51 protein-coding genes and 1 pseudogene (1 of these 52 only partly in view) are annotated in these 57,351 nt (G+C 60.2%); 28 read left to right on the top strand and 24 right to left on the bottom strand.

Going from position 1 to position 57,351, the window contains the following annotated elements:
* Positions 1–1,513 carry the 5' end (the start) of an Ig-like domain-containing alpha-2-macroglobulin family protein gene (locus CRI93_RS00250; RefSeq protein ID WP_176521577.1) on the bottom strand. It extends 4,127 nt beyond the left edge of the window, so the window shows 1,513 of its 5,640 coding nt (coding positions 1–1,513); the start codon lies at positions 1,511–1,513; the stop codon falls past the left edge of the window.
* 75 nt (positions 1,514–1,588) lie between these two features.
* Positions 1,589–2,278, bottom strand: coding sequence for a DUF805 domain-containing protein (locus CRI93_RS00245; protein ID WP_176521576.1), 690 nt, complete (start codon positions 2,276–2,278; stop codon positions 1,589–1,591).
* Positions 2,279–2,473: 195 nt separating this feature from the next.
* On the opposite strand from CRI93_RS00245, the gene CRI93_RS00240 reads away from it, so the two are divergent.
* The 4 genes from CRI93_RS00240 (at position 2,474) to CRI93_RS00225 (ending at position 5,367) form a co-directional block, all read left to right on the top strand.
* Entirely contained in the window at positions 2,474–3,082 is a 609-nt protein-coding gene (locus tag CRI93_RS00240) for an HD domain-containing protein (RefSeq protein WP_098060597.1), read from the top strand.
* Between the two features lie 292 nt (positions 3,083–3,374).
* A complete protein-coding gene (locus CRI93_RS00235) occupies positions 3,375–3,836 on the top strand; it encodes a hypothetical protein (protein ID WP_141491489.1) in 462 nt (153 codons plus the stop codon).
* Between the two features lie 320 nt (positions 3,837–4,156).
* The gene (locus CRI93_RS00230) at positions 4,157–4,849 is read left to right on the top strand and encodes a hypothetical protein (protein ID WP_098060595.1); all 693 of its coding nucleotides are present in this window, start codon (positions 4,157–4,159) and stop codon (positions 4,847–4,849) included.
* An 83-nt stretch (positions 4,850–4,932) separates the two neighbouring features.
* A complete protein-coding gene (locus CRI93_RS00225; protein WP_098060594.1) occupies positions 4,933–5,367 on the top strand; it encodes a hypothetical protein in 435 nt (144 codons plus the stop codon).
* A gap of 242 nt (positions 5,368–5,609) precedes the next feature.
* Here the strand turns inward: CRI93_RS00225 and CRI93_RS00220 are convergent, their stop codons facing one another.
* Together CRI93_RS00220 and CRI93_RS00215 are read right to left on the bottom strand one after the other, a co-directional pair.
* Positions 5,610–5,996 carry a hypothetical protein gene (locus CRI93_RS00220; protein ID WP_098060593.1) on the bottom strand — a complete coding sequence of 129 codons (387 nt, stop codon included), beginning with the start codon at positions 5,994–5,996 and terminating at the stop codon, positions 5,610–5,612.
* Between the two features lie 219 nt (positions 5,997–6,215).
* The gene (locus CRI93_RS00215; protein ID WP_098060592.1) at positions 6,216–10,562 is read right to left on the bottom strand and encodes an ATP-binding protein; all 4,347 of its coding nucleotides are present in this window, start codon (positions 10,560–10,562) and stop codon (positions 6,216–6,218) included.
* Positions 10,563–11,156: 594 nt separating this feature from the next.
* Here CRI93_RS00215 and CRI93_RS00210 point away from each other — a divergent pair.
* The gene (locus CRI93_RS00210; RefSeq protein ID WP_098060591.1) at positions 11,157–11,921 is read left to right on the top strand and encodes a pirin family protein; all 765 of its coding nucleotides are present in this window, start codon (positions 11,157–11,159) and stop codon (positions 11,919–11,921) included.
* Between the two features lie 28 nt (positions 11,922–11,949).
* Here the strand turns inward: CRI93_RS00210 and CRI93_RS00205 are convergent, their stop codons facing one another.
* Complete coding sequence (locus CRI93_RS00205) at positions 11,950–12,420, bottom strand: methylglyoxal synthase (RefSeq protein WP_098060590.1); 471 nt, start codon at positions 12,418–12,420, stop codon at positions 11,950–11,952.
* A 942-nt stretch (positions 12,421–13,362) separates the two neighbouring features.
* Between CRI93_RS00205 and CRI93_RS00200 the strand changes: the two genes are divergently transcribed.
* From CRI93_RS00200 to CRI93_RS00185, 4 genes are all read left to right on the top strand, one after another.
* On the top strand, positions 13,363–13,869 hold the full coding sequence (locus tag CRI93_RS00200) for a cupin domain-containing protein (protein ID WP_098060589.1): 507 nt from the start codon (positions 13,363–13,365) through the stop codon (positions 13,867–13,869).
* Positions 13,870–13,881: 12 nt separating this feature from the next.
* Entirely contained in the window at positions 13,882–14,829 is a 948-nt protein-coding gene (locus CRI93_RS00195) for a calcium/sodium antiporter (protein ID WP_098060588.1), read from the top strand.
* A 93-nt stretch (positions 14,830–14,922) separates the two neighbouring features.
* Positions 14,923–15,639, top strand: a complete 717-nt coding sequence (locus CRI93_RS00190; RefSeq protein ID WP_217992477.1) for a Bax inhibitor-1/YccA family protein — start codon at positions 14,923–14,925, stop codon at positions 15,637–15,639.
* 284 nt (positions 15,640–15,923) lie between these two features.
* Positions 15,924–17,360, top strand: a complete 1,437-nt coding sequence (locus tag CRI93_RS00185) for an NACHT domain-containing protein (protein WP_098060586.1) — start codon at positions 15,924–15,926, stop codon at positions 17,358–17,360.
* Positions 17,361–17,402: 42 nt separating this feature from the next.
* Here the strand turns inward: CRI93_RS00185 and CRI93_RS15465 are convergent, their stop codons facing one another.
* Positions 17,403–17,678: a hypothetical protein gene (locus tag CRI93_RS15465; protein WP_245850219.1), complete on the bottom strand. Its 276-nt coding sequence runs from the start codon at positions 17,676–17,678 to the stop codon at positions 17,403–17,405.
* A gap of 111 nt (positions 17,679–17,789) precedes the next feature.
* A complete protein-coding gene (locus CRI93_RS15460; protein ID WP_245850218.1) occupies positions 17,790–18,116 on the bottom strand; it encodes a hypothetical protein in 327 nt (108 codons plus the stop codon).
* Positions 18,117–18,173: 57 nt separating this feature from the next.
* Between CRI93_RS15460 and CRI93_RS15645 the strand changes: the two genes are divergently transcribed.
* Positions 18,174–19,148: a pentapeptide repeat-containing protein gene (locus CRI93_RS15645; RefSeq protein WP_425436951.1), complete on the top strand. Its 975-nt coding sequence runs from the start codon at positions 18,174–18,176 to the stop codon at positions 19,146–19,148.
* Positions 19,149–19,291: 143 nt separating this feature from the next.
* Here CRI93_RS15645 and CRI93_RS00175 read toward each other — a convergent pair whose 3' ends face one another.
* Both CRI93_RS00175 and CRI93_RS00170 read right to left on the bottom strand, forming a co-directional pair.
* Positions 19,292–19,816, bottom strand: coding sequence for a hypothetical protein (locus tag CRI93_RS00175; protein WP_217992476.1), 525 nt, complete (start codon positions 19,814–19,816; stop codon positions 19,292–19,294).
* 515 nt (positions 19,817–20,331) lie between these two features.
* On the bottom strand, positions 20,332–21,615 hold the full coding sequence (locus CRI93_RS00170) for an adenosylhomocysteinase (RefSeq protein ID WP_098060584.1): 1,284 nt from the start codon (positions 21,613–21,615) through the stop codon (positions 20,332–20,334).
* A gap of 356 nt (positions 21,616–21,971) precedes the next feature.
* Here CRI93_RS00170 and CRI93_RS00165 point away from each other — a divergent pair, with 356 nt between their 5' ends.
* Positions 21,972–22,313, top strand: coding sequence for a DUF6122 family protein (locus tag CRI93_RS00165; RefSeq protein ID WP_098060583.1), 342 nt, complete (start codon positions 21,972–21,974; stop codon positions 22,311–22,313).
* Between the two features lie 11 nt (positions 22,314–22,324).
* Here CRI93_RS00165 and CRI93_RS00160 read toward each other — a convergent pair whose 3' ends face one another.
* Positions 22,325–23,107, bottom strand: coding sequence for an HAD-IIA family hydrolase (locus CRI93_RS00160; protein WP_098060582.1), 783 nt, complete (start codon positions 23,105–23,107; stop codon positions 22,325–22,327).
* A gap of 353 nt (positions 23,108–23,460) precedes the next feature.
* Here CRI93_RS00160 and CRI93_RS00155 point away from each other — a divergent pair, with 353 nt between their 5' ends.
* Entirely contained in the window at positions 23,461–24,210 is a 750-nt protein-coding gene (locus tag CRI93_RS00155) for an SIMPL domain-containing protein (protein WP_098060581.1), read from the top strand.
* Here CRI93_RS00155 and CRI93_RS00150 read toward each other — a convergent pair.
* Positions 24,194–25,090 (bottom strand): alpha/beta hydrolase, encoded by an 897-nt coding sequence (locus tag CRI93_RS00150; protein ID WP_176521575.1) that lies wholly within the window; start codon positions 25,088–25,090, stop codon positions 24,194–24,196. The genes CRI93_RS00155 and CRI93_RS00150 overlap by 17 nt on opposite strands.
* A gap of 157 nt (positions 25,091–25,247) precedes the next feature.
* Between CRI93_RS00150 and CRI93_RS00145 the strand changes: the two genes are divergently transcribed.
* From CRI93_RS00145 to CRI93_RS00125, 5 genes are all read left to right on the top strand, one after another.
* Positions 25,248–25,820 (top strand): hypothetical protein, encoded by a 573-nt coding sequence (locus CRI93_RS00145; RefSeq protein ID WP_176521574.1) that lies wholly within the window; start codon positions 25,248–25,250, stop codon positions 25,818–25,820.
* A gap of 329 nt (positions 25,821–26,149) precedes the next feature.
* Positions 26,150–28,129, top strand: coding sequence for a protein translocase subunit SecD (gene secD / locus CRI93_RS00140; protein ID WP_098060578.1), 1,980 nt, complete (start codon positions 26,150–26,152; stop codon positions 28,127–28,129).
* Positions 28,130–28,237: 108 nt separating this feature from the next.
* A complete protein-coding gene (secF, locus tag CRI93_RS00135) occupies positions 28,238–29,170 on the top strand; it encodes a protein translocase subunit SecF (RefSeq protein WP_098060577.1) in 933 nt (310 codons plus the stop codon).
* Positions 29,171–29,256: 86 nt separating this feature from the next.
* Positions 29,257–30,564, top strand: a complete 1,308-nt coding sequence (locus tag CRI93_RS00130; RefSeq protein WP_098060576.1) for an adenylosuccinate synthase — start codon at positions 29,257–29,259, stop codon at positions 30,562–30,564.
* Positions 30,565–30,695: 131 nt separating this feature from the next.
* Positions 30,696–32,093 carry a sensor histidine kinase gene (locus CRI93_RS00125; protein ID WP_098060575.1) on the top strand — a complete coding sequence of 466 codons (1,398 nt, stop codon included), beginning with the start codon at positions 30,696–30,698 and terminating at the stop codon, positions 32,091–32,093.
* Positions 32,094–32,160: 67 nt separating this feature from the next.
* Here CRI93_RS00125 and CRI93_RS00120 read toward each other — a convergent pair whose 3' ends face one another.
* The gene (locus CRI93_RS00120) at positions 32,161–33,357 is read right to left on the bottom strand and encodes an RNA polymerase sigma factor (protein ID WP_098060574.1); all 1,197 of its coding nucleotides are present in this window, start codon (positions 33,355–33,357) and stop codon (positions 32,161–32,163) included.
* 56 nt (positions 33,358–33,413) lie between these two features.
* Entirely contained in the window at positions 33,414–34,265 is an 852-nt protein-coding gene (locus tag CRI93_RS00115; RefSeq protein ID WP_098060573.1) for an SAM hydrolase/SAM-dependent halogenase family protein, read from the bottom strand.
* A gap of 415 nt (positions 34,266–34,680) precedes the next feature.
* On the opposite strand from CRI93_RS00115, the gene CRI93_RS00110 reads away from it, so the two are divergent.
* From CRI93_RS00110 to CRI93_RS00090, 5 genes are all read left to right on the top strand, one after another.
* Positions 34,681–35,361, top strand: a complete 681-nt coding sequence (locus CRI93_RS00110; RefSeq protein WP_176521573.1) for a GbsR/MarR family transcriptional regulator — start codon at positions 34,681–34,683, stop codon at positions 35,359–35,361.
* A gap of 57 nt (positions 35,362–35,418) precedes the next feature.
* Positions 35,419–35,796 carry a YraN family protein gene (locus CRI93_RS00105; protein ID WP_098060572.1) on the top strand — a complete coding sequence of 126 codons (378 nt, stop codon included), beginning with the start codon at positions 35,419–35,421 and terminating at the stop codon, positions 35,794–35,796.
* Positions 35,797–35,840: 44 nt separating this feature from the next.
* Entirely contained in the window at positions 35,841–36,680 is an 840-nt protein-coding gene (gene pheA, locus CRI93_RS00100; protein WP_098060571.1) for a prephenate dehydratase, read from the top strand.
* A 226-nt stretch (positions 36,681–36,906) separates the two neighbouring features.
* Positions 36,907–37,788 (top strand): cell division protein FtsX, encoded by an 882-nt coding sequence (locus CRI93_RS00095; protein ID WP_098060570.1) that lies wholly within the window; start codon positions 36,907–36,909, stop codon positions 37,786–37,788.
* Between the two features lie 122 nt (positions 37,789–37,910).
* Positions 37,911–39,134: a TonB family protein gene (locus CRI93_RS00090; protein ID WP_176521572.1), complete on the top strand. Its 1,224-nt coding sequence runs from the start codon at positions 37,911–37,913 to the stop codon at positions 39,132–39,134.
* Here CRI93_RS00090 and CRI93_RS00085 read toward each other — a convergent pair.
* From CRI93_RS00085 to CRI93_RS00050, 8 genes are all read right to left on the bottom strand, one after another.
* The gene (locus CRI93_RS00085; RefSeq protein WP_176521571.1) at positions 39,131–40,114 is read right to left on the bottom strand and encodes a hypothetical protein; all 984 of its coding nucleotides are present in this window, start codon (positions 40,112–40,114) and stop codon (positions 39,131–39,133) included. The genes CRI93_RS00090 and CRI93_RS00085 overlap by 4 nt on opposite strands.
* Positions 40,115–40,322: 208 nt before the next feature.
* Positions 40,323–41,006: a cell division ATP-binding protein FtsE gene (locus CRI93_RS00080; protein WP_098060568.1), complete on the bottom strand. Its 684-nt coding sequence runs from the start codon at positions 41,004–41,006 to the stop codon at positions 40,323–40,325.
* Between the two features lie 42 nt (positions 41,007–41,048).
* Positions 41,049–42,119: a 4-hydroxythreonine-4-phosphate dehydrogenase PdxA gene (gene pdxA / locus CRI93_RS00075; protein ID WP_098060567.1), complete on the bottom strand. Its 1,071-nt coding sequence runs from the start codon at positions 42,117–42,119 to the stop codon at positions 41,049–41,051.
* A gap of 62 nt (positions 42,120–42,181) precedes the next feature.
* A complete protein-coding gene (locus tag CRI93_RS00070) occupies positions 42,182–43,690 on the bottom strand; it encodes a leucyl aminopeptidase family protein (RefSeq protein ID WP_098060566.1) in 1,509 nt (502 codons plus the stop codon).
* Positions 43,691–43,765: 75 nt separating this feature from the next.
* Positions 43,766–44,824, bottom strand: coding sequence for a DHH family phosphoesterase (locus CRI93_RS00065; RefSeq protein ID WP_245850214.1), 1,059 nt, complete (start codon positions 44,822–44,824; stop codon positions 43,766–43,768).
* Between the two features lie 185 nt (positions 44,825–45,009).
* Complete coding sequence (locus CRI93_RS00060; RefSeq protein WP_098060564.1) at positions 45,010–45,522, bottom strand: GNAT family N-acetyltransferase; 513 nt, start codon at positions 45,520–45,522, stop codon at positions 45,010–45,012.
* Positions 45,523–45,741: 219 nt separating this feature from the next.
* The gene (locus CRI93_RS00055; RefSeq protein WP_098060563.1) at positions 45,742–46,479 is read right to left on the bottom strand and encodes an outer membrane beta-barrel protein; all 738 of its coding nucleotides are present in this window, start codon (positions 46,477–46,479) and stop codon (positions 45,742–45,744) included.
* Between the two features lie 211 nt (positions 46,480–46,690).
* Entirely contained in the window at positions 46,691–47,005 is a 315-nt protein-coding gene (locus tag CRI93_RS00050; protein WP_098060562.1) for a MerR family transcriptional regulator, read from the bottom strand.
* 220 nt (positions 47,006–47,225) lie between these two features.
* Here CRI93_RS00050 and CRI93_RS00045 point away from each other — a divergent pair, with 220 nt between their 5' ends.
* From CRI93_RS00045 to CRI93_RS15640, 4 genes are all read left to right on the top strand, one after another.
* Complete coding sequence (locus CRI93_RS00045; RefSeq protein ID WP_098060561.1) at positions 47,226–47,639, top strand: nuclear transport factor 2 family protein; 414 nt, start codon at positions 47,226–47,228, stop codon at positions 47,637–47,639.
* A 64-nt stretch (positions 47,640–47,703) separates the two neighbouring features.
* The gene (locus CRI93_RS00040) at positions 47,704–48,345 is read left to right on the top strand and encodes a cysteine hydrolase family protein (RefSeq protein WP_098060560.1); all 642 of its coding nucleotides are present in this window, start codon (positions 47,704–47,706) and stop codon (positions 48,343–48,345) included.
* The gene (locus CRI93_RS00035; protein WP_098060559.1) at positions 48,342–48,605 is read left to right on the top strand and encodes a DUF2798 domain-containing protein; all 264 of its coding nucleotides are present in this window, start codon (positions 48,342–48,344) and stop codon (positions 48,603–48,605) included. Before CRI93_RS00040 ends, CRI93_RS00035 begins: the two co-directional genes overlap by 4 nt.
* Positions 48,602–48,895: an antibiotic biosynthesis monooxygenase gene (locus CRI93_RS15640; RefSeq protein WP_098060558.1), complete on the top strand. Its 294-nt coding sequence runs from the start codon at positions 48,602–48,604 to the stop codon at positions 48,893–48,895. The genes CRI93_RS00035 and CRI93_RS15640 overlap by 4 nt, the downstream gene beginning before the upstream one ends.
* A 141-nt stretch (positions 48,896–49,036) precedes the next feature.
* On the opposite strand, the gene CRI93_RS00025 is transcribed toward CRI93_RS15640, so the two are convergent.
* From CRI93_RS00025 to CRI93_RS00015, 3 genes and pseudogenes are all read right to left on the bottom strand, one after another.
* Positions 49,037–49,465 (bottom strand): DUF6228 family protein, encoded by a 429-nt coding sequence (locus CRI93_RS00025; protein WP_141491487.1) that lies wholly within the window; start codon positions 49,463–49,465, stop codon positions 49,037–49,039.
* Between the two features lie 147 nt (positions 49,466–49,612).
* Positions 49,613–49,936 carry a hypothetical protein gene (locus tag CRI93_RS00020; protein WP_141491486.1) on the bottom strand — a complete coding sequence of 108 codons (324 nt, stop codon included), beginning with the start codon at positions 49,934–49,936 and terminating at the stop codon, positions 49,613–49,615.
* 162 nt (positions 49,937–50,098) lie between these two features.
* Positions 50,099–50,866, bottom strand: a pseudogene (locus CRI93_RS00015) (IS982 family transposase); the annotation flags it as partial.
* Positions 50,867–51,783: 917 nt separating this feature from the next.
* Between CRI93_RS00015 and CRI93_RS00010 the strand changes: the two are divergent.
* Positions 51,784–53,502 (top strand): hypothetical protein, encoded by a 1,719-nt coding sequence (locus CRI93_RS00010; RefSeq protein ID WP_098060554.1) that lies wholly within the window; start codon positions 51,784–51,786, stop codon positions 53,500–53,502.
* 79 nt (positions 53,503–53,581) lie between these two features.
* A complete protein-coding gene (locus CRI93_RS00005) occupies positions 53,582–57,115 on the top strand; it encodes a hypothetical protein (RefSeq protein ID WP_098060553.1) in 3,534 nt (1,177 codons plus the stop codon).
* The last annotated feature ends 236 nt before the right edge of the window (positions 57,116–57,351 follow it).

The following is a 57,351-nucleotide window of genomic DNA, read 5'->3' as shown; positions in this document are numbered from 1 at the left end:
CGGGCTCGGCCTGGTCGAGCGTGGTCACGAGCAGCAGGCTCTGGTGCGGACTAAACTTGGCGGTGAGGCCCAGATCGGTGTACTGCGCCAGCCCGCGGTGGGTGTCGGGGCCGTCTGAGGTCCGGTCGTAGTTTAACTGCCACCCCACGATGCCCTGTCCGCTCGTCAAAAGGGAGTCGAAGCGAAGCGATGTGGTGCGGTGTTCGGTGCGCGATTCGTCGAGCGTCCATGTGCGCTGAATCGGCACGGGGTCCTCGGCTTCCTCGCGATACGAGCGGTCGTACGTCTGATATGCAGGCACAATCTCATCGCGCGTGATGACTTCGGCTCCAATGCGAGCTTCCGTCACATTCACGTAGCGCACCGGCAGGGCCCGTTCCTGGTTGGATTCGACGAGCATGGCCCCGTCGGGCACCTGCAGCGATGGCGAATAGGCACGCGTCTCGAACGTGCGTTCGGTTGCGGGAAGCGACTGTCCGAAGCGATCGGTGAGGTTTTCGATGCGGAGCGTGTAATCGGTTTCGGCCTGGAGTGGCACGGAGATCGTGTGCTCGGTGGAGGTATAGCCGTCGCGTGCGCCGGTGCCGGGGGGCCACTCGATCGCAGGCTCCATCGAGAACGCCGCGCGCAGATCGCCGAAGCGGACCGGCGTGCTAAAGAGCAGCGTGAGCCCCTGATCGGGCGCAAAGCGGCCCTGGTCGTCGGGGTACTGCCAGCTGGATTGGTCGAGCGCCTGCAGCGCAAGCGGCGGGTAGGTGCGAAACTGGATGCGCGTGGTATCGGCCGTGCCCAGCGGTCCGGCGGTGGTGGGCAGGCCCGCAGCGGCGGTGAGCGTGTACTCGGTGCCCTGTGCCAGTTCGGTGCTGAGGGGCAGCACCAGCGTGCTATCGCCGTCGTTTTCGGCGAGGCCGATGGGCAAGCGGTCGGAGTCGAGGAAGCGTTGCGTGGCGGTGGCATCCACCGGCAGGTTGAACCGCAGGCGCAGGGACTGGTCGAGCGGAGCAAAGCGCTCGCCATCGCTGGGCGTGGTGGATACGATCTGCGGGCGCACGGTCTCGAACGTCCAGGTGTACGGCTCCTGCATGGCCTCGCCCTCAGTAGATTCGAGCACCGGGTGCACCGTGACGGTGAACTCCGTGGCCGGCGGCAGGTCGTCGTTGGGCGTAAACACGAGGGTCTGCGTGCCCTCCCAGCGGAAGGAGCCCTCCACCGCAGGCTCGACGCTGAGGGCCGAGTCGGGCGGGGCCTCGGTATCCCCCAGGGCCACCATGGGCTGGCTGAACGTAGCAGTGATGGCCTGACGGGGCTGGTACCGGGTGCGCGTGCCGCGTGGGCTGACGCTAAGGAGGCGCAGCGGGCCGTCGAGCGTGGGTGTAAAGCGCTCGGTCACGGCGCGGTCGCTCAGGGAGTCGGGGGCCTCGCTGGTCGAAGACGACGACCCACCGCATCCTACAAAAAAGAGACCGAGCAGAAGCCCGCCAAGCAGCACGGGCCAATCAAAACGAAGCGACATGAGCAGGCGGGTCGGCTGAGCACGGATAGCAGGTTCGTTGCAATGTAGCATGCACGCCCCTCGAATGCGAATGCATTACGATGGCACCGGGCCATAGCGGTTGGGCCCGTCGGTACCCGGCGCAAAGAGCACATAGAACGTAAACGGGATGTTGACGATGGGGATGAGACTCAACCAGTAGAACCAGCCTGATAGGTGCAGGTCGTGCAAGCGCTGTATAGATAGGAAGACCAGCAGCACCATAGCAACCACATAGGCAATCACCATAGCAGCGATGCCCACCAGAACAACCCCTTCTGGCTCCACAACGCGTTCCGGAGTCAGAAGGTGAGGCACAGCAGCGATGCCCGCTATCGCGACGAATAGCACGCCCATAATCGCGAGCGACTGCAAGAAATATCGCAACCGAGCCACGCGTCCCCGAAATGAGAAGAGCGACGGGTTCGATTCGTAATCGGAGCTGTCGTTGTAGCGGGCTTCATGCTCCGCTGCTGATCCTGTAGGCGGAGGCTGATCCGAGCCGTTCCAGTGGCGTTCGTTGCGAAACATGCCGTACTCGGCTGCCTCGCGGAGATGTGCCCCAGGCCGCGACGCCGTCTCTTCAGGCGCCAGCAGACCGGGGACGTTCTGGGCCTCGCGCCACTCGTTGAGTTCGTCGTTCCAGACCAGGGTGTCGGGCTCAATGAGTCCGTCGTTGACCTCGCGCAGAAACTCTTTGTCGGTAAACGGCCCGCGCTGGGCGCCGCTGGTGCTGTAGTACCACATGAGACGATAAGGGTGTGTGCCAGGAGGCGTCTGAAGTGACATGAAGTATTTCTAATGTATCAGCGAAGGGCGGAAAATGCAATGCCCTAAGCCGCCTACGCTATCACAAATTGCCGTGACGGATCTTGCTCTGATGCCATGCCGTCGCATCTTACCTGTTGTCTCGTACACGTTTTCTGAACTGAACACCCGCTCATGGCTTCCTCTGAAACTGCTTCGCCCGACGGCTCCCCCGCCGACTGGACGGGCATTCTCGACTTTCTGCGTCGTGCCGAACAGCTCAAGGATACGCTCCGCTCCGGCTACACGCAGAACGGACGCCAAGAGAGCGTAGCCGCGCACACCTGGCGCCTCTGCCTGATGGCGGTGCTCTTGCAGGACCGGTTTCCGGAGGTCGACGGCCTACGCCTCATCAAGATGTGTCTGATTCACGATCTGGGCGAGGCCATTCATGGCGACATCCCCGCACCCGAGCAGTCCGATACCGGCGATAAGGCAACCCAGGAACGCCGCGACTTCCAGGCGCTCATTGCGCCGCTGCCTGCGCATCAGCAAAACGAGTTTATGACGCTGTGGGACGAGTACGAAGCCGCGGCCTCCCCTGAAGCACAGCTCGCGAAGGGTCTCGACAAGCTCGAAACGCTGCTGCAGCATACGCAGGGCGACAATCCCCCCGATTTCGACTATCGCTTCAATCTGGAGTACGGGCGCGCCTACACCGATGCACATCCGCTGCTCGCTGAGATCCGCGCCGCGCTTGATGACGAGACCGCTCGCCGGGCCGAGGAGAGTGAGTCTGTCTAACTCAGGTCAGAACGCAGACCGAGGGGATAATACGTACGTCTTTACACATCGGGAGTATGTGAGCGGAGCCACCTGATCCAATCATTAATGCGCCTGCGAATTTGATCGACACGTATTTGGATGCATCTTGATGACCAGGGAAAACTATATGGTTGTAATTACCTCAAGCAAAACACATATGGTGGCGATGGCGAAGGTGCTCTACACGGTTTCTTTTTTCGTCCTGTGGATAAGTTTCCCGTTGACCGTAGTCGGGCAGGAGACATCAGCAAGCTCCGATTCGATACAGGCAGTGGGTCACGCATCCCCAGATACAACAGCGACCGACCGCATACGCAATGCCGTGTATCTGGAACTGTTGGGCGCAGGCGGGCTCTATAGCATCAACTACGACCGGCACATAGCTGGAGCATGGGGCGTTCGCGCAGGGTATTCGCAGGTCGGCGCCTGGATGGCACTTCGGGACGGTACGATACGAACCATGCCTGTGCATTTTGTCTACACGCCCAGTGCCTCTCGGAGCGGACTCGAACTCGGAGCGGGGGCAATGTTTTACTGGGATGACAGTGATTCATTTCTGGGTTGGCAGGTTTCAGACGAGTTCCGCGTCTCTGCTTCCTTCAACGTCGGCTATCGGTACCAGCCTGCCGAGGGCGGTTTTCTATTTCGGATTGGATTCACGCCATTCGTTGGCTACAATGATGGCCTTCGAGCCGGACCGTTTGGAGGCATCAGTTTCGGCTATGCGTTCTGATCAGCTCAACTAATTACAACTACCACCGTCGACCCGCGCCGCGCTTGATGCCGAGACCGCTCGCCGGGCCGAGGAGGGTGAGTAGCCCGGAGCATGTGTCTGCCATGATAGCTTACAGGAAGGTCGCAGCCTGCAGGAGGATCGCATAATTTTTGTGCAGGCCATCCGGCGCTCAGGGTTTGAAACGCCTAAATTGGCCTGAAATCGATCCCTGCGTTACCTTGACGGGGGCTCCCGCGTCTCCTTGTGGCCCTCTGCGTTGAGAGACGTCAGAGGGCGCTTTGCTCCCGTGCAAAATCCATTCTCTTAGCGTCCGCATCATGAAGCATTTCCTGCTCGCCGGCTTTCTTCTTGTCACGCAGTGTGGTTGCCTCACGCTAACCACCGCCGAAACCGGGCGGACCGCTGGCGAAGATACCAAGGAGCTTACGGTGAGCGCGGCCTCGGGGGCATACGCCGACCTGTCGATAGGCGGGCCAAACGACGATGGCATTCCGCAAGAAGACCGAGAACGCAACGATCCGCTGAACTACGTTCCCATTGTGGAGGCCAGCGGGGTAGTCGGGATCGGCGATCGCACCGACCTCCGCGTGCGGGGCAACTCGGCGATGTTTCTGGCGGCGCGCGTCAAGCAGCAGCTTGTTGGCACGCCTACGTCGCTCTTTGCCGCGAGCGTAGGGCTGGAAGGCGGCGTGAACCCCGGAGCGTTGCTTGCAGGCGGGGTCGCCTACCTGTACGGAACGGTTCCGCTGTACCTGTCGCTGCACCCTCGCGAAAACGTGGCGCTCTACGCCGTGCCCCGATACGCCATCACGAACATAACTACGGTGGCGCGTCCGCCCGACGGCACGCGGAGCGGCACGGCGCGCTGGAGCTACCCCGGCCTGACGTATGGGGTTGGCATCGGCACCAGACGGCGGGTCTTCGTTGAGGTGTCGCACTTGGGACGCGGGGCCTTCGCCCCCTCGCAGGTGGCGGTGGCTTTCAGCACGCCGGTGAACTGGGGCGACTGATGCCACGCGCCCGAGCGTTACGTGCACACCCCGTCCTGCGGCTTCATGGGTGTTCGTTTCTTCACTTCGCATCCCTCTTATCTATGCCGTTTCGACGCTTGCTTTTCGGGGGTGTGCTGGCCCTCCTTCTGGCCGGGTGCAGCACGCCGCAACTCGCCGTCTACCCGCTAACCGACCTGCAGGGCCGCGCGCCAACCACGCAGGTCGACGTGTACCCGCACCCCGACAGCCTGCAGCGGGCGCACCGGGAGATTGCGGTCATCAGCGCAACCGAACGCAAGCAGGTGTACACCCTCGAAGAAGGCCATCCTGAACTCATGGACGCGCTGACCGAAACAGCACGGGAGATCGGGGCGGATGCGATTGTGGTCATTAAGAGCAGCGACCCCACGCTGCTCGCAGGGGGAGACGACCCGAAGAGTGCAGAGCGACGCGACCGTGCACAGCGCGATGCCGAAGACGGAACGATCCCCCGGGCACCCTGGACGATTCGCGTGAAGGCGATCGTGTATCAGTAATTGCGATGCGTAGCCCCCGGTGGCGTCTCATTGACAACATACTTCGGTAGCGGGTAGACCTTAAGGGATAGCCCTACTGCCCAAAACCTTCCCTGAGGCGAACGGTACCGAAAGCATTCGGCACAAGTTACCCCATTCGCCCTGCCAGCCCCGCCGGAGACGTCTGCGCCGGGAGGCGCTTCCCGTCTCCGGCTACGGGCACCGTTCCGCCATCACTTGGCATTGAACCACTACTGGAAGGGTTACTCTTCTAAGGAGGCCAGCGATGGAAGCGGCGGGGCAAATTCGGGCTCAGCGGTCTGTACGGGTGTGTCCCATTGCAGTAGAGTGGCGCTCCGAGCGACCTGCGCGCGCTCCAACGGATTGAAGGGCTGGACGGAAGCCAGACCGAATGCCAGGATGAAGGCAACAGCCGACATCGCCAGCGCGATGCGGCCTGTGATTTCCAGGCGGCGCACCCGCGTTACATGACGGCGTAACCAGGTGGCGCGCTGGGCGCGGCGCGCGGCCCGAACGGAGCGCGACACGGGACGCACCGGACGCCGCACACCAATGAGGGCAGCGCCGGGAAACGGGCGGAGTGAACGGTGATTGCGAGTATGGTAAGAGCGATACGTGAACCAGTTCATAACAGAAAGAGGCTGTAAAGGGAGAGTAAGTGAGCGTGTCCAGGCCTCCTCGGAGACAGGCACAGCGCAACATACGCTCTCCATGTTACAATCCCGTTCTGCGTACGTCATAACCTCTTCTGCATAGGTCACATGTGACGTGGACAGAAGAGATTGTGACCTCATCGTATAGGACCGCATTGCATCACGGGCCTCATTACGCCGCGCTGTGGGGGCGACCTACTCGTTTGCGGTCGTGGCGCTGCTTTCGTGCTCCGATCCAGCATAGGCCGAAGGGCGGCAGCCGTACGCCTGCATGAAGCTGTCCGAGAAGTGCCCGATGCTCTTGAATCCCACGGCGTATGCAATCTCACTGACGGTGCCTGCCTGGCATGCAAGCAGATGGGCCGCCTGCTCCAGGCGCATCGTCCGAATCAGGTCGGTGGGCGTCAGATCCGCCAGCGCCTTCAGTTGCCGATGGAGGTGCCCGCGACTCACGCCCACCTCATCGGCCAGGCGCTGCACCGAAAACGCCTCGTCGCTGAGGTGGGCGGTGACGGCTTCGCGCACCCGTCCCAGAAACACATCGGTAGCCGAAGCCACGGCCTCGAGTTCAGGAAGCCGCGTAGATCGGTCCGTATCTTCGCCGTCACGAAGGGCCATGCCCTCCTGCCGAAAGCGCTCGCGCAGCCGCGTCCGCACTGCGATTAGGTTCGCGATCTGCGCCTGGAGTTCGGCGACGTCAAACGGCTTGGTGAGGTAGGCATCGGCCAGTTCGCCAAGGCCCTCAATCCTGTCTTCGGGCGCGGCCTTCGCGGTAAGAAGGATAACGGGGATGAAGTCAGTTTCGGGATCGGACTTAAGCGCGCGGCACAGCTCCATGCCGTCCAGGACGGGCATCATAACGTCGGAGAGCACGATGTCGGGCAGGCGCGCTTTGGCAAGTGCCAGACCGGCTTTGCCGTCGGCGGCTTCGAGGATGCGGTAGGGGGCAGCCGGACCCGACGCCTCTTCGAGATGACGGCGAATGTAGGCACGCACTTCCGGGTGATCCTCCACCACGAGAATCGTGGTCCGGTCGGAATCTGGGGGGGCGCTGTCAGGCGCCGCGTCTTGGAAAGCGCCGTCAAGAGTGAGGTCCATGAAGGCGTGCGTGGCATCTGGGGTCCAGGAATCGTCCAGTTGGGCAGTTTGTGCCGGAGCAAGATGAGCCGTTCTCCGGGGGAGCGTCAGGGTAAACGTGCTCCCGGCGCCCTTTTCACTTTCCACGGTGAGCGTCCCCTCGTGGAGGTCCATGATCTCCTTGGCGAGGGCCAGCCCGATTCCGGTGCCCGGATGCATCTGCATGGCACCGCCCACCCGGTAGAATCGGTCGAAGATGTGGGAGATATCGTCTGCCGGAATGCCAGGACCACTATCCTGCACAGATATGCGGGCGATGCCGTGCCGGGCGGTTACGGTGACATGCACGACGCCGCCCGTTGGGGTGAACTTGAGCGCATTCGAAAGCAGGTTGACGACGACCTTCTCCAGTTGCATCGGGTCGGCCACCACCTCAACCGGATGCAGCGGCCGATCCACGTCCAGATCGATCGATCGGTGCGTAGCCAGTGCTTGAAAGAGATCGGCGATGCCTACAACAAAAGCACAGAGCTCAAACGGGCGGGCTTGAAGCTGCGTACGTCCAGCCTCCAGGCGCGCCACATCCAGAATCTGGTTGATGAGGTCCAGCATCCGGCGGGCGTTGCGGCGCGCGAGATCGATCTGTGGTGCCATTGGTATGGGCAGAGCGCCATAGAGACCGGATTTGAGATCGTCGAGGGGGCCCAGGATGAGCGTGAGCGGGGTTCTGAACTCATGACTGACGTTGGAGAAGAAGGCGCTTTTGGCCGCGTCGAGTGTTTGCAGGCGCCGGGCCTGAGAGGCTACCGTTTCCTTTTCGGATTGAAGCTGCCGCGTCCGCTCGTCCACCACCGCTTCGAGATGCTGCCGTCGCTGTTGTTGCGTTTGCTCGCGGAGATGCAGCCCCCCTCCAAGAGCGGCCAGCAATCCGAGAATGCACATAAAGGCGAACCAGCCTGTTTCGTAGAAATACGCCGGGACCACCAGGGTGGCCTTCACCGGGTCGCTCCACACGCCGCCGCCGTTGCGCGCCTGCACCCGAAACGTGTACGTGCCGGGTGCGAGGCCGCCATAAAGCGCAGATCGTGCGGTGCCCTGGTTGCGCCACGTCGTGTCGAGGCCCACGAGTTGCGTGCGAAAGCGAAGCAGAGCCGGTGCGGTGAAGTCAAGAGCCGTGTAGACCACCGAAAGTGACCGCTCGCCCCGAGGCAGCCGGACGGACGAAGGGCCCGAGGCCAGCAGCAGTTCCTCCGCATCCGTCTGGATCGCCTCCACGATGACGCGCGGCAGAGACGCAAACTGATCGGCATATGCCGCCGGATCAATGCGCGTGACGCCCTGGCTGGACGGGATCCACAGGCTGCCATCGGTGGCCCGGGCGGGGCGAGAAAAGAAGTGGGACGACCCGAGATGGCCGTCGGAGGGGCGAAGCGTAACCACGTCGATGGAGACGGGCGTTGTCGCATCGAAGGCTCGATCGAGATCTGCCGTGCGAACACGGTAGAGCAGCGACCGGCCGTTCATCCAGGCAAAGCCAAGGTCGTCGAAGATGATGGATAGGAGGTGCGTGGTAGGAAGCCCGGACTCAAGGCCCACCACGTCGAGCGCCCCATTGCGGAGGCGCACCAGACCGCGGGTTTCGGTTGCAGCCCAGAGCGATCCGTCGGGCCCGGTGATCAAGTCGCGCACCGGTACGCCTGCGAGCGCTTCCACCGGGCGTGCAACCCCATTTTCAACCACGACGAGCCCGCCTCGACACGCAATCCAGAGCCGCCCGTCGGGGGTTCGGTGGACATCCATGGTCCAGGAGGTGCCCGACACGGGAAGCGGGATGCGAATCGAGTCGGTTGCGAGGAGCGTCTCGGTATCCACGCGCACGACCTGCCCTGGCCCGGCCCCCACCCACAGGGCATTGGGGTGGGCGGGATCGGGAAAGGGGACCTCCAGAGTATGATCGCTTGGGCTCTCCCAGAAATCCGTGCCCCGATCGCCGTTCAGCCGCACAAGCCGATTCACGTACGTCCCAAACCGCCGTCCGTGGCCGTCTTCGGTGACCATACCCACGGTTCGAACGCGACCTGGGTCATCAAGCGATAACGCTGCGGCGCCGGGGCGAACGATGCTGCTAAACCAGGACGCGCTATGTACTACGAAGAGAGCCGCATTTTCGGCACTGCCCCGGGTACTGACCAACACCTCGCCCGTGGCCGTCGCTATGGCCGACTCTGCGGACAGCGGGGCGCCCTCGTCCGCGTCAAACCGCCGAAACGGTTCGGGGGTCACCTGAAGAAGGCCGCCGCCGGACGAAAGCACCCACACGTTCCCCTGCTGGTCTTCGTACAGGTGCTCGACCCACCGGGCGCCTTCGGGCCGGATACGTGCAACCACCACATCCCCATCGAACACGGTAAGGGTTCCGTCGCTGATGATGGGCTCCGTCCAGACCCGCCCGGCTCGGTCAATGAGGTGGGCCGAGCGTGGGACATCCGTCACAGGATACGCACCACGGTACGTCCCGTCGGCATCCGTAAGTTGGATGCGCATGTTTTGCATCTCTGCGAGCGATGCAGGCTCCGCATCAACCGGACGATGAAAGAGCGGGCCGTGCTGTGTCTTTTCAAACCCGAAGAGGCGCCAATCCTGCACAGGAACGAACTGCACGCCATTCCACCGGGCTACCACGCCACCGTGCCGGTGCAGAAACGACGCCGGTAGTCCCGGCGCATCTGTCGTGTCGAGATACGTCCATGGGGTGCCAGACGCATCCACGGTAAGCGGTGTCCAGACGGGACGCGTTTGCTGGTCGAGAACCTCCCAACCGGCAGGGCCAAAGCGCGCGAGATTCCGGCCGGTGCCCGATGCCCAGACCGTGCCGTCGCCGTCTTGCACAACCCCCCCAATCCAGTCTATATCCGGAATGCGGTGGGCGGTCCACGTACCCGCGCGCAGCCGGTACGTCCACCCCGACTTTCCCCCTACCCACAGGTCGCCGGAGGGCAAAACGTCGACGGCAACGAAGTCGTCGGTGTGGAAGGCGGGAACGGTTCCCGTGGTGAATCCGACAAAGCGGGCGCCGTCGAATCGGAACAGCCCCTGATCGGTGGCCACCCAGAGGTATCCGTCGGGCGTCTGGGCGACGTCGGAGGCGCGGCCCAGGAGGCCATCGTCGACGGTCCAGTTTCGCATGCGAAACGAGGTAAAGGCGACCGGAGGCGTACGCGGGGCATCTGCCGCTGTGCGCGCTTCGCCAGATAGCGAATCCTGGGATAGCGTATCCGATGCGATGACCGCCTGGCGGGCTGAGGACGCCGAACGACTGTAGGAGCCAGCACCCGCTGCAAGCGCAAGCAGACCTATCGTGACGATGAGAAGGCAGAGCCCAAGAACGAGCCGCCTCTCCTTCCAGCTAAGGAATGAGGCGGCGCGCTGGACCGCTTCAGAGACGTCTTCCGCTTCATGTGCCATGGTCTGCACGGCTGGTGGTTGCAATGGCTGGTATAATAGCCACAATATGGTGTTAAAAGACGGCACATCGGGCGCAACTGGTGCTCCTTACTTGGCTCAAGTCATTGGACTCCAGTAGTTTGTCGAAGAACATTCCGTAGCGTCATCACATCTCGCCCTGTCTTCGACTTCGGGAAGGGCCTGGCGGAGGCTGTGATTAACTTTGTGCTGCCGAAGGTGATTTGCGAGTGGGATGCTCGGCCTCGCGCCCCGCCGGTTGACCTCGTGGCCTCGGCGTCACATTCCGTTGTCCATATCGATCTCAAACGTACGATCGCCGCTCCGCACGCGAAGCGCAGTCCTCTCATAATCTGAAAGATCGACCTGCTGTGCGGCGCGTAGTGACGTGCATCCGCTTCCTTCGGTGACAAATGTTGCAGTGAACCCGAGGGTGCTGTCTGCGGTTTCCCGCAGAGCGCCCCCAGGCTCCAGCTACGGCCCTCCCACGTAACCAACCCGCAACAGGTGCCATACACGGAATCTGTTGCTCTCCCGTGTGCGTGTTGCAACATACGTATGTGCATACCTCACCTGTAGTGCAAACCACCAACCGTTATGTCTACAACCGCCGCCTCCCACACGCCCACCATTCGCCTGCGCCGTAGCGACGAGCGCGGGTTCGAGGACATGGGCTGGACCGACAACTGGATGACGTTCTCCTTTGCCAACTATCACGACCCCGAGTGGGTGCACTTTGGCCCGCTGCGTGTGATGGTCGAGAACCACATCCAGCCGCACGAAGGCTTCGGCGCGCATCCGCACCGTGATGCCGAGATCGTGACGTACGTTGCTTCGGGCACGCTCACGCACGGCGACAACCAGGGCCACACCGCCGAGGTGAACGCGGGCGAGATGCAGCTCATCAGCGCCGGAAGTCGGGGCATGGTGCACTCCGAAGAGAACCTGCACGACACCGTCGAGCACAACTACCAGATGTGGTTTGTGCCCGACCGCGCCGGCACCGACTTCTACTACGGACAGACGCACTACACGCCCGCCCAGCGCCAGGGGCAGTTCCGGTGCTACGTCTCGCCCGACGGACGCGAAGACACCATGCCCATCAACACCGATGCCTTTATCTATGCCGGACTGTTCGCTCCGGGCGACACTACTACGCATCCCCTTGACGCTGGACGCGGGGCGTGGGTGCAGGTGGTCGAGGGCAAACTCACCATAGAAACCGGCCCCGACACCCTCACCCTGCACGCCGGCGATGGCGTCGGCCTCACCAACACAGACGCCGTTCGAGTGGCCGCCGAAGCCGATAGCGAGGTGCTGCTGTTCGACGTACGCATGGACGTGAACCGCCTATGGACGTAGCCCGTGCTGTGCGTTCTGCCCGAACCGGCTACGCCTCGTCAATCGCAGCCTCCAGGCGGTTTGTGTGGCTGTCGTAATCCGGACGGTTGTTGGCGTGGGGGGCGTTCATCAGCGGCGAGGAGACGATAAAGTCCGCCGACGTCCGGTTACAGGCCACCGGAATATTCCACACCACTGCAATCCGCAGCAGCGCTTTGACGTCGGGGTCGTGCGGCTGGGGCTGGAGCGGATCCCAGAAGAAGATCATCGCGTCAATGGTGCCCGATGTAATGAGCGCCCCGATCTGCTGATCGCCGCCCAAGGGACCGCTCTGCAGCTTGTTCACGGTAAGGCCCAGCTTTTCCTCCAGCAAGCGCCCGGTCGTTCCCGTAGCGTACAGCTTGTGCGTGCGGAGCAGGTCGCGGTTGTACTCGACCCAGTCGAGCAGATCGCTCTTTCGATTGTCGTGCGCCACCAGCGCAATATGCCGGGTGGCCGAGGATGTCTCTTGCGATTCCATAATAGCTCGTGGGCTGTAATGAGCATGCAGTGTGCCGAGGGTCGCGGCGATAGCGTCGTAGCTACGTGCCGCATCAACCGGCTCCGTGTTGCGCGCTGCAATCCCATCTGCCGAACAGTGATTCCGCGCTGTCGAATTGTAAGCACTTCCTGATCGAATTCTTGTCGCTTCCTTCACGTTTCGCGTGTGGAAAGCGCTCCCACAATTGGAAAAGGCAGCAGGTGCGTGAATCGGTCTTGTTTGGTTGGATACGCAGGGGCTGCTCGTGGTGCCCGGCACGCGACAGCCCCCGCAGGCTAAATGCTCCGCTCCAACGGCCGGGTCTCATCGTCCGCTTCTCGTGCCTGTTTCCAGGCATCCTCACATCGCATGGGGGGCGCTGAGATGGTAAAGATCTGACAGGTCTTCCGAGACCTGTCAGATCTATTCTGGCGATGGTCACGTGATACCAAATCCGGTTGGAGCATTACGGCGAGGACGTACACAGTTGGCCCTCACACATGTCACCTCGTCGCATGGCACCACAGGCATGACCTACGGCCCCTCCGCCGTGCGACACAGGCTGTTCAGGGGCTCTGCCCCGTCCTCTTGCCGGGAACGCAAGCGGGCCCTGGCTATGGGTGTGCTGATTCGAAATCATGCTGGAATCGCCTACCTCATCTCACCTTCCCAAGCACTTGTTTTTTTGCAGCCCCATAAGTTCCTTCTCCTCCGACGGGGGCAGGAAGAAGGTCAGTTGAGGGGATGCCAGCCTGCGAGGAGAGTGCGAGCCACGAACGAGGAATGCCCCCCTCCGTTCACATCGGACAGGTACCCAAATAAAAGCAGATCCCTCTGCATCCAACGGTCCCCCGTTGGATGCACACGATGGAGACGCTCCGGCGTCCTCCGTATCGATGCCCTCCTGAAACGCTCGTTACCTACTCTCAATCTGTTTCCCGCATGCCCACCGCTGCCGACTGGATCGACCACCTCGACCTGGAGCCGCTTCCCGAAGAAGGCGGTCTCTACCGCGAAATCTACCGCGCTGACGAATCCATTGCTGCCGACGCGCTGCCCCAGCGCTTTGAGGGCGATCGTCCGTTTAGCACCTCCATTTATTATCTGCTGGAACCCCCTGAATTTTCGGCGTTTCATCGCATCCAGCAAGAAGAAATCTGGCACTTTTACGACGGCACCTCGTGCACGCTGCACATCATCGATCCCGAGACGGGCACGCTCTCGCAGCCTATGCTTGGGCGCGATGTACGTGCGGGCGAGCAGCTTCAGCTTGTGATACCTCGTGGTCACCTGTTCGCCGCGACCGTGAACGACCCCGCGGGGTACGTTTTGGCTGGATGCACGGTCGCGCCCGGCTTCACCTTCGCCGACTTTGAAGCGCCTGCCCGCGAGACGCTCGTGCAACGCTATCCGCACCACACCGACCTTATCACCCAGCTCACGCGATAACCGCTTCTATGCATGACTGATCTTCTGTTTCTTCTGGCGGGTGTCGTTCTGCTTAGCGTAGGCGGCGAATCGCTCATCCGAGGGGCGCTTGCCGCCGCCGATCGTATCGGACTTTCGCCGCTCTTGAGCGGACTTCTCATCGTGGGCATGGGCACCTCGGCGCCCGAACTGGCGGTGTCGGTGGATGCGGCGCTCTCTCAGCGTCCCGATATCGCGGTTGGCAACGTGGTAGGCAGTAACATCAGCAACATCTTACTCATCCTGGGCACCTGTGCGCTGATCTCCCCCATTGCAGTGCCGCCCGCCAGCCTCTCGCGCGATGCCCTCGCGATGGTCGGTGCTACTGCGCTGGCGATGCTCTTAATGACCACCGGTGCCCTGCTCACCCGCCTCGACGCGCTCCTCTTGCTGGCTGCGCTCGCCGGATACCTGGTGTGGGCCTACCAAAGCGAACGCGCCGTCTACGCTGCATCGGCCACTGTGTACGACGAAGCCACATCATCTTCGTCGCTCTCGACCGGATGGATGCTGCTGTACATCGTCGGAGGACTTGGGCTGCTCGTCGGCGGATCGCAGGTGCTGCTGCGGGGCGCAGTCGGTATTGCCACCCTGTTTGGGCTCTCCGAAGCTGTAATCGGACTGACCATCGTGGCGGTGGGCACCTCGCTGCCCGAGCTTGCCGTGTCTACTATTGCGGCCCTACGCGGACAGGCCGAAGTTGCGGTGGGCAACGTGTTGGGCAGCAACATCTTCAACCTGCTGGGCATTCTGGGCGTCTCCGCCGCTGCGCTGCCACTTGGTATTCCTGAGCGAGTTCTGACCATAGACCAGTGGGTCATGGGCGGCACCGCCCTGGTACTGCTCGCGTTCTTGTTTACCGGACGCCGCCTTACGCGGATCGAAGGCACGCTGCTATTTGGCGGATACATCGCCTACATTGCGCTGAGTGTAATCGTTTGAGCATAGCCTCCTGCAACGGATCCTGATCCCGCGTTAGAGGTGTACACACGCAGTATCATCCGACCCTCTACTCAAGACGTTCCCTCTGCTTGTATGTCGTCCTCCTCTCGTCGCACTGAATATCCCGACTGGGCGTCCTCTTCGGCTGTTGCTATGGCCGATGTCGACACCCGCGCCACGTTTATTCTGCGCACCTACCTGCACCTGGCCAGCGCCGTGGTTGGGTGTGTGGCCGTGCTGTATGGCCTCTTCTCGCTGGGGCTGGCCGAGCCTATTGCTCGTGGCATGCTCAGCATAAGCTGGCTTATTCCCATGGGCGGTTTCATCCTGATTAACTGGCTGGCCAGCCGCGCCGCACATCAGGCGCAAGACCTGGGCACGCAGTACCTGGCGTTGGCCGGATTCGTGGTGGCTCAGGCGCTCATTCTGGTGCCGCTGCTCTTTATGGCCCAGATGATGGCGCCCGGCGTCATTGAAAGCGCGGCCTCCGTCACGCTCCTTGGCTTCCTCGGACTCACCTTCATTGCGTTCTACACGCGCAAGGACTTTTCCTTCTTGCGCAGCCTCCTCATCTGGGGCGGCGTAGGCGCGCTGGTGCTCATTGTAGGCGGCTCGCTCTTCGGATATGAGCTGGGCACCTTCTTCGCCGTGGGCATGGTCGTATTTGCGGGGGCTGCGATCCTCTACGACACCTCCAATGTGCTGCATCACTACCCCGAAGACCGCTACGTAGCGGCGTCGCTGGAGCTCTTTGCCTCGCTCGGCCTCCTCTTCTGGTACGTCCTCTCGCTCTTTATGCAAGGGGAGTAAGGACAAAGGCAAAACTCTAAAGTCGAAGTGCGAAGTGTTTTGAACCCGCCATTTCCCCAAGCGCCCTGCTGGCTTATTGCTGGCGGGGCGTTTTGGCTTGGAGGGATGGATTGCGGATGTTTGACTTTCGACTGAGGATTAGGATGAGAGTGAGCACATATCAAAATCAAAGCGGCTTCGAGTTCTGCAATAGCGGGTCGAGTGGATTTTTACTCTTTTCTGCTATACTCTATTAGTGTAAATATTCCTACTCAATTCCATATTCTCAATACATAATCTCAAATATGAGCGGTGACACACGGGAACCGGGGATTTTGATTGGAGCGCCGGTATCAGACCTCGCTGAACAACTCGGCATCGACTACCGGGGGCTGTTTGCAGATCTTGGAAAGGCAACCGTCAGCGGGCTGATCGGGGTTTCTACTGGAAGTCCGGGCGCCATTGGTGGAGCGATGAAGAACGTTATCTCTACCTACACGCGATTTGGCGACGCAAAGACGCTACATGCGGTTCAGGATCAGCCGGGGCCGCTGGCCTGGCTTCTGATCCACGAATCGCTTCTGGATGCTATGAGTCGGCTCATCCTGGACCACGGCGCCCGTTTCCGGGATGCATATTCCGGAAAAGAACTTCCGGTCGAGGATGCAATGCGTGATCAACTCCACAATGAGTTGAGCATTCGCCTCGCGGACGAAAACCTCCGGATCACTGCCTCTTTCTTCGATCGCCCTGCAGAAATTGACATCCTCCACACGGTCCAGGAGGACCTGAAAGATTGGTTCGTCGCCCTCGGCGTCGAACGTGGAGAGGCGCAAGCCGCTTGTGGCCACCTGCCCAGCTACTTTCGAAAGTCGCTGATCGACACCTGGCGATCCCACCTCGACGCCTTCCAGTTCCTGAAGGACCACCTCAAAATCCCGTTTTCTCATCATGAGAAGGCAGAGGCAGCCTGGGAACGATATCGTGCCATCGTGCAGGAGGAGGTGGACAAGCCGGTCTTCGGGGAAGCGGTGAGCCTCCGGCAGATGTACATTTGGCCACGAGCGTACACGCTGGTTGAGGATGATTCAGATGAGATCGCTAATGAAGAGATCTCCCCTGAAGTCGGCGAGATGATGGCCGAACGTCTGAAACGCGACCACGATGAGACCAAGCGGGTCGTGGATCTAAAAACTGCTGTCCTCGATTGGCTCAATGGCGCAGACCCTGATGATGCCATTCGAATCATCAGCGCAGATCCGGGCATCGGGAAGTCTTCTTTCTGCTGCATGCTTGCCGACGAGCTTGCCACATCGAAGAAAATGCCGGTACTGTACGTTCCGCTACACAACCTGGATACGAGCAAAGGTCTTCGCGAGGCTGTTCACGAATACCTGCACGACGCCAAACTCTTTCCCCGCGACATATACCCGCTCGACGGCGACTCACTTCTGCTCATCTTGGACGGCCTCGACGAGCTGTCCATGCAAGGGGCAGTCGGTGCTCGGGAAGCTGCGAAGTTCGTACGAGAGGTGAAGGACAAAGTCCTGAATCTCAACCAGCACACGTTCCGCGTCCGTGTCCTGTTGTCTGGACGCAAAATTGCCTCAGCAGCGGCCAAGGAAGTTCTTCGGCGCCCGTCTTCTGTATTCTACATGGTTCCGTTCGTGCCTGAAGACAATCCCAAGTCTTACGTAGATCCAGACGGGCTTTTGCAGGTCGACCAACGCAACGACTGGTGAGAGCAATACGGCAAGATCACAGAGCAACCTGCCTTCACAGAGTTACCGAATGATCTTGACACCGAACAGCTCGCAGACATCACGGCACAGCCGCTGCTGAATTACCTTGTGGCGCTGGCGTACAGTGACGATCCGTCCCAATTCGACGAGGACGCACGCCTGAATACCGTGTACGCCCATCTTCTGGACGGCGTCTACCGGCGAGATTACGATTTTGGGCCGCATCCCGGTGCTGACGTACTGTCTGGAGAAGATGAAAATGAACAGAAGCGTGGATTCCTTCGCGTATTGGAAGAAATTGCGCTGGATGCCTGGCATGGCAATGGGCGCACAACCACGATTCCCGCGATCGAAAAACGGTGCAAGGAAGCATCACTCGAACGGCACTTTAGTGTAGTCCGAGAGAAGCTCGAGGACGGTATCACGCAGCTACTCGCCGCCTTCTATTTCCGCCGCTCCGGGGAGACCCCGAAAGGCGTTGAGACCTTCGAGTTTACCCACAAGACCTTTGCAGAATACCTGACAGCCAAGAGGATCGTCAGAGCTATTGACGAGATCCACGACCGGTACCAGCAGCATAAAGACGGAGGGCGCTATGCGCTCAATCTCAGGAAATGCATTGTGAAATGGATTGAGATCTGCGGCCCGGCTGATATTGGCCGGGACTTGTACCGGTTCATCCAGGACGAAATCACTATTCTCGTCGAGACGTGGGAGACGGATGCGGATGAATCCAGTGATGCCTCCTACAGTCATGCCGAACTATCGAAACGAGGGGTGGACGCCGAAGCCTGGCAGGAGACGTTTACAGATATGCTCCGCCACACCATCCCGCACGATGTACCGATGAAAGAGATCGATCAAGATCTGGACTTTCAACAGCAAAAAAATTGGGCTGTGAATACGGAACGGTCTATCCTCGCGATGCTGGACGCATGCCGAAAGGCACTCCGCCATCGCGACCGTCAATTGCGAGACTTTGAGCCTAACGGTGATGCGCCAACCTATATCGTTAGTGTTTTTGACGAGGAAACGAGAACTGCTCCATTTAACTGGATCCGTCGTTTGCATGCATTAAACCCTACATCTCAACACCTTTCTGCTATATCGTGGATGGGCTGCAGGTTATCCACTGTAACGCTAATCTTTGCCGATCTCAGGAGCGCCGACCTCCGGGGTGTCAATCTCCTGCGTGCTAATCTTCTGAGTGCTAATCTTCTGGGCGCCGACCTCCGGGATGCCAATCTCCGAGGCGCTGACCTCCGGAGCGCTGACCTCCGGGATGCCAATCTCCGAGGCGCCGATCTCCGGCGTGCCGAGCTCTGGCGCGCCGATCTCCGGAATGTCGAGCTCCAAGACGCCAACCTTCGGAATGTCGAGCTCCAAGACGCCGACCTCCGGGATGCCAATCTCATAGGCGCTGACCTCCAAGACGCTGACCTCCAAGATGCCGACCTCCAAGACGCCGACCTCCGGGGTGTCAATCTCCTGCGTGCTAATCTTCTGGGCGCCGATCTCCTGGGCGCTCATCTCCAGGGCGCTGATCTCCGAGACACCGACCTCCAGGAAACTAATCTCCGGGACACCAATCTCTGGAGTGCCAATCTCCAAGGTGCCAATCTCCAAGGTGCTGATCTCCGAGGTGCCAATCTCCAGGGCCCCGATTCCCATCTTGCAGACGTACTGGTTGCAAACTTGCAAGACATAACATTTAACGAAGAGACTCGACTCGACTCAGGCATCCGGGAGACGATGATCGACCAGGGAGCGATTTTCCTTGACGGCTGACTTTTCTCGTCTACGGGCACGCTGATGGGCGGATGCCCCATGCATCCCCCTGTACAACGTATTGGCATCACCACACCAGCCGGTTGCCCTGTATGGGAGCAACCGGCTGGTGGCGTTTGGTCGTAGGAGCCCGACGCGTCACGTTATCCGCGATAGAGGGCGTAAAGCCCGGCCAGCGGAAGCGCGTACACGATGTGCCCGATCAGGCTCATGATGGTGGGCGCCCCCAGATTCGGGAAGGGCGGCGCCATGGGAAAGCCCACCGCCTGCAGCCAGAGCGGCATTACCAGCACCGCCAGAATGAGCGTCGTGACTATGCCCCAAATGAGTCCGTGCAGAATGGCTCCGGAAAATGTCCGGGCATCCTTCCAGGCGCGCACCGCCGGAAGCTCCACATACGCTACGTACGCCAGGCCCAGCGTGACGCCATGAAACTGGTGGAAGAACCACCCGGCCAGTGGCGCGGGGTTATCCGGCGTGGCCGCAATGCCATACATGTTCGGAATGACGACCTCCAGCAGGGGCGGCGGCATGATAAACGCCATCATCAGTCCAAAGCCAACGCTGCCCAGGAAGCCACCCAGTGCACCACGCCACCAGTCCCACGGACTGATTGAACGAGCGGTTGTTGATTCGGTCGTTGGGGAGGATGCTGTCTGTGTAGCCATAACAACTGTGTGCGTCTATTACATAAGGAATCTAACAACTACAAAGCGCCCCGATACACAGGCATATTTGCTCCGCCTTATGCTCGGAAGGCGCTTCTATGTAGCTACAAGATGTGTATCGTTACAGCCGTGGGGGTTGCGATTGGGGATTGGATGGGGCCGAGACGAAAGGAGGTTGCGGTTTCTGATGAAGATCGTGGAGGAGCGTAGAGGGATGGAGGATTGCACGGAGACGACGGCTTTCCTGACATGCTCAATCGAATGTCGGCGGTTGCTTCTCGATGAACCACGATGCAACGTCGTGGCGCAATGCGTGCAGCAGTCCGACTCGTATCTCTCCACCCGTCCATCCTTCCATCCTCTCTACACCAAAGCATCGACACCTGCGCCATCGAACACCTCCACAATCCGCAACCCAAAATCACAAATCCAAAATCAAAAAAAACCGTCGCCCCGAGCAGAGTGCCCAGAGCGACGGCGTATGTCTGTCATACAGCAATGTGCTGTAGGGAGAATCAGGTGCCGGCCGAGTAGTCGGTGGCGTAGATCTCCTGCTCTTCCGTCAGGCTGTCGATGTTAATGCCCATCGTATCGAGCTTAATGCGTGCAATCTCCTGGTCCAGTTCTTCAGGCAGGTCGATCACGTGCGGACCAAAGGCCTCGCCCGACTCGTGCTTGCGTACCAGCGCGAGGTGGGCCTGAAACTGGTTGGCAAAGCTCATGTCCATGACCTCGCTCGGGTGGCCTTCCGCCGCGGCAAGGTTCACGAGACGTCCGTCGGCAAGAATGAAGATGCGCTTGCCATTTTCGAGCGTATACTCGCGGTTGTTCTCGCGCACTTCGCGTGTGTCAACCGAGAGCTCAGCCAGCTCCTCCAGATTCAGCTCCACATCGTAGTGGCCGGTGTTCGACACGATTGCACCGTCCTTCATGCCGAGGAAGTGGCGTCCGCGAATTACGTCCTTCATGCCGGTAGCCGTCACGAAGATGTCGCCGATCTTGGCGGCTTCATCCATCGTCATCACACGGTGCCCGTCGAGGGTGGCCTTCAGCGCGGCCGTCGGCTTCACTTCAGTCACGATTACATTGGCGCCCATGCCCTTCGCCCGCATAGCCACGCCGCTGCTGCAGTGTCCGTAGCCTGCCACGACAAAGTTCTTGCCCGCCAGCATCACACTGGAAGCGCGCAGAATGCCGTCAATCGTGCTCTGGCCGGTGCCATACACGTTGTCGAAGTCCCACTTCGTCTCCGCATCATTCACCGCAAAGACCGGATACAGCAGCTTGCCGTCATCGTCCATCGCGCGCAGGCGATGCACACCCGTGGTCGTCTCCTCCGAGCCACCCACGATGGTGTCGGCCATCTCTGGATACTCCGAATGCACGCGGAAAATCAGGTCCGCGCCATCGTCGAGCGTCAGGTGCGGCGCCTTCGGCTGGATGGTCTCGTCAATGCTCCAATAGAAGGCCTCCGTATCCTGGCCGTGCCAGGCGTAGATCTCGGCCATGCCGTTCTCGGCGAGCGCCGCAGCCACCTCGTCGTTGGTCGAGAGCGGATTGCAACCGCTCCACGCCACTTCGGCTCCACAGGCTGCGAGCGTCTCTACGAGCACCGCCGTCTCTTTCGTGACGTGCAGGCAGCCCGCAATCTTATAGCCCTCAAACGGCTTGCTTTCCGAAAACTCTTCGCGCAGGCGCATGAGCACCGGCATGCGGCTCTCGGCCCATTCAATGCGCTTACGGCCTTTCGGCGCCAAGCTCAAGTCCTTTACTTTGTATGCCCCTTCCTTGTGATCCATCAAGTTGTTGTAGCTGTGCAGAGTGGTTCGTCAAATACAGTTGTGCATACCCGCGCCAATCCCTACAGGATTCGGAAGCCCACCCGTTAGGGTAAAATTCAAGGGGGATGCGTATGCGGTCTAATCGGTGCGTAATGGTCGCAAGCGTTCAGGCGCGTGCCCACCCCGGCACCCCGCAGCATGAGTACAGGTCGTGCTCGCTTGGGCATACATCGCAGCACGCGGTTCTCAGGTGTTCACTGCACCATGCCCTGCACGGCAAGACACCACGCACGGAGTGGAACGTACAGAGAGAGCGCACATCGATTATGGCGCCCACTAACTGCGCCGTGCTTCCTCCAATGTAAGCTGTAGTTATGATCCACATCGCGCTGCATGTTGTGGTCCCGCTGCTGGTAGCAGGGACGCTGTACCGGCGTTACTGGAAACGGGCCGCCATCGTCCAGTGGGCCACAATGGTAGTGGATGTAGACCATCTGCTGGCCACGCCGATCTACGACCCGGCTCGCTGCTCTATCGGATTCCACCCGCTGCATACGGGGCTGGCCATCGCTGTGTACGTTTTGCTCTTTGCTGTTCCACTGGTGTTTATGCGCCGCACGGAAGATGATGCGCCTACCGTAGCTCACATGGTGCACTGGGTGGGGCTGGGCCTGCTCATCCATATGGCGCTCGATGGACTGGATTGCGTGATGTGAATGCGCACGGCCTACCCATGCATCGAATAATCGTCGTCGAAGAGCGCAGTTAGGGTGCTGAGGGTCAGGTCGGGAGCGGGGTGGGGTGCTGCATCGCCCGAACGCTCCGCCGAGTGTGTCATGAGGATGCTGGCGATACCGGCCCGATGCGCGCCCAGAATGTCCGTATCCGGATTGTCGCCAATCATAACCAGGCGCGCGTCCGGGTCGAAGGCCGAACGCACGACCTCGAACACCAGCGGCTCGGGCTTGCCTGCAATCGTGGCCTGCACACCGGTGGCTGCTTCGAGAGCCTGAATGAGCGCCCCGGCCCCGAGTCCGCGTCCAGAGGACGTAGGAAACGACGTGTCGGGATTGGTGCCCACAAACTGCGCACCGGCGCGGATGTGGTCCATCGCCCGCTGCAGATCGCGATAGGTGGTGGCGTGGTCGGCCCCCACGATGACGGCCTCGGGATCGTCCTCCGTACGCGTGAGGCCCTCGTCGGCACAGGCCGCCGTTGCGCCCGCGCTGCCCACCACATCCGTCCGTGTAACGCCCTGCTGCGCCAGAAAGCGCGCCGCCGCCCACCCCGACGTAACGATATGCTCCTTGCGGATGGCGAGGGCGGCCTCTTGAAACCGCTCGACCAGCGCCTGCCGCGAGAGGCGCGGGTTGTTGGTTAGAATGCGAACGTGTGCCCCTCGGTCCAGCAGCCGCTGCACAGCTACAATGGATTCGGGGATCGGTTCGCTACCCAGATAGAGCACACCATCGAGGTCGAGCAGAAACACATCGAACTGGTCGGCAATCATGCGAAAGTGGGGGGAGCGTGAACAGAACAGGCAGTAGAAGATGGGGGCAGCGGTCTTCAATCGCAACTCCAGCGGTCAGGCGCGCCGGCTCCAGAGCCCGGTCCCCGCCCGCCGCACCCATACGAATCGGGGCCTCTGCCGCGTTGGTATGGGCGAGGTGCTTTCCTTCCACACATTGGTAGCGGTTCAACGCTAAGTGATGGACCAAATATACCAGTAGCCGGAGACTGGGAGCACCATCCGGCGCGGCTGACGGGGGCGAACGGGGGACCGTTCGCCCCAGGAAAGGTTTTTATTAGGGCAGCTATCACGTGACGTCTAACTACTACCCATACATTGATTGCCATTTGCTTATGTCTCGCCTCTTTATGCGCCGCACCCGGTCTATTCTTTCTCTTCTTGTGCTTGTAGGATGCATGGCCTCATCTGCGTACGCCCAATCCGATGCAAACGACAACATGCGTACCATTCACGTCGAAGGTGAAGCCACGGTGCAGGTGGCCCCCGATGAGGCCACCGTACGCTTTGGCATTGTGACGCGCGCCGATACGCCCGAGGCCGCCCGCACGCAGAACGGGGAGGCCTCCAGCGCGGCCCTGCAGGCGGTGCGCGCAGCCGATGTGCCCGAGGAGCAGATCCAGATGGAGCAGCTTCAACTACGTCCGCACCGCGTGTACGACGAGGAGCGCCGCCGCACGGTCGAAGACGGGTTTGAGGCGGTGCGCACCGTGCGCGTCACGCTCAACGACCCCGACCAAGTGCCGGTTGTTGTAGCAGCGGTCGTTGATGCAGGCGCTAATCGCCTGGAATCGGTCGAGTACGGACTGCAAGACCGCACGGCGGCCCGCAACGAGGCGCTTTCGGAGGCCGCACGCAACGCACGCAGCAAGGCCGAGCAACTGGCCAGCGCGCTGGACGTGCAGGTGGGCGCTGTGCACACGATTCGCGAGCAGCAGTTCTCGTTTCCACGTGCGCTGCAGATGGGGCAGGCCCGCACAGCCATGATGGCTGAATCGGCATCCGATGCGAATCCAGAAGCCTATGCGGCAGGCACCATTGAAGTGGAAGCGCAAGTGAGCGTGGTCTTTATGCTTGTGCCGTAGTGTGCGGATGCGACGTTTCGTCTTGGCTCTGCAGGGACATTCGCGCATCCAGCCAGGCGACGACATCGGCAAATACGTCGTGGCGCTCGGGCTCATTGAAGATCTCGTGGCGGAGCCCCTCGTAACGGCGTAGCGTCTTATCGGCGGAGCCGCTTGCGCTGTGAAATTGCGTGCTGCCTGTGGGATCTACAATGGCGTCGGCGGTGCCGTGCATGAGCAGGTAGGGATGTGTGATGGCAGCGGCCCGGGCCTGCACCTGCTGGCCAACACGCAGCATCTCCACGCCGGTACGGGCGGGAACGCGCCCGTGGTAGTTGAGCGGATCGGCTTCGGCCTCCGCAACGACCTGCACATCCCGCGAAATGCCGCCCTGCACCTTGCCTACGGTGGGAAGCGTAGGCAGCCAGCGGCTTACCGCCTGTGTTAGGGGCGCGAGTCCGGGCGGCACGTTGCCCCCAATGGCAAGCGCTGGGGCCGACAGCACAACGCCCGCTGCAGACAGGTCGTGCATGAGCAGCGTCCACAGCACCACGAGCCCGCCCATGCTGTGGCCCAGCACAACGAGCGGCGCTGGGCTGTTCGCCTGTACATGCCGACTCATCGCGTGCAGGTCGTGGGCAAGGATGTCAAAATCCCACACCAGCGCGCGGCGCCCTGGCGAGCGGCCAAATCCACGCTGATCGTAGGCGGTGACGGCGTATCCGGCCTCCTTGAGTACGGTAGCCACATGCCCATAGCGTCCGCTGTGTTCGGCATAGCCGTGTACAAGCAGCATATGCCCCCGTGGCGCCGAAACGTGCCAATGTTGCGTGAAGAGCGCGGGTCCGCTTGGAAGTACATGGCGGCGTGTGTGGGTGGGGGACGTAGCGGAAAAGAGCATAGCAGCAACGAGAGAGCAACACAGAGGGCAGCGAAGGAGTGCAGTGACAGTCAGCAGGACAGGGGGCAGCGAACAATCGTGCTGGAACAATACGCCGCAATGCCGGATTTTGTGCAGTGTTGTTTTTGCATCGTAACAATATCGGGGCTTGCTCCGCATGAATCGCCTTCGCTCGCGTACCCTTCGGTACCTCATGGCCAGCATCCTGGCGATGAGCATGGTGCCGTGGTTGGGTGGAGCCTGGGGCGATGCGCTACGTGGATCCGGCACAGATGCCCGTGCGGTCTGGCTGCAGGACCGCGTTGATACGTGGCCCTCGGATGCCGATCGTGCGGCCTTTCAGCGTGCGCTGAGCGAAACTGAATCGCATGCCTGGACGACCGCTGAGCAGTTCACTGCGCGTGTACTGAAGGCGTATGAAGCCTATGCCCCCGATGGGCGCACGGCCGCTGACCTGCTTGGCCACCACGCGAGTACGGATGTGGATGCGCTGGCGCACTGGCTGCATCATCAAGATTCGCAGTGGGGCGGCACCGCGCCGGTCCCGCGCCTGCAATCGGCCGCACTGGCTGCGTTGGCCGGGGCCCGCGCTGCGCTGGGGGGAGCCACCATTCCGCCGCGCAGTGTCGTGCCCACGCGCTGGGCGCAATCTGCCGAGCGGCCCTCTGCTGTGACAGCAGGACGCTGGCTCATCCGCCGCCTCGTGCAGGCTACCCCGCGCGCTCCGTAGCACTTCTTCCAAGGCATGAGCACCTGCCCAAGTGTGTTGGCGTGGCCCTTGTAGCGGCTCTCGCCAATGCCGTTGCTTTTGCCTTTCGTTTTGGGCCCTGCGCTCCCCTGTTGCTCGTGCGTCTGATTCGCCGGGCCGATCCTTGCCTGTCACGCACAAAGACCGTGTGCAAATTGGGCAGCGAATGCGGGAGTCTGCATCCCCCATTGCGGGGCGTTGCCGTGGCCTACTCTTTCCCCCTAACTGCTCTGGACGGGCATCTGTGGGAAAGCTGCGGGCACTGACGACCTCTTCATCCCTTGCTGTATATCTTTGGTGACTGATACTTTATGAAAGACAACGGATTTAAAATAGCGCTCACGGTGTTCTTCGTGGGGCTGTGTGGATACTACCTGTATCCGACAGTGCAAAGCATCATGCTCAACCAGCGGTTGAGCGACATGACCGAGCAAGAGCGCGTTGAGTATGAACAGGAAAACTTTACGCAGATTCAGGAAATCCGCCAGGAGGCGTTGGGGCTGGGCCTCGACCTGCTGGGCGGGATGCACGTGACGCTTGAGATTCGCGTGCCCGACCTGCTGGGCCAGCTTGCTATTAACCAGGACGATACGTTCCGCGACGTACTACAAACCGCTGCCGACCGCGCGCTCGAAGAAGATCGTCCGGTGGTAGAGGTGTTTGTGGAAGAGTTTGAGGAACGCGACCCGAACGTACGCCTTTCGCGGTACTTTCGGAATGAGCAGGCCGACATTACGCGGCGCTCAGAGAACCCCGAAGTCATTGCCTACCTGAACAGTCAGGTGGAAGAAGCCGTGACGCGCGCTATGGAGATTGTGCGCAACCGGGTGGACCGTTACGGCGTGTCGGAGCCCTCAATTCAGCGGCAGGGCGACCGCCGCATTGTGGTGGAGCTGCCCGGAGTCGACAATCCGGAACGGGTGCGCGATCTGCTGCGCGGCACGGCCCGGCTGGAGTTTCGTTTGATGGCGGATCCGCAGCGCCTCACCGAGGCGGCACAGGACATCATCGACTACTTTGAGGCCCAAACCGCTGCCGCAGACACCGCCCAGGCAGACACCGCCAACACGGACGGCGGGGAGGCCCCTGACACCTCCACGGACGATGCACTCGCTGATGCCGGTGCCGAAAACAACGACACAACGGCGGCATCTGACACGACTGCCGATCCGACCGCAGATCCTCTTGCGCAAGACGATCCGCTGGCCGAAGACGGTGCGGCGGCGGAGAACCCGTTTCTGCAGCTGATGCAGCCGCTGCCGTATCAGCAGCAGCGCCCGGTGTTTGCGCACGTTACCGAGCCGGACACCTCGGCTGCAATGGATCTGCTGCGCCAGGATGAGGTGCAGCGCCTGATGCCTTCGGGTGTGGAGCTAATGTTTGGCGCCAACGCGATTGGGCAGACGGAAGACGGCATCAACGTGTACGAGCTCATTGCCGTGCGCGATGAAGTGGAACTGGCGGGCGAGGCGATTACCGACGCCTCGGTCGAGTTTGACCAGTTCACCAACGAAGCCAAGGTGCTCATGGTTATGAACTCCGACGGCGCTCGCACCTGGGCCCGTCTCACCGGCGCCAACGTCGGCGAGCCGGTGGCTGTGGCACTCGACGGCGAGATCTACTCGTATCCCACTGTGCAACAGCGCATCCTGGGCGGACGCTCCGAAATCTCGGGGCTGGAGTCGCGTCAGGAGGCGCAAGACATTGTCACAGTGCTACAGTCGGGGGCACTCCCTGCGCCGCTTGACATTGTGGGCGATCGCACAGTAGGGCCCAGCCTGGGCGAAGCCTCCATCCGCGCCGGGTTTACCTCGGTCGTGGCGGGCCTTGTGCTGGTAATTCTCTTCATGGTGATGTACTACCGCACCGGTGGCATTGTGGCTAACGTAGCTTTGCTGCTGAACCTGGTGCTCATTCTGGGCATCCTGGCTGGATTCGGCGCCACGCTCACCCTGCCGGGGATTGCCGGTATCGTGCTCACCATCGGTATGGCGGTGGATGCGAATGTGCTCATCTTTGACCGCATTCGCGAGGAGCAGAACACCGGCAAGACGCTCAAGGCATCGATCGATGCCGGATACGACCGTTCGCTCAGCGCCATTTTGGATGCGAACATCACCACGTTCTTCGTGGGCGTGATTCTGTACTCGTTTGGCGTCGGGCCCATCCAGGGCTTCGCCGTTACGCTCATGGCCGGAATCCTGTCCTCGCTGTTCACTGCCATCATCGTCACGCGGATCATCTTCGACTACCTCGTCGATGAGCGCAGCATGCGCGTGTCGTACGGATGATCATGCCAGCGCCGCCCGCCGCGTAGCGCAGACCTGCTGCGCGGTGGCGCCGGGCCAATGACATCCGCCGTTTCCTGATCCGCTGACTGTACGCTTTTACTTTCTGCTATGCGTTTACTTGAAAACCCTTCTTTTTCGTTCATCCCGAATCGCAAGATCGGGTACCTCATCTCGGGCACGCTCATTGTGCTGAGCCTCCTGTCGTTTATGACGCGCGGGCTGGAGCAGGGCATTGACTTTTTGGGCGGCACCGAGATTGTACTCGAAAACGTGGGCGAGCTCGACGCGCTGGAGGTGCGCTCGGCGCTGACTCAGCCGCTCGGCGGGCAGCCCGAGGTAAAAACCTTTGGCACCACCGGCTTACTCATTCGCACCGCCGCCGACCGCGACGTAGACGATCTGCGCCGCGCCATCCTGTCTGAGTTTGAAGCCTCATTCCCCGAGGTCACGCCGCAAGTGGTGCAAACCGATGTGGTGGGCCCCCGCTTTGCGCAAGACCTGCAACGCGGCGCCATCTACTCGGTCCTGGGCGCACTCTTTGTTATCTTCATGTACATCATGCTGCGCTTTGAGTGGCGCTACGGCATCGGCGCCCTGGCGGCCATTACGCACGATGTGATTATCGTGCTCGGCATCTTCTCCATGTTTCAGGACCTGCTGCCGTTCTCCCTCCAGATCGATCAGGCTATCATTGCAGCATTCCTGACGATTGTAGGATACTCGCTGAATGACACCGTGGTGGTGTTCGACCGAGCGCGCGAGTACTTGAATCTGTTCAAGACCGATCCGTACGCGGAGGTCATGAACCGCTCCATCAACAGCACGCTGAGCCGTACGGTGGTTACCTCGATTACGACACTCATCGTAACCTCGATTCTGCTGTTCTTCGGGGGCGACGTGCTGCGCGGCTTCTCCTTTGCGCTGGTGCTGGGCGTAATCATCGGAACCTACTCCTCGGTGTTCGTGGCCTCGCCGGTTGTGGTCGAACTGCGCAACTGGCTCGAAGATAAGGATACGAAACGCAAACCGGCGCGGGCGTAGCACAGCCCCAGCGCATTGTACACCGGCTTCCCCGTTTGGCGGGAGGCCGTCCACTGTTCCTCCTACCTACCTGTCTGTAACTACGTATGCCTGTTTCTATTGTCATTGGAAGCCAATGGGGCGATGAGGGCAAAGGGAAAATCGTTGATCTGTTGAGCAACGATGTGGACGTGGTGGCCCGCTATCAAGGCGGGGCCAACGCGGGCCACACCATCTGCTGGGACGACCAGGAGTTTGTGCTCCACCTCATCCCCAGCGGCATCTTTCACGATGGCGTCGACTGCGTCATTGGCAACGGCGTGGTGCTCGACCCGAAAGCCGTGATCGAAGAGATCGAGCAGATTGAAGCGCTTGGCTATCCCGTTGAAGGGCGGCTGCACATCTCGCACAACGCCCATGTCATCATGCCACACCATAAAGCCATTGAGGCGGCGCAAGAGCAAGGGCGCAAGTCCGACACCAACGACGACGCCATTGGCACTACCGGGCGCGGCATTGGCCCGGCCTATGCCGACAAGTTTGCACGCACCGGCATCCGCGTAGTCGACCTGCTCGACCGCGACGTGCTGCGCACCAAGCTGACGCGCGCCATCGAAGCCAAGAATGCCCTGCTGAAGCAGGTGTACGGCGCTAACCAGCTCGATGTGGATGCGATTGTCGAGGAGTACGTGGAGCTCGACCAGAAAATCGATCCGTACGTCACCGACACCGCCCAGTTCTTGGGCCGTGCGCTCGACAACGACAAGCACGTGCTGGCTGAAGGCGCCCAAGGGTCGCTGCTGGATATCGACTTTGGCAGCTATCCGTTTGTGACGTCGAGTCACCCCACCGCAGGCGGTTGCTCCACCGGGCTGGGCGTATCGCCGGTGCACGTGAACCGCATCATTGGCATCGCCAAAGCCTACTGCACCCGCGTAGGCAACGGACCGTTCCCCACCGAGCTGGAGAACGAGATGGGCGAGCACCTGCGCAAAGTGGGCGCTGAGTTTGGAGCCACCACCGGGCGTCCGCGCCGCTGCGGCTGGCTCGACCTGGTGGCGCTGCGCTACACCACGATGATCAACGGCTTTACCGAGCTCGTCATTACCAAGCTGGACGTGCTGTCTGGGCTCGACGAAATTAAGGTGTGCGTGGCGTATCAGTACGACGGCAAAGAGACGCAGCGCTTCCCGAGCGAGGCCCATACGCTGGAGCGCATCACGCCCGTGTACGAAACCCTGCCGGGGTGGGACGAAGACATCAGCGATGCGCGTCACTGGAGCGATCTGCCGTCGGCAGCGCAAGAGTACCTGCGCTTTGTGGAAGAGCACTCACGTGCTCCCATCGGCTCGGTGTCGATTGGCCCGCGCCGCGACCAGATCATTAGCGATGTGAGCGAGGCGCCGGTCGCATAGCCCCTCGACATTGCCATCTGCGTAACACCGCGCATCACCACGCGTTTAGCGATGCCGTCGGGGCGAGCCTTGTGTGCTGCCCGGCGGCGTTGCTATATCATGCTTTCCTATGCACTAACCGTCTGCTCGTCGTGCGCGCTTATCGTTGGTCGGTTCAGTTGAAGCTGGGGCTCATTGTCTTTGCCATGATCATTGCGCTGGCCTCACTCTGGTACACCAACCAGCTGGTTGAGCGGCTGCGCGACCGCGAGCAGTCCATGATTCAGCTCTGGGCCGATGCCCAGGCGCAAGTGGCGCAGGCCCAAGACCGCGCCAGCAACCCACACCGCGAGGCGTGGCAGACGCTGGAGCAACGGGTACGCGCCCGCTCCAATTCAGCCGACACCCTTGAAGCCCCGGAAGTGCAGCAGACAGATGAAGAGACGCGCGCACTGCTCGAAGCCCTGGCCTGGGCGCGCTCCATGCCGCCGACAGGGGAGCTCGACTTCATCTTGAACGAGATTCTGGAGCCGAACCCGTTTGCGATTCCTGCGATCATCACCGACTCCACCCAGACCGAACCCCTGTTCTGGCGCAACGTCTCGGTGCCCGATAACCTGACGCAGCTCAGTCCTCAAGATTCATCTCGGGCGCGCGAACGCCTGCGTGATCACCTCAGCGACATGAAAGCCGCCTTCGCCCCCATCCCGATTACACTGCGCTACTCCACCACCGAGTCGGGGGCCACCGAAGAGCTTACGCAGTACGTGTTCTACAACGAGTCGGGACTGGTGAGCGAGCTCCGCATCTTTCCGTATGTGCAGCTGGGTTTTGTCGGGCTGTTTATTCTGGTGGGATACCTGGGCTTTTCGTACGTACGCCGCAGCGAGCAGAGCAGTTTGTGGGTCGGCATGGCCCGCGAGGCCGCCCATCAGCTTGGCACGCCCATCTCCAGCCTGATGGGATGGACGCAGCTCCTACGCAGCGACGACCTTTCGGAGGCGCACCGCGACGAGGCGCTCACCGAAATCGAAAACGACATTGAGCGGCTGCAGCGCGTGGCCAACCGCTTCTCGGATATTGGGTCCATGCCCAAGCTGCAATCCATGAACGTAGTGCCTGTAATCGAACAGACGACCGCGTACATCCGCCGTCGCATCCCGCAGCAGAGCCAGGCCGTTACGCTGCAGGTCGATGTGCCTAATGCGCTTACCGCACGCATTAACGAGGAGCTGTTTGCGTGGGTGTTGGAGAACCTGCTAAAGAATGCACTGGACGCGCTTGAGGGCGCTGGGTCCATTGCGATCACGGCCCAGCAGACCGATGAGGGCATTGCAATCGACGTATCGGACACCGGGAGCGGCATCAAACGGCGGGCGCGAGCGAACATCTTCCGGCCCGGATTTAGCACGAAAGAGCGGGGCTGGGGGCTGGGGCTCAGCCTATCGAAGCGTGTAATTGAGCATTATCATGGCGGTTCACTCCAACTGGTCGACTCGACCATGGGTGAGGGCTCCACCTTTCGCATCCAACTGCCTACCGCGGAATAGATAGCACGAGTCCGTGAGACTGCTGGCCAGAGACGGGAGCCTCTGTGCTCGTACTACGCGCCAGCAGTTACGGTGCAGGCGTAATGCGTTGCGGACGTACGTTGCGTGCATCTGCTGGAAAGACGGCGACGTAGATGCGGGAGCGCACGCGCCAAAGAAGCACCGCCCGGCCATCAACCGACTGCTCAACGAAGGTATCTTCGGCTTCCAGCGTCTGCCGTAGTGCGCGCGAGAGCGTGACGCGGGGGGCCAGGGCGTCGAGTTGCGCATAGGAATAGGCCAGCACATAGAGCGGCGTTTCGGCATCCACAATCTCATAGCGAAGCACGGGTACCGGCCGGTTTTCGTCCAGCGCAAGCACATCAAGGCGGCGCAGTTCGGCCTGGGCCACCGCAGGCACGATAAGCGAGGTGCCCTGCGTCTGTTGCCAGGCCGATTGGGCACTATCGGGGGTCGCCGGATCCAGCAGCGGCTGGGCCATGTCGGCATGGCGAGCCGAAAACGCAACGAGGCTGGTAGAAGTAGAAGAGGGGGCCGTGTCGGAGCCGACCCACAGCGTATGCAGCCCCCACGCTACCACGAACAGGGCAAGAAGCCCGGCCATCACGCCCCCGGTCTTGAGCCACTGGCTGCGTCGGCGCGAGGAGCGCTGCTCGCGCGTTTGAGACGAGGGGGTGCGCTCGGCCTGGATGGTGCGCGTAACCGCAGCGCGAAGTGAACGCGGGGCCGCGCCGTGATCTGACTCCAGGTAATCGCGGATGCTATCGTCGAGGCGCGAATCCGGAAAGGCCGTGTCAACGAGCATGCGCTGCGGCCCCACGAGCATGTCGCGGAGCGTAGCCCGAAGCGTAGCCCGCGCCGTCTGCACCGCCGTTTCAATGTCCTCTGCCGAGAGGTCCACCAAAGAGGCAAGCGTTGCGGCCGAGAGGTCGAGGTACAAGTGCGCCGTCAGGAGCGTGCGGTCGCGGGGCGAGCAGGCCGCCCAGGCAGCAGGAAGCGTGTCACGAACCAAGGTCTGAGCGGCTGCCGTGCGCAGGTCGGGGGTGTCAGCATGTGCAGGCTTGTGCTTGCTGTAGGCGCGCAGGGTGCACTCCAGCATCCAGAGCGTGCGGTTCTCGGGACGCTCGCGAGGCGGCACGGCAGCGGCATGCTGAAAGACCTGCTGGGTGAGCGCCTGGGCCTGCTCGGGACCTACGAGCGTGCACGCCAGGGTGTACACTGCATTGAGGTGCTGAAGGAGCGAGGGCGAATCGGAGTCAGCCATGAGCGAGGGCGGGCAGAGAAAAACAGGCAGCATGCAAGCACACGTAGTGCGGCGGGTTACGCCGAGGCATTGGCTGCGTCCAGCGAGTGAGGAAGCAGTTTCACCGAATCACTTTTGCGGATGTTGAGCAGCTGAGCGGCATGACCGCCGTTGACTGCGATCTCCAGAAACCCGCTGCTTCCAAAAAGCATGAGCGGGTCGCCCTCTGCCACAGCAGCGTAAGTGGGATGCAGCGCCTCTAAGATGGTCGAGCCCACGTAGCATTTAAGCGGAATAGGCGGTTCTTGATGCGGTGGCGCTAACTGGTCGGCTCCAATATCGGGAAAAGCCTCGGTTACCGTGTCGCGGCGGATGTTCGTAATGCAGTTCCCGAACCGGTCGATGTGCACGATCCACCCTTCTATGGTGTGCTCTACGACCATGGGCAGGGCCCAGCGTAGCGAAGACAGACGGTCGATCGGCGTGCCTATGTCTTTGAGTGTCGCCCCCGCCGCCAGATGGGCAGCAGCAGGAGCAAAGATGTCGCGCCCGTGAAAGGTTGAACTGGGCGTGGGGGTGCGCCACGCCTCAGGATTGTCAAGCACCACGATCTCATCGGGGGGCTCCTGGTTTAAGAGCAGAGAAAACACCCCATTATCGGGCCCCACAAACCACTGATCGTTGTGCCGAAGGGCAATCGCCCGACGGTTGCCCCCGACCCCTGGATCGACCACCACCAGGTGCACCGTGTCCGCCGGAAAGTACGGCATTGCGCCCTGCAGCACAAACGCTGCCTCCATAATGTCTTGCGGACTGACCTGGTGGGTGATGTCGACCAGACGAACGTCGGGCGCAATGGAGAGCATCGTGCCCTTCATGGCCGGTACGTACGCGTCTTGGGTCCCAAAGTCGGTGGTGAGTGTAATCATAGAGGGCGCAGGTCGCGTCACGAAAAGATAGCAGGCACAGGAGGCAGAACAGTTGCCTCTCCAAGGTACAAAACAGCAAGCTCGTGTGCATAAAAAGCGATACAGGCATACCTGTAAGCATACACGAAGACTGCCACCGCAGCGTTGCACAAAAACGTATGGGGAGCGGTTGGATTGCCCATGATGGATTCCCCTATGAAAAACGACTCTTGCGGCGAGCAGTACCGGCGGGACACATCCAGACCCCGGCGTCGCTCCCTGTCTTTCACGACCGGTACGTTTTTAACGCTGCATAGCATTGAGCTCCCACCAACGTAGTTGTTGACGAACCACTGAGGGGGCGTGACGGGAACCATCGGAGGCGCTGCAGGAATACGTATCCCACAGTTGTTTCCATGCCACGCACGGGCTGTTTATGTCTGCCTCAACGTCTTCCGACGCCGGCCAAGCCTACAATGACGCTGTGGCTTCGCTCGTTACGTTCTGGGGCGAGATGGCCTCGCAGTGGGGTATCAACCGCACCATGGCGCAGATCCATGCACGCCTGTTCTGTGCGGATGCCCCCATGAATACTGACGAGATCATGGAGGCGCTGGATATTAGCCGGGGCAACGCCAACATGAACCTGCGGTCGCTCACCGAGTGGCGCCTTGTGTCGAAGCAGCACCTGCCGGGCTCGCGCAAGGACTACTACGAGGCCGACACCGACGTATGGCGCATTACCGCGCGCATCATTGAGGAGCGCCAGCGACGTGAACTGCAGCCGGTGCAGGCCCAGTTGGAAGACTGCCGTGCACAGCTTCCCGAAACCGAGACCCCGGCGGCCACCGCCCGCACCGACATGCTGCGCGAACGCCTCGACGCCCTCATCGACCTGATGGAGGCATTCGAAGCGGTCTCTGAGGTGCTGCTTCCGCTGGTGCAGGAGAGCAACACCGACACGTTGGGGCAACTGGTACAGATGGCCCAGCTGGTGGCCAATGCTACCGACACAGCCCCCCGATCCGCCGCAGCCAATCCCCCCCCTACCCGCGACGCTCCCGCTTCGAGTTCGCCTTCCAACGGTACCGCCGCTCCGTCACCCGATGCCGCATAGCAGTATTGCACGGCCTGCGCATCCCCGTATCTCCTGTCCGATTCTGTGCCTCCCACTATGAGCAACCATACCGACTTAGGCGCCCGTGGCGAAGCCCTGGCCGCCTCGTATCTGGAAGACAAGGGCTACCACGTTATTGAACGTAACTACCGGTTCGAGCGGGCTGAGGTCGACCTCATCTGCTACGACCCAACCGCCGAGCCCACAGGCGACCTGGTCTTTGTGGAAGTAAAAACGCGTTCCGGACTCGGCTACGGCGCGCCCGAAGAGGCCGTCACCGAGTCCAAAAAGGAGCAGCTCGTCAAGGTGTCGGAGGCCTACCTACACCAGCACCGCATGGAGCGCTCCAGCGCCCGCTTCGATGTCGTTGCCATTGTGCTGCGTCAAGGCAACGCCCCCAACATCGACCACATTCAACACGCGTTCTGGGCGTAGCATCCCCCCTATTCATGAGACCGGGCTCTGCAGCCCTGCATGTTATGACGGTTGCTTTTCAGGGCGTGGCTGGGGCCTACAGCGAGGCCGCAGCGGCCCAGCTCTACCCCGATGCAACGCCCGCTCCGTACGACACTTTCGACGCGGTCTTTGCAGCGGTCGAATCGGGTACGGTTGAGGCCGGGGTGGTCCCCATCGAAAACTCGCTCTTTGGCAGCGTCCATGCGAACTACGACTACCTGCGCACACATCATGTGCACGTTGAGGTCGGGCAGTTCCTACGCATCCGCCACTGCCTGATGGCTCCGTCTGGCGCCAGTATGGATGCAATCGAAGCCGTGCACTCGCATCCGCAGGCGCTGGGGCAGTGCCAGGGCTACCTGTCCGACACGCTCCCGCAGGCGCAGTCCGTAGCCGCCTACGATACCGCCGGGGCCGCGCGCGATGTGGCTGAGTCGGGCACCGCCACCCACGCCGCCATCGCCAGCCGCCAGGCCGCTGCCGAGTATGGACTACAGGTGCTGGCCGAGGGTATCGAAGACCATGACCGCAACTACACCCGCTTTCTGGGCATCCGTGCGGGCACGGCCAAAGACCATGTGCACCCGCAGGCCAACCGCACCTCGGTCGTGTTTGCCCTGCGCGAGAACGTGCCCGGGGCCCTGTTCAAGAGCCTGGCCGTGTTTGCCCTGCGCGAACTCGACCTCTGCAAAATGGAAAGCCGTCCGCAGTTTGGCACGCCCGGGCAATACCTCTTCTACGTCGATGTGGCCGGCAGCTATGCCGATCTGCCGCTGCGCCGTGCCCTGGATCATCTGAGCGAGATCACCACCGAGCAGAAGCTGCTGGGCGCCTACTACGAAGCCCCGGTACCACCTGCATAAGCGTACATGCAGTCCGATAACCGCCTTGTAAGGTCCCCTCAAATTTATCTTTAGGGAGAAAGAGAGGGGAAGCGCGCGGGGCGACCATCTCATCCGGATCCCCACAATGCATTGTGCGTCCGAGGCGCTGCTGTGCCGCTGCACCGGGGTTCGACATTGCCCCGCAAAATACGTACGTTGTGCGGCACGTTCCTGCCTGCTTTGACCTAACACCCGGTGTCCTGCTGTGTCCCTGTTCTTCTCGATCCGCGAAGGCATTGCCAACTTTCGCCGCGCCCGTTTCGCAGCCTTTGCCTCTACGATGGCGATGGCCGTAGCCCTGCTTATGCTGGGCACGTTGGCGCTGCTTGGACTGGAGGCCCAACAGGTACTTTCGTGGCTTCAACAGCGCGTAGGCGAGATGGAGGTGTTCGTCGCCGAAAGCGCCACCGAATCGGAGGCTGAGGCGCTGTTCTCGCGCATCCAGACACACCCGCAGGTCACCTCTGCCGAGTATATCTCTAAAGAACAGGCGCAGGCCATCTTTCAGGAAGAGTTTGGCGAGGGCGCAGAGAGCTTCATCGACGAGCCGTTCCTGCCCGCGTCGGTCCGCCTGCAGGTGCGAGCGCCTTTTGTGCAAACCGATAGCCTGTCGCAGCTACAAGCCGATCTGCAGACGTGGGACCATGTGGATGAGGTCGTGTTCAACCAGCCGCTCTTGAACACGGTACAACAGAACATTCGGCTGGCCGGAAGCATCGGCGCGGCGGTGGGCGGTATCATTCTTATTGCGGCGTTGTTTCTGGTAGGCAATACCATTCGTCTCACCATCTACGCGCGGCGCCTGCTTATCCGCACCATGAAGCTTGTGGGCGCTACCGATGGCTTCATCCGTCGTCCGTTTTTGGTGGAGGGGGCGCTGCAGGGCATGCTCGCGGGTATGCTGGCGGGGGGCGGGCTGTGGGCACTCTACCGCGGGGCGCTGAGCTACTTTCCGCAAATGGCGGGCCTGGCCCCCAACATCGAGTGGATGCTCTTGGGCGGAACGATCATCACAGGCATCGTGCTGGGCTGGGTGGGCTCGTTTATGGCGGTACGCCGTTTCATTAACCGCGTTGAACTGCATTAACTACTATTCTCTATTCAGGGGGCCTTGCTATGCATCAACAACAGATTATATCTTCTTCTCTACAATCAGATAGCGCACGATGGATTCGGGGGCTGCCCCTTCTCGTGCTTGCCGTGCTGGTCATGAGCCTGTCCGCGTGCGGCACCGACGAGCCGGGCCTCGAAGAAACCGAACGGGGCGCGCTTGCCGTGGGGCAGGTGGCAGTGCAAACGGTCGAGGAGCGCACCGTGGCGCCCGCCGAGCGTACCGTGGCGCTTGAAGGACTGCGCGGTGCGCTCGACCTGCGCGCACACTCCGACGACACGGCGGCGTGGACGTTCACAAAGATTGCGCGCGACCGCGACTCAACGCGCGCGCAAAATGTGCTTGAAGGACTCGCCATTGCTGAGCGGGGCAGCGAAACACGCTATACGTTCGACCTGCAGAGCGATGTGCCGGAGCGCAGCATCATCAATGTGTCGGGCACGCTGCCGGCCAGCACGCCGCTCACCGTGCGTCGCTCCAGCGGTGCCGTGCACCTGCACGGGCTGCGTAGCGCGATCGACATCGAGCAGACGCACGGCGATGTGCACGTTGAGGCCGCAGAGGGGGCCGTGCGCGTACGTCTCAACAACGGCGACATCACCGTAGACTGGGCCACACTGCCCTCGGGCATCGAGGCCGACCTTGAGACGGAGAACGGAACCATTCGCATCACCCTGCCCGATACGGCGTCGACACAGCTGGATGTGGCGACAACAGCGGGACGCGTGTTCTCGCAGGGGCTCGCCTACACCGAGCGTGCGCTGCAGGCCAGCGAAGCCGGATACCAGTTTACGGGGCAGTTGGGCACCGGCGCGGCTTCGATCCGGGCGCGTACCACGCACGGCAACATCATGCTGCAGGCGCGGGCCAACGATATGCGCTCCGACACCAGTGCCACGGCTCCCACCGATCTGGCAGCGCCCGACACGCTGATCGAGCGCGAGACGCTGCCTGCCGATTCTGACACTACTGAAGCATCCAGCGCCCCTGCACCGGCGAGCGATTCAGTATACACCGAGGTTGATACCGAGGCCGCCCCAGTTGGTGGTCTGGAGACGCTAACGGAGGCGGCTACCTATCCGGATGAGGCGGCGGCCAACGACATCACGGGCCGCGTGTATGTGCAGGCTACGGTCGATGCCGATGGCACGGTGCGCACGGCCGAGCTGGTACGTGGCATAGGCTACGGCTGTGACGAAGAGGCGCTACGCGTGGTGCGTAATACCTCTTTTGAGCCCGGGCAGCGCGATGGAGAGCCGGTTGCGTCGCGCATCACCGTGTGGGTGCAGTTTGGTCCTGAGGAGGCGTCGGAGCAGGGTTAGCGCTGCGATGCAGGAGGAGACTCGACATCGGTTGAGGACGGGTCCTCACTGTCTGGAGCAGCTGCGCCGGGACCGGCAATAAGCGCCGCCCGGCGGGCGCGGGTCTTCGCATCGGCCTCCAGCACCGGCGATACGTAGTTGTAGGCAAGGGTTACACCGATGGCAAAGAGCGCTGCGCCCACGCCGAGTGCCGCGTCGATATAGCGCGGCCCGGCCAGCGCCAGCCGAATCATGACCGTGGCTACGGCAAACCCTGAGTTCCGAAACACCACGTGGTAGGCGTTGCCGTAGCGCAGCGACAGCAGCACAATGAGCACATCGCTGAAGATGAACACCGTAAAGATGGTTTCGAACAAGGGATACGCCAAGTTGCCTTGCATTAAGGCCACGCCGCCGTACAACAAAACGCCGCCGAAGATAACGAGCAATGCTACTGCCAGGGTCTTCTTCGACTCCACAAACCGGCGCAGTTCGGCAGTAGACGACGTGATGTTCTGGTGCTTCTGCAGCGCATAGAACCCGCCTACCAGTGCAAAAATGGCGAGTGCGCCCGTGGCATCAACTACAACGAGCTGCACCGCCTCCACCGCGTCTGCCATCTCCAGCGTCCACTCAATAGGTTCTTGCTCAAAGTTGACCAGCTCCTTAAACGACTGGCGTAGCAGGATGAGCGAAAAGATTTCGAGCTGTTTCCCCGCGGTGTCGGCCACAGAAGTCGCCAACCCAAATACAAGACCGATGACCTCAAACACAAGAAAGAGCGAGAACGCGACATCGATGGCGTAGAAGTGGTTGGTGGGCACTTGGCCAAGCAATCCCACGTTGGGAAGCCAGCCAAGGCGTTGCGCCTCAATGGTGCAGAGCGCGGCAGCAAACGCAACGATCAGCAGTGTGGCCAGGTGACGCTGAGATGCCGGGCGTTCCCAGAATGCTTCAAGGCGATCGTAGACGCGCGCCACGCGCTTTTGCAGACGAATCATGACCAACAGATGCTGGGACTCAGATAGGAAGCGAAAGGCGCTACGTGTGCAAACATCCCCCGCACGTCACAGCCCAGCTTCAAGTTTCGTTCATGCGCCCAGAAGGGCAGTCGTCCCACGGCATTGTTACGCCGCAGCAGTAAGGTGATCTGAGTGGTTCGGGAAACGAATCGATAGCCGAAGATGTGAAGCGCCGTTGGGATTGGGGTTAGAGCGTGTCGGGGTCCACCTCAACCACCTGTCGGTTCATAATGGCCAGGGTGCGCGCTGGATATTCCTTCACGAGGCGATAGTCGTGCGTGGCCATGAGGAGCGTCATCCCCTGGTGGTGCAGGTCAACGAGCAGGCCCTGAATGTCGGAGGCCACGGCGGGATCGAGGTTCCCGGTGGGCTCGTCGGCCAGAAGCACCCATGGGTCGTTGGCGATAGCACGAGCAATGACGACGCGCTGCTGCTCTCCGCCTGAGAGCTCATGCGGAAACTGCGTGCGCTTGTGGTTGAGTCCCACCCGCGTAAGCGCCTTAATGGTACGCTTCCGCACCTCCTTTTTCCGCTTGCCCGTGGCATAGAGGGCAAAGGCCACATTGTCGAACGCGCTGCGGTCGGGCAGCAGCTGAAAATCTTGAAAGACGACCCCCACCTCGCGACGCAGATACGGAATCTCGCTGTCGCTGATCTGGTCGGAGCGGTAATCACCGACCTGTGTGGCGCCCTTGTCGGGAAAGTGGTCCATGTAGAGCATGCGTAAGAGCGTGCTCTTCCCACTCCCGGTGGGCCCAATGAGATACGCCATTTCGGCGCGCTCGATGTCGAACGAGACCTCTTCAACCACCACGCGCCGCTCGCCGTTGGGAGCCGTGTACGAGGCAGTGATGTTGCGGAAGTGAATCATGCCGCGTAAGGGAGCGAACGAAAGATTCGAAGCGAACACGTGTTACTGGGCCGGGGCTGCAGTGGCCTGGCGATGCTGCGCAGTGAAGGCCGCCACCTCCAGTGCACTCTCCATACTGCCGGGCAGCGCCATGCCTTTGCCTGCGATGCCATAGGCGGTGCCGTGGTCGGGCGAGGTGCGCACAATCGGGAGCCCCGCCGTAAAGTTGACGCCGCGATCAAAGGCCAGCGCCTTGAACGGCACCAGCCCCTGGTCATGATACATGGCCAGCACCGCGTCGTAGCCGCTGTTGAGCTGCGTGGCGAAGTAGCCGTCGGCAGGCAGCGGACCACTCACCTGGATGCCATTAGCCCGAGCGCGCTCCAGCGCCGGGGCAATAATCGTTTCCTCTTCCATACCGAGCACCCCGCCATCGCCCGCGTGCGGATTCAGCCCCAGCACTGCAATGTGCGGCTCGGCAATGCCAAAGTCGCGCTGCAGAGCGGCGCTCAGCACCTCAAGCTTAGTACCAATCACAGCCTCGGTAAGCGCATCGGCCACTTTCGCAATGGGAATGTGCGCGGTTACGAGCCCCACACGCAGTTGTCCGGCTACCATCATCATCATAGGACGCGGGCTGTTGGTGCGCTGCGCAATAAACTCGGTATGACCGGGCACGGTGTATCCGGCTTGCGCAATCGCATCTTTCGAAATAGGGGCCGTCACCATCGCGTCGGCGCGGCCGTCGAGACAGGCGTCTACTGCTGCTTCTACTGCTTGCATGGCCAGTGCGCCCCCTTCGGCAGTAATTTCGCCAAAGTGGACGGCGGGCGTAGCCCCATCCGTGACGTCCCACACCGTGACGCCCTCGTCGGGCAGCGTGTCGGGCATGGCATCAACCGTGTGAATGGTCAGATCCGAGTAGCCAAGCACGTCCGCATGCTGGCGCAACACATGGGCCGAGCCCACCACAACAGGCGCAATGGAGGGCGCGATGTGCGGGTCATGCAGCGACTTGAGCAGCACTTCGGGTCCAATCCCATTCGGGTCGCCCAGCGTAATGGCAACCCGCGTACGGGCATTGCCACTAACCGATGGGTCAGGACGCTGGTAGGTCGGGCGCTGAATGGCCATGGGGGGATACGCAGGATTAGTGACACAAACAGTGGGTAAACGGCAGGCTATGCCGCGGACCGCTACGCACGGGCGTAGTGGTCGAGGTAGTCAGCCAGCAGACGCACGCCGGCGCCGGTGCCGCCTTTGGGGCTGTACGGCTGCGCGCTGCTCAGGAATGCGGTTCCGGCAATGTCCAGGTGCATCCACGAGTAGTCGGTAAAGTGCTCCAAGAACTTGCCTGCTGTGATGGATCCCGCCGGACGTCCGCCCACGTTGGTGAGGTCGGCAATCTCGCTCTTGAGCTGCTTCTTGTAGTCGTCGTAAAGGGGAAGCGGATGCACGCGGTCGCCCGTGCGCTCACCAGCGCGCTGCAAAGCATAGAGGCGCTCGGCAGCGTCGGGCGTATTGCTCGTCATGACCGCCGAGGCGTAGTGCCCAAGCGCCGTAACGGCAGCACCGGTGAGCGTCGCCAGGTCGATGACAAGTTCGGGGTCGTAGCGGCGCGCGTATGAGAGCGCATCGGCCAGAAGCATGCGGCCCTCGGCATCGGTATTCATGACCTCAACGGTAGCGCCACTGTGCATCGTCACGACCTCGCCCGGCACGTACGCGTGCCCGCCGGGACGGTTGTCGGTGGCAGGGACCAGACCAATCAGGTGCAGCGGCAGTTTCATCTGAGCAGCAGCCTCAAAAGTACCGACCACGGCAGCCGCGCCGCCCATATCGGCTTTCATGAAGTCCATGGAGTCTTTCGTCGGCTTCAGCGAGAGTCCGCCAGTGTCGAACACTACGCCTTTCCCGACAAGCACAACGGGGCGGCTGTTCACGGCCTGGTCGGGGGCCCACTCCATGATGCTAAACGTCGGCGGTTCTACGCTGCCCCGGTTAACCGCGAGCAGGCCGCCCATCCCTTCGTCTTCGATCTGTTCGCGATCCCATGTTTCTACAGTGTAGCCATGTGTATCTCCTGACGCTTCAATGGCGGCGGCGAGGTCGCGAGCGGTTTTTTCGTGCGGGGATCGATTCACCAGGTCGCGGGCGCTGTAGGTGGCCTGCACGAAGTGCTGCGCACGGGTAGCACCGTCGGCAATGGCCTCGGCGTCGTGGTCGGAGCGGTAGGCTACATGTACGGCATCGAGCGTGGGGGCTGCGTCGTCAACGTCGGTTTTGTAGGCCGTGTAGCGGTAGTGCGCCAGCGCAAGGCCTTCCACCAGCGCCTGCGTGGCGGCTTGCGTGCCGGCTTGTAGGCTGGCAGGAAGCGAGGGAAGCACGAGGCCTACGGTGTCAGCCTGGGCAGTACGCACAGCGTCTGCCGCCCCTGCAGCTCCACGGCGGAGCGCCTCGGCGTCGTCTGCATCAATGGCACCAGCGTGGACAAGAACAACCTGCTCGGCCTCTGAGGCCTCGGGGTAGAACACGACGGTATCGCCGACTTCCCCGCCCAGGTTACGCAAGGCCCGCGTAAACGAGACCCCTAATGCGTCCGTAAGCGTATCAGTATCGGCGCTGGTAACGGGATGGGGAAGGGGGATCACCAGCGTATCCACAGAAAGCGTGGTGAGTGGCTCGGAGGTTGGTGTAACGGTCATAAAGCGAAAAGCAGGTACAGCAAGGAAGACGAAGGTCTGCAGGCAGGCGTGCAGGCTGTTAACCGGATAAAGACGTTACCGCGTGGGCGACTTCATAAGCTCGGCGATGCGCGAGGCATCTTCATCCGAGAGCGGGTCACTGTCTTCGAAGTCAAAGTCGATGAAGCGCGGGGCCGCGCCAATCACGTCGGCGATCACGTCGCTAAACGAGTTGCCCTTCACGTAAGCCCCGGAGGCGTTGCGGTGGCCGCCGCCATCAAACGCGCGCGCCCACTCGTCGACGTGGGTGTCGGACTCGGAGCGGAAGCTGATCTTGGCGCCATCGCTGACTTCTGAGAACAAGACCGCGGCTTTCACCCCATCAATCGAGAGCACATAGTTTACGAAGCCCTTCTTGTCATCCCAACTGGCGCCGGTGTCATCCACCATGCGCTGCGTGACGACGGAGTAGGCAAGCTGGCCGTTGAACTTGATGCGGATGCGGTTCAGCATGCGTCCGAGCAGGCGCAGGCCCGCCATGGAGCGGCGGTCGTAGATCTGCGCGTGGATGGGAGCGGGGCTGATGCCGCCGCGTTCGAGCACATCGGCAATGATGCGGTGCAGGCGCGGCGTAACGCTGCTGTAGCGAAACGAGCCGGTGTCGGTCATGACAGCGGTGTAGAGCGCGGTAGCCACCTCCTCGTTGATCGCGGTCGGGTCGATGCCGTCGATGAGCTCGTAGACCAGCTCGCCAGTGGACGAGGCGGTGTCGCGCACGAGCATATGGTCGAACCACTGTTCGGGCTCGGTGTGGTGGTCGACCAGGAGCACGGGGGCATCGGCCTTGCGCAGGGTACTGCCCAGGCGGCCCAGGCGCTCTTCGTCGTTGGTATCGAGCACAATAATGAGGTCCGCTTCGGCAATGGCTTCGTGCTGAGGGAGCGCGCCCTCGAACTGCTGCACATGCTCCATGCCCGGCATCCAGTCAAGGTTGTAGGGCGCCTCGTCGGCATTGATGATATCGACGGTCTTGCCCCACTGGCGCAGCGCCCCAGCCAGGGCGATTTCGGAGCCGAGGGCATCGCCATCGGGGCGCAGGTGCGAGGTGAGAATAAACCGGTCGTTCGAGCGCAGCAGCGCGAGTATGTCGTCCATGAAGCCAGAAAGCGGCAGCCGTCGGGGGAATGCGAATAGCGGTTCCTGTACGCAGGCTGTACGCGTGGGTTCAGCCGCATGAACGTGCTTGCGAGGAACGACGATGCATATTGATGGCATGAAATGGGGCCCACCATGACGGGCCACAATCCCACATCGTATCAGTTGATGCGTGACGCACTGGCTCACTTCGCCGAATGAAATGCATCGTGATACCGCACTACGCCCTCTGCCTCCTGAAGAGCCCCTCGCTCCAGTTCCAGTGCCATGAAAACCTCGCTGGGTACATCATATTCGCTCTGGAGCCCCAACTTCTCTGCGGGCTGAAAACCAAAACGAGGATAGTATGCGGGATGTCCCAAAACGACAACTGCCTGAACTCCTTTCTTTTGACACGCATGCAGTCCTTCACGCACCAGCATCGATCCGATTCCCTGCCGCTGCCATTCTGGAATGACGGCCATAGGGGCCAATCCCATAGCGAGCACCGATTTCTCATCTGGCACAATATCTACAGGACTGAAAAATATATGCCCCACGATTCGCGTCTCCGTCTCTGCAACAAGTGATACGTACGAGGCCGTACTCTGACGCAGTTGATCAACGAGATCGGCTTCCTTGTCTTGCTCGAAGGCCCGTTGGTTGATTTCGTAGACCGCCGTATGATCAGCAGACGTTTCAGGTCGAATGGTTACCATTGGTCGCAATGTAGGGTGTGTACCGGTAAAGCTGTATGCACAACAACGTCGGCAGCAGTGCAGGTTATAACGGGGCGAGCTGACCTGTCTGCCTGTAGCTTGGGCGCTTTCCAGAACGGCACAATGTGGGCGGGAAGCGCGAGCGAACAAAGTCGCCTCCCCGGAAGGTCAGGTGCAACGCTGGGTTATGTGGCATGCGTTCTCGCCCAAGCCCAAACGTCAGAACCTCACTCCTATGACGACCGGAATGAAGTTGGCCCTGTCGTCTTCGGTGAGCACGCCGTGGAACCGGGCCTCAACAAAAGTGCGCATCGAGCCGGTAGGGAGCTCAAGCCCGGCGCCTCCGTTGAGGCCAAATCGCGTCTCGCTCTCTGAAGGTGCTCCGTTGGCAACGGCTCTCCCGTCGGAAGTCGTGATGTTAATGGTACTCGACAACCGGTAGATGCCCAACCCGCCGATCAGATATGGACGTAGGCGACTACCGGTGGGTGCGGCGAGTATGAAGTTTCCGGTGCCGTTGAGCATGCTTGCAGTCCCGTCGGCGACGACGGGGGCAGCCCCTCCTACCTGAACCCGTCTCTCATCACTTAGACCGAGGCGAGTGTACTGCGCCTCCAACCGAAAACGCAAGGGCAAGTCAAGTAGTCGGGCCTGCACCGAACCGGCCACCGTAAAGCCGGTGTTCGTTCCCCCGGCTACGTCCACATTGCCCAACCTGTTGGCCTGCGGAAAGGCAGCGCCCGCCGCAAGGCCGACCTCTACAGCCGATCCGGGGCTCGGACTCTGAGCATACGCCGATGGCCCGGCAATGACAGATGCTAACCCGAAGCTGATCAGAACGGCGATAACAACCACACTAACCCGACTTATGCGCTGCTTCATCGTCGGAATCGAAGGGTTCTGCATATGACTGCTCGGGAGCCTGGCACGGATGGATTCGAGCGTATTCGTGAGCATAGCGGTGAAGGGACCGGGTTGAGAATGAATCGAAGGTACAACCAGAAAGACATCAGTAGCTGCGGCAATACCACATAACGGTCGAGTTCATCTTCGAGTGAGCGCCTGAGCCTGACCGCCTCACGAAGTCCTCGCTCGTCTGAGGAAGCTGTTAGCGAGGAGCGCAAGCCCGCTACGCAATTCGTCAGGTGCAGCTTTAGGTTATGGGGCCTTACTTTGCCAACTTGCTAAAGGCTTCACTGAGTGTTCTCATACGTTCTTCCACCTTCTCCTGGGCTGCATCTAGCCTGTATCCCTCATCGACGAGTTCTTTGACAAGAAGAACCTTCTTGATGTTGAGATAATCGAAGCGGCGTGTTGCCCCTTCCGCGTCGTCAACTGGCTCAATAACGCCCTTCTCTTGCCAATAGCGAAGCTTGCGTTTAGACACGCCTGTTATCTCAGCCACTTCACCAATGCCGACGACAAGACGATCCAAAAGCGCCCAATCCATGAGCACGTTTTCTGGGTCTGATTCGGTGTCCATTGCTAGATCGCTACATGTGAATGAGGACGCTTGTACTGGACTGTAGATAAAACGTCATGTCTCCCAATCTGTTGCACTTCCTCAAACGAGGTAGATCAGCGACTAAAAGTGAAGGTTTTCTACAAAAATGTAGTTAATCTACAATATTTGGAACCTATCTCATCAAATTGGTAAAAGGCTTCGCAATCTACTTGCTGAACATCAATCCTCTCCCAAGACGATGCCTACTTCCTATTCCGACGCTACCGTGCCTGTGCACCGCTTGTTTGAAGCGTTCGGGGCAGGCAACATGGACGGTATTTTGAGTGTCCTCGCCGAGAACATCACCATTAAGGCCGGCAACCCTGAGTACGCCAGCAAGGTGCCGTGGTACGGGACCTACCAGGGGCAGAGTAGCGCACAAGACTTCTTTACGGGACTGGCCTCCAACGTCGAGACCGAAGCCTTTGCCGTCGAGGACCTCGTTGGAGACGGGTCCCTGGCGTTTGCCTCTGGGCACCTGCGCCACCGTATTCCTGCCACTGGCCGCGTCTTCGAAAGCGACTGGGCCTTGCGCTGCGAGGTCGCCGACGGGAAGATCACGCACTACCAGTTCTTCGAAGATACTGCTGCTGCACAAGACGCCTTTGCGTAGGCCCACATCCCCCCTTGTGTCTGATCGCCTATCGCTTCTCTATTCACGACCTCCTGCTGCTTTTATGGAAACGTCCTTCGCTCCGGCTAATCTCGTCCCGGACCAAAGCGCCCTCGTGATGATCGAGTTTCAACGCGAATGGCTCGACGGGGATATCGGAAAGCTCAATGCTCTGATCAAAGATCGTCCGCAACTAGAGCAGTCTCGACAGGGCGCGCAGAAGGCGCTCTGGACCGCTCGCAAAAATGGGTTGCACGTCATCCACGTGCCATGTCTCTTCGAAAACGACTATCCCGAAATCGGCGGACAGCGGCCTGCGGGCTTGTTTCATGCCATTCCCAACGCCGGAACGTGGACTGGGGAAGGCTGTGCGTTTGCCGAAGGCTTTGAGCCAGACGAGAAGGAGTTCGTTGTAAAGGGAAGAGTCGGTGCGAGCACGTTTGCACACTCGAATCTCGACGCCTATCTGCGCAACAATGGGATCACCGACCTATACCTTGCCGGCTACGCGCTGCATGTCTGCGTTGAGTCCACGCTTCGGCAAGGCCACGACCTCGGCTACACGATGCACGTGATTGAAGGCGCCACGAGTGCATTCACAAAAGAGCAGCGCGAGCACGTCTTACAGAGCGTGGTGCATCACTTCGGCGATCACCTCACCGCCGATGTTTTTGCAGAGACGTTCAGCCGCCGCGTATCCGCATGACCGAGGATTCTGAAGGGAGCATCTTCGAGCGCTACCACACTCTATTTTTCGTGTTGATCGTCGCCACGCCGATTTGCGCAATCAACTCGGCTGTGCAGACTGCTCTCCAAGTAGGATTCTCATGCGCCTTCCCGGACCATTGGGGACGCGGCTTCGCGCTGGCGTATGCCCTTACGGTGCCAGCCGCACTGGTCGCTGTGCCACTGGCGCGGAAAGCACTCGCTCAACTTTCCTCTGACGAAAACAGGTTGCGAAAATGATTCTGGTTCACGTTCAGCACTACTTGAGCACGAAAGGCCGGAACCAGTTTGACGACTGGCTTCAAGAAGTGGCCCGTGCGCTTCAACACTTCGATGGGTTCATCTCAATCAGACGAATGGAGCCTATTGAGGCAGACGACGAATGCCACCTTTTGCTCAAGTTCGAATCACTGGATTTGCTTCGCCAATGGTCTAACAGCTCGGAACACGATCAGATGATTAGCAGACTGGCTCCATATCGACAAAAGTCGCAAAGGTCGCGGATATTCCGCCTCGGAGATTCGATTTGATTCGTCACAAGGCCACATAACGGTTGAGTCCACCTGCAAATAGACAGCTCGGCGTTAACGCCTCCTGAAGCTTGGGGCTGTTTGCTAAAGCACCGATGCGGTAAGAACGTAGCAATGCAATTCGTCAGGTGCAACGCTGGGTTATGACGCACTCTGCTTTGCGTTCACCCATCGAGCAAGGCGCTTGGCGATGCGGTCGTGTTGCCCCGCGTCGATGCGCAAGCGGCTATTTACCTCCCAGCGATCCGGGCGGAGGTCCGGGCGAAGAACCACCTCAACGAACGCATGTCCACTCCTATCGCTTGTGCAAGAGAGCGCCATCTGTCCTTCGATAGATTTCCAGGTTTTCGCGCCGTCCCAACCGCGATATTCTTCGTTCATCTGCTCGAACAGATCAACGAGGGATTCTGGCCCGAGATCAAAAACTCGGACGTTGGCGTGGAGCCCGTCGTCTTCGATTGTGGCGACAAAAGATGCCCAGGAGTCCTGCCCGCTTCCGTCGTATGAGAGATCAGACAGCAGCAGTCGAGCGGGGCTATCGCAAGATTGTATTTCTACAGTCTCATCCATCGGCAACCTGTGCGTTATAACGGCTGAAATATGCCCGCGAAGGTCAATAAAAGGATACACCACTTCAGCGTCGTAGACGCTGTCGCCACACAACCGCTGGGGGTAAGCACCAGCCTTTCATCAGCATAAGCGAAAAGGTTATATAGGTTACAGGGCTTCGCTGTCACGCAGAAAACCGTGTAGCTTTGCCACTGTGGCCTCGTTGACTGAATTGATGCTACCAATTATTAACGTCCTCGCTGTGCTATCAATTTCGCTTGATGTCGCTTCGCTCTCGACTGTTTTCGACGCGGCAGTTTGGTCCGAGCGGACGATTTCTACTGTGGCCGTATTTTTAGCGCCTGTCGTCCATCCTGAGTCAGACTCGTGCTCGATCTCCTGAATCTCAAGTGTGTGAACGACCACACGGATCGTTGTTGCTGCACCTGGAGATACAGCAGCAAATCTCTCCTCCAGATAGCTACGACTCATCCGTTTCAGAGCGGGTACGACAGGAAGATCGTAGCCACTGTGCCCCGGTAGCAAATTCTGATAATTGGAGCCATGTGGCATCAGTCGACCTTCTGGAAGTTCAGAGACGAATTCGAAAGACACGGCCTGATCGCTCTGAGTACGTCTTGTGCTATGGGTAAATCATCGATAGAGGCTCTTCAGGGCCGTTCCGGGGCGACCCAGGGCCTCGTTGGCGACAAACCCCACCATGTAGGCCAGCAGCTTCGCAACGACGCGCGTCATCACGCCCCACACCGACCGGGCCCGCGTCTCCTCAATCTGGAACTGATCTTCCAGGGACGCAAACACGCTTTCGATGCGGGCTCGCAAGCCTCGTTGCCAAGCGCGCAGCGCCGCTTCTTCTTGCGTAGTAGCCTCGGTGCTTCGCCGCAATGCATACCAAAGCCGCCCCCCATGTTTTCCAAACAGGCCGGCGAGCCAATCGCCACAGTACCCGTTGTCTGCCAGGACCGGACGCGCCTCGGCAAATAAGGCCGACTGGCGGTTCTGCCACGCGGCCTCAACGGCAAGCAGGTGCTCGGCGACGCGGCGCTCCCCGACATGGGCTGGACTCAACACAAAGTCGCAGATCGCTCCCGTATTCGATACGAGCAGATGAAGGCGAAACCCGAGGAAAAACTGACGCTTCGACGGCGAAAACCCGGCCTCAGCAGCCCAGATCGACAATTGGGCCGACTTCCAACGCGGCGACTTCGCCGTCGTAATCGGAGCCGAATCCAAGGCCAGCCACATCGCCAGCAGCCGCAGCCGGTTCATCAGAAGACGAAGCATCTCGCGCTGAATACCCATCAACGCTTTGCGTCTTCGGTGATAGCGTGAGCGACTGATCAAGCAGGGAAACAAGTGACGGTAGTCCTTTTGAACCACGCGGTGGAAACTGAGCTCCGAGTCATTCGAATGGCCTTCAGCCTATGGCACAACCCGTTCTGAGTGATGGGTAGACCATATCTTTCCAGAAAAGAGGCAGTCGTCCGTAGTTCATAATCAGAACCCGGCTGGGTCTGGGCACAACCAACAATGCCAAAGAAACAGATAGCGACCACGAAACCACTCAACATTTTCAACACACAGTTCATGGACGTGCAGTGGACTATTTGAGTTGGTAGCGATGTAGGCGGAAAACTATACAATGGAAAGCTATGTAGTGGGGGGGGTGTTCTGCAGCGACGCGCATCTCTAACTTACGGAGACGGCGTGGGAAACGCTACCGCTGGAAGCACGCTGCATCCCGCCATCTGCAGAAGCATTGGGGGTATGCCGCCCGAAGGAAAGGTATATCATGGATCGACAATTGCAATAGACCACCGGGCTGTCACGCGATCCGAGCGTGCGATCGCATCAACACTTCCAGTTGACAGCGCCTTGAGGACACCGCCTTCAGAGACTGCAGCCACATTCGGTGCGCTTGAGGACCAATTCACATTCGGAGGTGAAGGGCGGTCACAATCATCGAGGAGGTCGAGTTGGCCCGCAGAGAGTTCAACAACGGTCCCAACTGCAACTGTGTCGGGGTGATAGTACGCTTGGCGGATACATAGGGGCGGTTCAGACTGACATCCAACTAAGGAAAGAACGGCAAGAAGTGCCAGCACCGAGAGTGGAGCGATCGTTTTGATGTTCTGGCGGGGGTGTCCATAGAGCCACCATTCAATTTTCATATTAACGCTGATTACAAACTTGTGTGTTCTCGTAGAATTTATTACGTATAAGCAATTGAGATTTACTTTCTTGCTCATAATAAAGAAGCATCTGGTTTCAAGCTTCTTTGTCCCGTTTCCTGTTCTTACCATCAGATTGTACATACCATGAGTGCTTCGCAGTCCAATATCTCTTCTGAGAAATACGGCTACGACTTCGTTGTTGCTACGACGCAAGCAAGTATCAACGCCGGACTGAAAGAGTATCTCCACAACGCCGACCAGCCTACGACTTATATCTGCTTCCTCGCTGATAAGGATGGCAATCCAACCAAGCAAATCTCCCTTCCCGAACTCAAGAAGAAGACCGGCGGAATCAATCCATTCGAGATTCCGAAGGGTACCGACTACGACGACCCGCGTATCAAAACGCTCACTGAAAACATGTTCGTGGTGGGGCTGAAGCTCAAAATGGGGCTTCCGCCGGGAATCCTACCAAAGGACCTTCCCCCGATTGTGAACCTGGGCACCTCGGCCAACAACGTCCGCTTCAACCTGCTCTGCTCTGAGTTTGAGCTCATCCAGAACAGCCCGCCCAGCGGCTTTGGGGGGAAGGGGTCATGGAATGTGTGGAGTCAGCCGAACGGCCACGCGTGGTACTTTACGACGAAGGTAGACCTCGTCCTGTCAGATCTGGACAAGGAGTTGGATACGCCCTACTTCAACAACCATCCTGCGAAGAAAAAAGCGTTACTCAATCGGTTGAAAAACATCAGCGCTTCAGCGTTTAGCCTGCAGCAGTTGCTGTTCAACCTTGACAGCGCCGTGGTGATGAGCACGCCAACAATTCAGGGGCTCCCTTCTGGCTCAGATGCAGCCATTGTGCTAACCAAGTCGTTCACCAACATCTACTTCAAGGCGATGAAGAAGCGTGGCGAACCGGTCATCGCGGTACACGCTGCCGCCCAGACCCCCGACCATGCTTCATTGCGCCTTACTGGAATCGAGCGAGAGGTGGGGCCCTTCATCGACTCGAACGGCAATCCGGTATCCAACCCGTCTCCCGATCAGCAGAAGGCTGTTACCCTCGACTATCTGTGCGCTGCCAATAACAACCCTCTGCCTGGTGCAGCCACATTTAATTGGAACTGGGTAGAGCCATCAAAAATTACGGACGAGAGCGGTGCGATGGCGATCAACCGCAAGACAATGGCCAAGTGGCTCTACAACCAGCTTCTCCCTCAAATACGAAGTGCCTGCATACGGCCCTCCACCTCCACAACTGCTTACTGGTACGGAAGAGGTCATGCGTCTTGGAACTTCTCACCCTACCAGACGCCCCAATCTGTGGAGTATCCCGACAGCGGAGATACGGTGCTAAAGGTCTCGTATACGAAAAAAGCAGACTCCAGCGACAAGAGCGGCGCGACGTATACCGAGTTCGATGTGCACAGCTCGTACAACTGTACTGTAGATTTTAAGGACAACCAGATCATCATTAAGCAACACCTCGTCATGTGGACGAAGGTGCAATTCGATGCGACCTCCACGTCCGGTAACGTCGTAGACAAGACGATCACCGACACCTATACGCTGTCGGTTGATGAAAACGGCAACCTTCAAACCGACCGAAAGACGTCGAAGAAAGACAAATCCCAAAATATCGACCTTAGTGGGTTCGTTAATTTCTTTGTCAACCTGAACGACCTCATCGATAAGGTCGCAAAAACAGAGAAGGAAATCACGGAGGCGACCTTTCATAAATTTCCGCTCCAGGACGTACAGAACTTTGTGTTTCCAGGAGCAGATGTGTTCACGTACAAGGATGTCTTGTTCTCCAATAGTCGCGATCTGGTAACGGCCATTACGTACGTTCGGCCAGACTGACACGCCTCTGGGACGTCTTTACTGACCGGCGATGGCACGCCGGGTCGTTTCTTTTGATGCCTATCTCAAAGAACCTCTTATGTCTACGCTCGACATCACATACTCAGCTGAGATGATGGAGAATCGTCTCCAGGCTGAGTTGATTTCCCCACAGGAAAAGTTTGAAGCCCTACAGACACATGACGGGCACTCTCTCTTATTTACGGTCGGTACCAACGGGGTGTTGAACCTCCTTCGAGACGAAAGCGGCAAGACAGCCGCGGGCTGGTCAGTAACTGACCTCAGCAGCGCTCAGATTGCGAGGGACTTCCCTGACGAAAACGCCACTGTCAAGACCTTTGAAGCCGCGCAAAACAGGGCCGACGGGTCGCTGGGACTGGCGATGGTGGTAGAAGCCGGCGGTACGAGTCACCTTTACTTGAGCCTGAACAATTCCAATCGCGACTTGTCGTGGGCACAGGCCCCGGAATGGACGGCGTACCCCTACGACGACCCGTTGGTGGATCTCGATTCTCTCGAAATCGTTAACGTATACTTCTGCGAATCGGCCGCAAACGTCGAGTACATTGTTGTTGATGTCTTGCGGGATCCGTCGAGCCCAGCGAAGTACATTCATCGCTTCTTCGTTGAGCCGGGTAGTGATACCGGCCACTACTGGAACTCGCACGATCTGCCCATCGACATAGAGGCTGGCGACTATGACAGCGCCATCGGGCGTGCAGAGAACGGATATGTCGACGGACTCTACACTGCAGGCCGGGCGGGATCCAGTGGCCAGATAGCGTTCGTGCCCATTGTTAACGTGTTCGGCGAGGCCGCGCCCACGCCTGTGCGCCTTGACCTGCCTGGCGAGGGTGTGCCGGACGCCATCGCGTCTACCCGTAACGCGGACCGCTCGACCGATCTATTCGTGGTCAGCGGTTCCAGCCTTTACTATTTTGCGAGCTCCAATCAGGATGACGGAGCCACTGGGGTTAAAGTGGCGACCCACGATGTGCTTGCGGGTACCCATCACCTCGTGGCGATGGCCCATGGCGGTGTCATCACGCTGTGGGGACGCAACGGGAGTGATGAGGTGTACTCACTGGCTTGCCAGGCCGATTCGCTCGGCGACGACTCGTCCTGGAGCGTACCCGTACCGCTGCTGTCTCGCATCGAGAAGATGTCTCCATACATCAACGTCACCCACGGCGGTAACACGATCTTCGCGTCGGGAAAAGATAAGCTCGTGCGCATCACCCGCGACCCGACAACGCAAGTGTGGACGACCGATCGTATCACGTTGCCTGCGCCTCCAGAGCAACCGTCGATCTCCTTCAAGTCGTACACCACTACTATTCAGGTTACTGACGAAGAGGGCCTGCCGCAGTCGCAGGTGACACTGAGCCTGAGTGCAAGTCAGCAGACGGCCGTGTACATCAACGGGCTCTACTACACGGTTGGGACCGAGCCGGTGCACGTGCAGACAACATCGCTTGGATCAGTGACGATCGTCGAGGCGACCGACACGCTCTCGGGCACAACCTTCACCGTGTCGGCAGGAGGCAGCCACGCGGTGACGATTACTCCGATGAAGGAGCCGTTCAAGAAATTGACTGCGCTCGACACGCCCGACAAGTTGACATCGGCAACGGTCACGAAGAAAGACGGCCAAACCGCACCGTTGGTCTCATCAGATGCGTCCGAGTCAAACCTGAAGACGGTGGCAAACGGGCTGAAGAATCTGAAGAGCAGCTACAACCAGGTGACTGCCGCGTCCCGATCAATGGATGTGGGAATGGCACTTGCAACGCCGACGATGGGAGGCTTTGCGGCCCCCGCACCGGTTACGGCTGAGAGTTTGGGCGAGGACATCGCCGTGGCTGTCGGTGACCTTTTTCAGTGGCTGGAGACCGGCGTTGACGCCGTGGTCGACATCGTGGAGGACGCAGCGAACGAGGTGTGGCACTTCGTAGCCCAAATTGGAGATACCGTGTACCGGGCCCTCTTAGACAGCGTTGAGGCCGTGGTGGGGGCAATGGAATGGGTGTTCAAGGCTGTCGAGACGGCAGTCGAGGACCTCGTCCGATTCGTGGAATTTCTCTTCGAGTGGGATGACATCCGTCGGACGAAGGAGGTCTTCCACAATCTCATCAAGCGGTTTCTCCAGAGCCAAGTCGCTGGCATCAACGACGTTAAAAATGGCCTCGATCATGCCATTGAGGAAGTCGAGAAGAAGGTCGCCACCTGGGCAGACATCGACGATTGGTCGGCCCTGGGCGACGTCGCCTCGCAGCCTGCGGCGGGGAGCACTGACAGTCCGGTGAAAGGGCAGACGGCTGCATCCCAGCACCTCGCGCACCACTTCCAGAACAATGCGTCGAAAATCACCGTCAAGAGCAAAGAGCCAGACCCGAGCCTCCTGCAGTCGCTAATCGACGACTTGTTTACGGCACTGAAAAACGAGGCTGCTGTCCTCGACGAGGTGATCACTCATTTCGAAGCGCTGGCCAAGGACTTCTCGTCGCTTACGATTGGGGAGGTCCTCAAGCGTTTGGCGGGCATTTTGGCGGAGGGCGTGCTCGGAAGCGCAAAGGTGGTGATCGACGTGATTCTCGACATTCTCGCCGATGTTGCCGCCGCCGCGGTTCGCATGCTGGATGCCAAGATTCACATCCCCGTGGTGTCGGACATACTGAACGACATCGGGGTGCCAGACATGTCCTTCCTTGACCTGTTTTGTTGGATTCCTGCGGTCGCCCATACCGTCGTCTACAAGATCGCCGAAGGCAAGGCGCCCTTCCCCGACACCACCCACACGCAGTTTCTGATTGATGCTACCTCAATGGCCGAACTTAAGCAGGCCTTCCAGGCGCCGAAACCCACAACGGATGTGCCTCCCCTGCTGGCCTCGCACATGCAGGTTGCCAAGCCGTCTCAGGCGCCCGGTGGGTCGACGACGAAGCGTATGCAGACGCGTCCGATGGCAATGTCGGCAAGCAGTCCAATCCAGCTTCCTGATTCGGTCCAGCAGTCCGTGTTCGTTGCGGGGCACCTGTTTTCGGGGTTCTTTACGCTGATGGACGACTTCGTGACCACGTTTGAGGCGGCCGCCCCAACCGGAGAGAACCCGTGGGCCATCCCGTCGGCCGTCCTCGGTGCCCTCGGTGGCGGTTCCGTTGGTCTCACAGACGTTCTGGTTCCGAAAGATCCGATTGAGAATAGCGTAGTGAACTGGCTTAGCCGCGGCACGACGGGACTTCGATTGCTGAATAAGCTCTTATTTTCTGGGCCAGTCCAGAAGAAGTTCGCGGCCTCGAAAGGGGTTATGAAGGCGCTGGCCGCTGGCGATGGGCGAGCCACGGGAGCGGTCATTGATGCCATCCTCGTGCTTCCGGGGCTGGCGTGTTCAGGGTGGCACTTCTACGAGCTCTCGCAGAAAGACGCGGGACCGGAGCGTACAGCGGCTATTCTCGGCGAGGTTTCCAACTTGGCTGCCTACGTCTCCCGAGTCGCCTATGCCGTTGCGGTCAATGATGAAGATGAAGAGTCGCGTGTGATCATCATCGGGGTCATGGCCGGATCAAACGTTGCCTATGCCGGTCTACAAACGGCCGAGTCGATCGCCGGATGAGATGCGAGGGTTCAGCTACGTAAAAGAGACAAGCCGGTGAGAAAGGGCGAGCACTGGAAGTGGACGATGGCAAGGTCGCTTATGCGCCCGTGCTGAATGGGAGCTACAAATGCCAATCCAGAGTTGAGACCCACATCACCGCAAGCTGTTTGAGGAGGGTGCTTAACGCCGCTCTCACAAACAGCCCTTGGTGACATGGACTGGCAATCTACGCTCATTCGCGTCTTTGTGTTCGT

The sequence above is a fragment of the Longimonas halophila genome (genome assembly GCF_002554705.1).
Classification (GTDB): Bacteria; Bacteroidota; Rhodothermia; order Rhodothermales; family Salinibacteraceae; genus Longimonas; species Longimonas halophila.
The sequence above is the reverse complement of the archived record's forward strand: the minus strand, read 5'-3'. Positions and strand labels throughout refer to the sequence as shown.

Coding starts and splice junctions, on each gene's coding strand:
- CRI93_RS00245 (WP_176521576.1), bottom strand. CDS start 2,278: ATGTGGTACTACAGCACCAGCGGCGCCCAGCGCGGGCCGTTTACCGAC.
- CRI93_RS00240 (WP_098060597.1), top strand. CDS start 2,474: ATGGCTTCCTCTGAAACTGCTTCGCCCGACGGCTCCCCCGCCGACTGG.
- CRI93_RS00230 (WP_098060595.1), top strand. CDS start 4,157: ATGAAGCATTTCCTGCTCGCCGGCTTTCTTCTTGTCACGCAGTGTGGT.
- CRI93_RS00225 (WP_098060594.1), top strand. CDS start 4,933: ATGCCGTTTCGACGCTTGCTTTTCGGGGGTGTGCTGGCCCTCCTTCTG.
- CRI93_RS00220 (WP_098060593.1), bottom strand. CDS start 5,996: ATGAACTGGTTCACGTATCGCTCTTACCATACTCGCAATCACCGTTCA.
- CRI93_RS00215 (WP_098060592.1), bottom strand. CDS start 10,562: ATGGCACATGAAGCGGAAGACGTCTCTGAAGCGGTCCAGCGCGCCGCC.
- CRI93_RS00210 (WP_098060591.1), top strand. CDS start 11,157: ATGTCTACAACCGCCGCCTCCCACACGCCCACCATTCGCCTGCGCCGT.
- CRI93_RS00205 (WP_098060590.1), bottom strand. CDS start 12,420: ATGGAATCGCAAGAGACATCCTCGGCCACCCGGCATATTGCGCTGGTG.
- CRI93_RS00200 (WP_098060589.1), top strand. CDS start 13,363: ATGCCCACCGCTGCCGACTGGATCGACCACCTCGACCTGGAGCCGCTT.
- CRI93_RS00195 (WP_098060588.1), top strand. CDS start 13,882: ATGACTGATCTTCTGTTTCTTCTGGCGGGTGTCGTTCTGCTTAGCGTA.
- CRI93_RS00190 (WP_217992477.1), top strand. CDS start 14,923: ATGTCGTCCTCCTCTCGTCGCACTGAATATCCCGACTGGGCGTCCTCT.
- CRI93_RS00185 (WP_098060586.1), top strand. CDS start 15,924: ATGAGCGGTGACACACGGGAACCGGGGATTTTGATTGGAGCGCCGGTA.
- CRI93_RS15465 (WP_245850219.1), bottom strand. CDS start 17,678: ATGCCAGGCATCCAGCGCAATTTCTTCCAATACGCGAAGGAATCCACG.
- CRI93_RS15460 (WP_245850218.1), bottom strand. CDS start 18,116: ATGACTGTAGGAGGCATCACTGGATTCATCCGCATCCGTCTCCCACGT.
- CRI93_RS15645 (WP_425436951.1), top strand. CDS start 18,174: ATGCTCCGCCACACCATCCCGCACGATGTACCGATGAAAGAGATCGAT.
- CRI93_RS00175 (WP_217992476.1), bottom strand. CDS start 19,816: ATGGCTACACAGACAGCATCCTCCCCAACGACCGAATCAACAACCGCT.
- CRI93_RS00170 (WP_098060584.1), bottom strand. CDS start 21,615: ATGGATCACAAGGAAGGGGCATACAAAGTAAAGGACTTGAGCTTGGCG.
- CRI93_RS00165 (WP_098060583.1), top strand. CDS start 21,972: ATGATCCACATCGCGCTGCATGTTGTGGTCCCGCTGCTGGTAGCAGGG.
- CRI93_RS00160 (WP_098060582.1), bottom strand. CDS start 23,107: ATGATTGCCGACCAGTTCGATGTGTTTCTGCTCGACCTCGATGGTGTG.
- CRI93_RS00155 (WP_098060581.1), top strand. CDS start 23,461: ATGTCTCGCCTCTTTATGCGCCGCACCCGGTCTATTCTTTCTCTTCTT.
- CRI93_RS00150 (WP_176521575.1), bottom strand. CDS start 25,090: ATGCTCTTTTCCGCTACGTCCCCCACCCACACACGCCGCCATGTACTT.
- CRI93_RS00145 (WP_176521574.1), top strand. CDS start 25,248: ATGAATCGCCTTCGCTCGCGTACCCTTCGGTACCTCATGGCCAGCATC.
- secD (WP_098060578.1), top strand. CDS start 26,150: ATGAAAGACAACGGATTTAAAATAGCGCTCACGGTGTTCTTCGTGGGG.
- secF (WP_098060577.1), top strand. CDS start 28,238: ATGCGTTTACTTGAAAACCCTTCTTTTTCGTTCATCCCGAATCGCAAG.
- CRI93_RS00130 (WP_098060576.1), top strand. CDS start 29,257: ATGCCTGTTTCTATTGTCATTGGAAGCCAATGGGGCGATGAGGGCAAA.
- CRI93_RS00120 (WP_098060574.1), bottom strand. CDS start 33,357: ATGGCTGACTCCGATTCGCCCTCGCTCCTTCAGCACCTCAATGCAGTG.
- CRI93_RS00115 (WP_098060573.1), bottom strand. CDS start 34,265: ATGATTACACTCACCACCGACTTTGGGACCCAAGACGCGTACGTACCG.
- CRI93_RS00110 (WP_176521573.1), top strand. CDS start 34,681: ATGTCTGCCTCAACGTCTTCCGACGCCGGCCAAGCCTACAATGACGCT.
- CRI93_RS00105 (WP_098060572.1), top strand. CDS start 35,419: ATGAGCAACCATACCGACTTAGGCGCCCGTGGCGAAGCCCTGGCCGCC.
- pheA (WP_098060571.1), top strand. CDS start 35,841: ATGACGGTTGCTTTTCAGGGCGTGGCTGGGGCCTACAGCGAGGCCGCA.
- CRI93_RS00090 (WP_176521572.1), top strand. CDS start 37,911: ATGAGCCTGTCCGCGTGCGGCACCGACGAGCCGGGCCTCGAAGAAACC.
- CRI93_RS00085 (WP_176521571.1), bottom strand. CDS start 40,114: ATGATTCGTCTGCAAAAGCGCGTGGCGCGCGTCTACGATCGCCTTGAA.
- CRI93_RS00080 (WP_098060568.1), bottom strand. CDS start 41,006: ATGATTCACTTCCGCAACATCACTGCCTCGTACACGGCTCCCAACGGC.
- pdxA (WP_098060567.1), bottom strand. CDS start 42,119: ATGGCCATTCAGCGCCCGACCTACCAGCGTCCTGACCCATCGGTTAGT.
- CRI93_RS00070 (WP_098060566.1), bottom strand. CDS start 43,690: ATGACCGTTACACCAACCTCCGAGCCACTCACCACGCTTTCTGTGGAT.
- CRI93_RS00065 (WP_245850214.1), bottom strand. CDS start 44,824: ATGGACGACATACTCGCGCTGCTGCGCTCGAACGACCGGTTTATTCTC.
- CRI93_RS00060 (WP_098060564.1), bottom strand. CDS start 45,522: ATGGTAACCATTCGACCTGAAACGTCTGCTGATCATACGGCGGTCTAC.
- CRI93_RS00055 (WP_098060563.1), bottom strand. CDS start 46,479: ATGCTCACGAATACGCTCGAATCCATCCGTGCCAGGCTCCCGAGCAGT.
- CRI93_RS00050 (WP_098060562.1), bottom strand. CDS start 47,005: ATGGACACCGAATCAGACCCAGAAAACGTGCTCATGGATTGGGCGCTT.
- CRI93_RS00045 (WP_098060561.1), top strand. CDS start 47,226: ATGCCTACTTCCTATTCCGACGCTACCGTGCCTGTGCACCGCTTGTTT.
- CRI93_RS00040 (WP_098060560.1), top strand. CDS start 47,704: ATGGAAACGTCCTTCGCTCCGGCTAATCTCGTCCCGGACCAAAGCGCC.
- CRI93_RS00035 (WP_098060559.1), top strand. CDS start 48,342: ATGACCGAGGATTCTGAAGGGAGCATCTTCGAGCGCTACCACACTCTA.
- CRI93_RS15640 (WP_098060558.1), top strand. CDS start 48,602: ATGATTCTGGTTCACGTTCAGCACTACTTGAGCACGAAAGGCCGGAAC.
- CRI93_RS00025 (WP_141491487.1), bottom strand. CDS start 49,465: ATGGATGAGACTGTAGAAATACAATCTTGCGATAGCCCCGCTCGACTG.
- CRI93_RS00020 (WP_141491486.1), bottom strand. CDS start 49,936: ATGAGTCGTAGCTATCTGGAGGAGAGATTTGCTGCTGTATCTCCAGGT.
- CRI93_RS00010 (WP_098060554.1), top strand. CDS start 51,784: ATGAGTGCTTCGCAGTCCAATATCTCTTCTGAGAAATACGGCTACGAC.
- CRI93_RS00005 (WP_098060553.1), top strand. CDS start 53,582: ATGTCTACGCTCGACATCACATACTCAGCTGAGATGATGGAGAATCGT.